The sequence below is a fragment of the Flavobacterium sp. B167r genome (assembly GCF_056824315.1).
Window position 1 is genome coordinate 1,377,084 of record NZ_CP124859.1, and the last position, 57,671, is coordinate 1,434,754.

A 57,671-nucleotide genomic window follows, 5' to 3' on the forward strand; every position below is an offset into this window, starting at 1 on the left:
TTAGCAAAAATAAAATTAATAGGAATTTGGCAAATTAATTGTAGTTTATTGATAATTTATAGACTATTTTTGAATTCCAAAAACAAACTTTAATGAGGCTGATCATCTCTTTTTTCTTTTTACTACTTACGCTTGCCAATGGAATCGCACAGACCAATGGAGAGCTTACAGAAGAAAAGTACTTAGAATTACAGAATAAAATCCGTTTTAGTATTAATGGAAATTATGATGAAGGTTTGACTTATGTTAACCAACTACTTAAATCCAAAAATGAGGCCCATAAGGCTTTTGCTTATGGAGCAGCTTCTTACTTGTATCAATTAAAAGGAAATGCAGATAAGTCTGAAAAAATGTATGCAGAAGTTGTAAAGCATTTGAATAAGATGCCGGAATCAAATGATAAAACAAAACTGCACGCCTATTTATGCAATTATAGAGGACTTACGTACTGGAAGAGATCTAATTACGGGAAAGCTCTTAGCAGTTATCAAGAAGGAGTTAAACTTTCTTCGAAGATAAATGATGTTGTTCAAATTGTAAAATTCAAGGCAAATATCGCTTTATTAAACGAAAGTGTTGGAAATTATCAGTTATCAATAAAAATCTTAAGGCAGAATGAAATATTTCTAGATAAGAATGAGAGTTTATACGAAAAAGAGCAATTTCAGAATGCTAAAAGTAATACCTATACCAATCTTGGAAATTCTTATGAAGGATATTACAATAAAAATCGTGAAAAGACCTATTTGTTAGATTCTGCAGAATATTATTATAAGAAAAGTATAGCATATTCCGATAAATTTATCGACAATAAAACTACTGCTAAGCTTAGTCTAGGGAATATTTATCTATTTAAAAAGGATTATGCCAACGCTGAAAAAATTTATTACGACATCTCCTTTTATGCAAAACAGACTGATAATGAATCTGTATATCTAGTTGCTAGTTATAATTTAGGAGATCTTTATTACTCCATCAAAAAATATGATAGAGCCCTTATATTTTTAAAGAAGGTAGATTCTATTAGTCTAAAAAATAAAACGGTCGATAATAGTTTCTTTAAGTCTAACTATATACAGGCAAAAATTTACAGTATAAAGAATGAGCCTGAACTGGCTTATAAACACTCTAAGCTATACTTGGATTCGTATGAGAAATATGAAGGAAATCTGAGAGAAGAAACTTTAGAGGTTAACTATAAACTAGGCACAGCAGATCTTAGTGCAGAGATGCTTGGCGTTCAGGAGCGTTATAAATATGAGGTTTTTTGGAATAAAGCATTGAAAATATTTTATGTGATTCTGGTTGTCGGAATTGTATTTTTCCTAATCAAAAATATTAGGGATAAAAATAAAGCCCAAAAGAAAATGAATGCTTTAATTGAAGAGTTTAAAGCTAATCTGGAAAGAAAAGAACTTGAAAAAACAGAAATAGAAAAAGTTCCTGCTGAAGAAATAGCTGTTGAAGTTCTAGAAAATGATGATGTTACTCTGAAAAAGGAAAATGCAAACTTAAGTATTGATGAAGCTAAGGAAAATAAAATTGTAGAAAAATTACTTGCTTTAGAAGAAAAACTAGAATACTTAAATGCTGATTTTACACTTTCGTATGCGGCAAAGAAAATCAAAACCAATACAACTTATTTGTCTTATGTTGTGAATAAAAGATTTGGAAAATCTTTTAGCGAATATTCTAATGAGTTGAAAATTAATTACGTGATTAATCAAATGATTACCAACCATTTATATCGTAAATATTCTACGCAGGCAATTGCAGAAAGCGTTGGATTCAAAAATGCAGTTTCTTTTGCAAAATCATTTCGCAAAAGAACTGGAGTATCTCCAGCTCAGTTTGCGAGTAATATTTAGTAAGTATAATTTTTATCTATCTATGGGTTTCCATTACCGCCCAATTTTTTTGGATCGTTTGGATCAATAGGCCCTTCTTCATCTCCTCCTTTAATTGTTTTTTGTGCTTTTCTAGAGATTGTATCTAGTTGAAAATCTTCGAATGTTAATTTGCTATTTTTCATGACTTTAATTTTTCGGATTAGTTTTTAAATATTTTTATAAGCTGTTTGTTATGGATTGCCATTACCATTAGTTTTACCAGGATCAACATCATTTGGGTCTTTGTACTCGCCGCCTCTGATTGTTTGTTGTTCTTTTTTAGAAACTGTATCTAACTTAAAATCGCTGAATGTTAATTTTGAATTTTTCATGATATTGTATTTAAATTAAAAAAATTAGTACTATAAATCTTTCATAAAAATTTTAGGCAATTTTGTCAAATGCGACAAAAAAGTGGCTTTTAAAATGGTTTATGTAAAAAAAATTAGGCTTATTGGTTTAGAAAGCAGTAAGGGGTAAAAGGAACTTTTGAAAGTTTATTCTTAAATTTTAAAATTATACTGCTAAGCTTTTTTTGGGAGTTTATGTGCTGTTTTTAAGGGGCGTTTTTTGACTGTTTTAAGTCATTTTTTGGAGCCTCTTTTTATGATTTTTTTCTTGTAAAATCATTCGTTATTATTGACCTATTTTTCATGTTTCTTAATGTTTAGATTATTACTTATCCAAAACTAGATAAAAAGCAAAACCGTTAATCGAAAATAGACTTTCTAAGCTTTTTAATCTCTAATTTAAAGCTTAAGTAATTGATATGTAAAGTGTTGAGGTGTGTACTATGCTTGGTATAATTTATAAATTGTATGTGGTATAATTAATAAAATGTATGTGCATGTGTGATTATTATCAATAAAAACCCCAATCTTTGCAATGTAATTATGATTTAAAAACGATCAAAAACGATGTTAAAACTGGTCCAAAAATTTCTGCAAATCAATCGCTACTCAGACATCAAAAATGAGTTCAAGGATCTGTTTTTGTCTCATCCGAATTATCCGAGTTTGTTTGCCATTACAGATTCGTTTGATTTGCTTTCTGTAGAGAATGCAGCAGTAAGAGTTTCGAAAGAGCAGATTGAAGATTTGCCTTCTAACTTTTTGGCGTATTTTAAAGACGAATTAATATTAGTCGAAAAGATTAAAAGCGGTGTTAGAATCACCACCACAAAAAAAGGGACTCAAAAATTATCTTATGATAAATTCCTTTTAGACTGGAATGGTGTTATTGTTGCCATTGAGCCAAACAATGTAGTAGCAAGAGATAATCTAAAAGTGGAATATAATTGGTTGAAATATTTTATGCCACTTGTACTTGTAGCAGGATTATCTTTTTTCTATAATCGTTTTGATCTATTTAGCGCTTCGTTTTTGGTAACATCGGTTCTTGGTTTAGTTGTAAGTATATTTATTGTGCAGGAGAAATGGGGAGTTAAAAACACCGTAATTTCAAAATTTTGTAATTTAAGTTCTAATTCTTCTTGTCACTCTGTAATAAGCTTTAATGACGATATAGCAAATAGATGGTTGAGTTTTTCAGATTTGCCTTTGCTTTTCTTTGGTTCAAGTATCGTTGCAATATTAGTTCAGCCTTTAAGTTCAGCTATTTTTGTTGGATTTTTAAGTCTGTTGGCTATTCCGATAATAGTATGTTCGATTTGGATTCAAAAATTTGAGATTCAAAAATGGTGCATTATGTGCCTCGCAATATCATTTTTAATATTGATTCAGAGTATTGTTTGGTTTTCATCAGATCTTTTTACGTTGAGTTTTAGTTTTAATGAAATTTTTCCTTACGTATTTTCTTTATTGCTTCTAATCCCAATTTGGGCAGCAGTTAAAGTGATGATTAGAAAAATGCTTGATAATGAAAGTTCTTTAAAAGAGCTGAAAAAATTTAAAAGAAATTATTCTCTATTGAACTTCTTATCTAAAAAAGTAAAATATACAAAAGGATTTGAAGATTTAAGAGGTTTGACATTTGGAAATAAAAATGCAGGAGTTAGACTTTCTGTAATTCTTAGCCCAAGCTGCGGACATTGTTATAAAACTTTTCAAGAAGCTTTTGATCTAGTATTGAAGTTTCCAGACAAAATATTTTTGAATGTTCTTTTTAATATTAATCCAGAAAACAACGACAATCCTTATAAAGCTGTTGTTGAAAGACTTCTAACTATAAACAGAACAACGCCTGGAAAAACAGTTGAAGCAATTTCAGATTGGTATATCAAAAGAATGACACACAAAAAATGGCTTAAAAAATGGAATGTTGATTCTGTAAGCATGATGATAAATCAGGAAATTCAGAAACAATACGATTGGTGCTCTATGAACAATTTTAATTATACACCAATTAAAATTGTAAACGAAAGGCTGTTTCCAAATGAATATGAATTGAATGAGTTGAAATATTTCTTGAATGACTTTGTAGAGGAAATTCAAATTTTGGAAAAGACAGCATAAAGAAGATTAAAACAGAAGTTTCGACTGTTAAAAATTGAAATGGTTAACCCAAATAATACCTGCAGACATGTTAAAGAACATTTTGAAATTGAAAGGTGCAGTAGAATTGACTGCGAGCGAGCTCAAAACAATAAATGGAGATAATGCTCCAATTTGTGAAGATGGATTTAAAGCTAAAAGATGTACAGAATTTGGAACTGTGTCAGCATACTGGAACTGCATACCGAATAATTACTTTGGAAGCTGTTAAAAGGATTTTTTAAGCATCAGGTTATTTAATATTTGAGGCTTAAACCAAAAAAACTTAAATAACTAGTTATGTTAGAAAAAATTTTAAAAAGCAAAGAAACAAGAAAGCTGACAAAAAAAGAGCAAAAAAACATTTTGGATAGTGAGTATTTACAAGAGCTCAATTGTAATGATGCTGGTGTCAAGAAATATTATGCTTTCTAATCTTAATCATAGTGACAGAAAAACGCTGTTGCTAAATAAAAAATGGTATTAAACTATGTTGAAGAAAATTTTAAGCCTTGAAGGTGCTCAGCATATTAATAAAAATGAGCAGAAAACCATGAAAGGAGGAATTCCAAAATGCTGGGTTTATGCCCTAGAAGCAGGATGCATTTTAATACCATTAGGCGAAACTTGTCCGCTAAATACATCATCAGGTATTTGTGATACAAGTCGTCTTTGTTGTTGATTTTAAACTTTTTTAAAAGTAACCGATATAGCCTTATTTAGAATTTAGTCATGTTTTTTTTGAATGTATAGGCGCTCGATCGTGGAACATTGAGCATATTCTCAGTATTGATGATTGGTACTGAGATTCTTAGGAGTTGACCGCTGTGTTAATTTATTTGGTTAGGGTAACCGCGGTCATGTCCTAAAGAAATTGAGTTGCTAAAATTTGTTTTTAAATACTTAAACAGAGAAGATTTATATCTTCTCTGTTTTTTTATGGATTAACAAGAAATTTTTTTCTTAAATTGGTCTGGAATAAATCAGAATAAATTGAAAAAATTCAGTCATTATAGACAAGCTGATTACAAAGATTGTGGCCCTACATGTTTAAAAATCATTGCTAAATATTACGGCAAAACAATCAATATTCAGGAGTTGAGAGATTTTAGCGAAACAACTCGTGAAGGAAGCAATTTGCTTTTTCTTAGTGATGCTGCCGAGAAAATCGGTTTTAGAACCTTAGGAGTAAAACTGTCTGTAAAAAGAATTGAAGAAGCTCCGCTGCCTTGTATTCTCCATTGGAATAAAGACCATTATGTGGTACTTTATAAAATAAAAAAAGGCAAATATTATATTTCAGACCCTGCTTTTGGCCTTTTAGAGTACAATAAAGAAGAGTTTGTAAAATTCTGGATAGGCAATAATGCCAATGATGAAACAAAAGAGGGAATTGCATTATTGATCGAAGCAACGCCTAAGTTTTTTCAATCTGAATTTGATAAAGAAGAAAATTCTGCACTAGGATTTAAATTCCTTTCCCAATATCTATTTCAATACAAATCATTCCTTATTCAGCTTGCCATCGGATTATTTGCAAGCAGTTTACTCAATCTGATTTTTCCGTTTTTAACTCAAAGCATTGTCGATGTCGGAATCCAGAATCAGAATATCCATTTTATCTATTTGATTCTATTTGCAATGCTTTTCGTTTTTGCAGGAAGAACAGGATTAGAACTCATTAGAAGCTGGATTTTACTTCACTTATCAACTCGAATTAATATTTCTCTTATTTCAGATTTCTTTATCAAATTAATGAATCTGCCGATTTCCTTTTTTGATGTAAGAATGACAGGAGACATTATGCAGCGAATAAACGATCATCGACGAATCGAAAAAATATTGACCACATCATCGCTTAATGTTCTCTTTTCTGTAATTAATATGTTTGTTATGGGTGCTGTTTTGGCCTATTTCAATCTGCAGATTTTTTTAGTCTTTTTTTCGGGGAGTTTGCTTTACTTTGGCTGGATTGTTTTGTTTTTAAAAAGAAGGGAAGTTTTAGATTATAAACGATTTGCAGAAGTTTCAAATGAACAAAGCAAGGTCATGGAACTCATAAACGGAATGCAGGAAATTAAGCTTCATAATGCCGAAAAACAAAAACGTTGGGGCTGGGAGTATGTGCAAGCAAGACTTTTCAGAGTTTCAATAAAAGGATTGGTTTTGGAGCAGACGCAAACTATCGGTTCTTCGATTATTAATGAGCTTAAAAATATATTTATCATTTTTCTATCGGCCAAATTGGTAATAGATGGTTCTATAACTCTCGGTATGATGCTTGCCATAAGTGCGATTGTAGGGAGTTTAAATGGCCCGATTACGCAATTAATCGAATTTGTAAGAGAATTGCAAGATGCAAAAATTTCGTTGGCCAGATTGTCTGAAATTCATCAGAAAGAAGACGAAGTGCAGCAAGAAATCAATCAGACAAACGATGTGCCGCAAAATGTAGATATCGAAATCAAAAATCTATCCTTTAGATATTTAGGTTCAGATGTTCCGGTTTTAGATAATTTAAGTCTGTTAATTCCCAGCAATAAAGTGACTGCGATAGTAGGAGTGAGCGGAAGCGGAAAAACGACCTTAATGAAGCTGCTTTTAAAGTTCTACGAACCTGAAAAAGGAGAAGTTCTTATAGGAAATGCACAACTTAAAAATATATCACAAAGCGCCTGGAGATCTAATGTTGGCGCGGTAATGCAGGAAGGTTTTATTTTTAGCGATACCATTGCCAACAATATTGCTTTTGGAGTTGATAAAGTTGATAAAGAAAAATTGCTGTATGCAGTAGATGTAGCAAATATTAAAGAATATGTAAGCGAACTGCCTTTAGGTTTTAATACCAAGATAGGAGCTGAAGGACTGGGAATGAGTACCGGACAGAAGCAGCGTTTGTTAATTGCAAGGGCAGTTTATAAAAATCCTGAAATTTTATTTTTTGACGAAGCAACTTCGGCGCTAGACGCTAATAATGAAAAGGAAATCATGAAAAAGCTCGATATTTTTTTCAAAGATAAAACTGTGGTTGTAATTGCGCATCGTCTGAGTACGGTTATGAATGCAGATCAGATTGTGGTTTTAGATAAAGGAAAAATCATAGAAATCGGAAGCCATTCAGCATTGGTGGAACAAAAAGGGAATTATTTTGAATTGGTAAAAAATCAACTTCAATTAGGAAATTAATCATGAACGAAGATACATTTGAATTAAGAAGTGAAGAAGTTCAAGACATCTTAACCAAAGTGCCGCATTGGATGATACGGTGGGGAACTGTTTTGATATTTGCTATCATTATCATGCTTTTTTTTGTTTCTTGGTTTGTCAAATATCCGGATGTTGTGAAAACTGAAATTGTAATTACGACTAATATTCCGCCAGAGAAAATAGTGTCAAAATCTTCTGGACGCATTGAGGCCATTTTAGTTAAAAATAAAACGCTGGTTTCTAAAAACAGCACATTAGCTATTATTGAAAACACGGCCAATTACAAGGATGTTTTTCTTTTAAAAAGTATTGTAGATGGTTACAATATTAACAATTCAAAAAAAGAATTTCCCTTTGATGTTTTAAAAAACACGCAATTGGGAGAGATTGAAAGTGCTTTTGCTATTTTTCAAAAAGATTATCAGGCGCAGGAGCTGAATAAAGATCTGCATCCTTTTCAAGTTGAAAGGAGCGCGCAGCAATCTGAAAAAATTCAGATAAAAGAAAGATTAGAGATTCTGCAGCAGCAGAAATTGATTAACGAGCGAGAATTGGAACTTCAAAAAAATGAAGTCGCACGTTTTGAAACTTTATTCAATAAAGGAATTATTTCCGCTCAAGAAATGGAAGTTAAAAAACTAACTTTCCTTCAAGCGCAAAAGAATTATAGAAGCTTATTGTCGTCAATTTCCCAATTAAGGTCTTCTTTGATTGACAACACAAAATCGAGTCAGAATTCGCAAATAAACAGCACTAAAGAAGAAGCTAATCTTGGCCGTAGTGTTTCACAGTCTTTTTATCAGTTAAAAAAAGTAATACGCGACTGGGAATTAGCCTATGCACTGAAATCGTCAATCAGCGGAAAAGTTACTTTTTTGCAGGTTTGGAATGAAAATCAGACCATAAATGTTGGCGATAATGTATTTTCGATTATTCCAGATGCAAAAAATAGTTTTATTGGAAAAGTGAAAGCTCCAGCTTTGAATTCTGGAAAAATAAAGGTCGGGCAAAGAGTCAATATTCGTTTGGCAAATTATCCAGATCGCGAATTTGGTGTGCTGAAAGGCGAAATCAAAAACATTTCTCTAGTGCCAGATAAAGACGGAAACCTACTTATAGATGTCGCGCTTCCAAAAGGACTAAAAACATCATACGACAAGCAAATTACTTTTCAGCAGGAAATGAAAGGAAGCGCAGAAATTGTAACTGAAGATTTGCGTTTGATAGAAAGGATTTTGTATCAATTTAAAAATATTTTTGAACAAGTTTAACCAATAACGATAACTAACCAGCCACAAATTTTAAATGAAAAAAACATTACTTATTGCTTTTGTATTATTATTTCAATTTTCTTTTTCTAAACCAATAACCGAAACCCAAAAGTTAGCGGCAACGTGCAAAGTCTGGGGTTTCTTAAAGTATTATCATCCAAATGTTGCTGATGGAAGTAAAAATTGGGATGATCAGTTGTTTCAAATTTTGCCTAAAGTAGAAGAAGCGAAAACTTCTGAGGAATTCTCGTTAGTTATCGAAAACTGGCTTTCTTCGTTGGGTGAAATTAAAGCGAATGAAGCAGGGAAATCTCTTCCGAAAAAAGAATATTTCGATAAGAATTTTGATTTGTCTTGGATTAATAAAAATGATTTGTTTTCGAAATCCCTTTCCCAAAAATTAAAATTTATTGAAGCAAACAGAATTCAGAGCAAGCAATATTATGTGAATTTTGAGCTTAATACAGGAAATACACCTCTTCAGTTTAACAACGAAATAAAATATGCTGATTTTAAATGGACAGATAAAAATTTACGTCTTTTAGCTGTTTTTAGATATTGGAATTACATCGAATATTTTTTTCCATACAAATATCAAATGGATGAAAATTGGGATAAAGTGTTGATAGAAATGCTTCCAAGATTTTATGCCCCAGCATCTGAAAAAGATTTTGCTTTGGCGATGCGCGAGATTTCCGTAAAACTAAATGACACTCATGCTTCGACTAGTATGCCTCAATTATTCGAGTATTTTGGAGATAAATTTATTCCGGTTGATATCAGCATTATAGACGAAAAAGCAATTGTTGTCGGTTTTAAAAATGATTCTTTAGCAAAAGTTAGCGATATTAAAATTGGAGATGTATTTACAAAAGTTAACGGGAAAACGATAGCAGAACTTTTAAAAGAAAATAGAAAGTATGTTGAAGGATCTAATGAGCCATCTGTTTTAAAAAATGCTTATTGGACTATTTTTAATGGAAAATCTGATGCGGTAGAAGTAGAGTTTATTCGAAATGGAAAATCTGAAGTAAAATCTATTAAACGTTACAAATATCAAGATTTAAAAATTCGGTTTTCAGCTCAAGAAAAATGGAAAATTCTAGACGGTAATATTGGTTATGTAAATTATAATTCATTAGAAGAAAGCGATGTTCCAGCTTTGATATCGGCATTGAATAATACAAATGCTGTTATTTTTGATAATCGAGAACGCCCGCATGATGTTATGTATGCAATTTCAGATTGGTTAAATTCGGAGCCGAAAGAATTTGCAAAATTTTTAGATCCAGATGTGAGTTATCCAGGACGTTATTTATGGAGAAACGAAATTTTGAAGTGTGGAAAAAATAATCCAGAGCATTACAAAGGAAAAGTAATTGTTTTAATAAATGAAAAAGCAGTAAGCCATGCGGAGCTTAACGCTATGAGTTTGCAAACGGTTCCAAAAGTTAAAGTAATAGGAAGCCAAACAGGCGGTGCAGATGGGGCAAATTATAGATTTTTAATTATTAAAGGATTTAGCTCGTCGTTTACTTGTTTTGGTGTTTTTTACCCGAATAAGAAAGAAACACAACGAATCGGAATCGTTCCTGATATTGAAGTAAAACCAACTATTTTAGGAATTCAGCAAGGAAAAGATGAGGTTTTGGAAAGAGCTGTATTTTTTGCTAAAAACGGGAAATAATAATAATTTATAATTTGAAAAATCAAGATATGAAAAAGATCATCTTTTTTGCTTTAATGCTTTTAGGGACTTTAAGTTATGCTCAAAAATTAGATTGTAGTAAATTTAAGAATATCAAGTTTGGTGCACCAGCATTTCCGAATGAATATATTATTCGAAAAGATTCAATTCAAGAAGGTTATATGGATGGAAAGCTGCAAACCGTTTGGTCTCTCAAATGGCTAACAGATTGTAAGGTTGAAGCAGTTTGCATTAAAAACTTCGGATTACCAGACATTAAAGTTGGAGACCGATATATTTCTGAATTTATTGATGTCTATGGTGATTGTTTCACCGTTTCGATGCTTTATTTTGATGATCAAAACCCAAACGGAATCGATTTTACGCGAGGTTTTTGCATCATTAAAGATTAGACTTCTAAATTATAATCTTTGTCAAAGCTCAAAAAACTTTGGCAGAGATGTTTTTTTACATCTTTAAATAAAAATCTTTAGTCAGTTCAATATATTCTGGAGTATAAACATGACGATCAGTTTCGATAATTAATTCATCGATTTCAATTTCAGAAGCTTCATTTCGGCTAAAAGCCAATAAACTACGTTTGATTTCAGATTTTGGAGTGCCTTTTACTCGGGTAATTTTAAATGGATATAATTCAAATTCTTTTGCTAAAGCGATGAATTTTTCTTCTTCTTTAAAAGGAAGTATGATAGCTAAAATTCCGTTTTCCGAAAGCAATAAATCGGCAGCTTCAGTAATTTCTTCAAAAGGCATTGCATCTTGAAAACGTGCCAAATCGCGTTGTTCATTTTCAGTTTTATAATCTTCAGCATAAAAAGGCGGATTCGAAACAATCAAATCATATTCGTCTTCTGGTTCTTCGATAAACTCATCTAAACCCGCATGAAAACAAAACAATCGATCGCCCCAAGGAGAATTTTCGAAATTTCCTACAGCTTGTTCGTAAGCATCTTCATCAATTTCAAGCGCATCAATTTGTTCCGCTGATGTTCGTTGAGCAAGCATTAATGCAATAATTCCAGTTCCTGCGCCAATATCCAAAACACTAAACGGATTATGATGAACAGGAGCCCAAGCGCCAAGTAAAACACCATCTGTGCCTACTTTCATAGCGCAACGATCTTGATTGATAGAGAATTGCTTAAATTTAAACATGATGAAAATTTTTAAGTTCAGTTAGAAAACTGAACACTTAAAACTGTGACTGAATACTTCTTAAAGGTACATTTCTACAAGACCTTCAGGAAGATCCATGATTACTTTTTTATTCTCGCGATCAATTTTTACAAGGAAATTATCGATCATTGGAACTAGGATTTCAACCTCGCCATTTAAAACTTCGAAAAGAGGCTGAGCTGTTGAGTCATTTATAGAAGTTATTTTTCCGAAAACGCCTAAACGTTTATCTTCGATTTCAAAACCAATAACTTCGTGAAAGTAAAATTTGTTGCCCGTAAGTTTTGGCAACATAGTTAAGGGAAGATAGATTGCATTTCCTACAATAGCATCAGCATCTTCTTCTGTACTTACATCTTCAAAACGGACTCTTAAAAAATCGTTTTTGTGTAAAGAACTAGTTTCAATAAAAAAAGGAACCAAGTGTTTGTTGTGTTCAACAAACACTGATTCCAGATTTTCGTATAACTCAGGTTCGTCTGTGTCTAAATAGATCAGAACTTCACCTTTGAAACTAAATTTTTTAGCGATTTTACCTAAATAAAAACATTCTTCTTTACGCATTATCGCTAAGTAAAATTATGCTTCAGTTGTTTCGTTATTCTCTTCAGTAGAAGCTTCTTCAGTAGAAGCTTCTTCAGTAGCAGCCTCAACTTCAGCAACTTCTTCAGTAGCAGAAGCAGCAGCGATTGCATCAGCTTCAGCTTGAGCAGCAGCAGCTAAACGTTTAGCGTTAACTTCTTTTTCAGCTTTTAAAGCTTTAGCTTTAACATCAGCTTGCGCTTTTGATAAACCATCTTTTTTAGCATCAACTTTTCCAGCTTTTGACTCTAACCAAGCAGCTAATTTAGCGTCAGCTTGCTCTTGAGTTAAAGCTCCTTTACGGATACCTCCATCAAGGTGGTGTTTCAATAAAGCTCCTTTGTAAGAAAGAATAGCTCTTGCAGTATCAGTTGGTTGTGCACCATTGTGTAACCATTTAACTGCACTGTCAAGGTTTAACTCAACAGTTGCTGGGTTAGTGTTTGGATTGTAAGTACCGATTTTCTCTAAGTATTTACCATCTCTTTTTGAGCGTGCATCTGCAGCTACTACCCAGTAAAAAGGTTTTCCTTTTTTACCGTGTCTTTGTAATCTAATTTTTACTGACATAATCTTATTGATTAAAATTTGAGGTACTCGACCTCTATTAATTAAGGGCGCAAAGATATAATTTTTTTACGAAAAACACGTTTTAAAACAGATTAAATATATCTGAGCCGTTATTTTAGCATTTTTTTGACTTTTTAGTTTATGTATTTGGCTCTTAAATGCAATACTTTTGCATCAAATTCATTTTAAATATGAAAAAATACGTTTACTTTTTATCATTTTTACTTCTGCTTGTATCCTGTGAAGAGGATATAAAATTTAATAATCCAGCTTTTCAGACCTTAAAAGACAACACTTTTTGGAGGGCTCAAGTTTATCAAGCTGGAGCGGAATCAAATGGTTCTTTTATTATTGAAGGTGTTTTAGGTTATGAACAAATAAGTTTTCAGCTTCCTGCTGCATTAGAGAAAACATTTGTTTTAGGTTTAGATGATGCCACAAAAGCCATTTATAAAAACACTTCTAAAGGACAAGAAGCAGAATTTAGTACAGGAACTGGCAAAGGAACTGGAGAAATCATCGTTACAGAATATAATATGGTCGATAATACTATTTCGGGAACGTTTAAATTCACAGCAGTTAATACTGATTCTGGAGCCGAAGAACAAACAATGCATTTTTCGGAAGGCGTATTTTACAAAATTCCAGTAACACCACAAGACAATTTTAATCTTGTCAATTCTAATTAAAAAAAGGGATCAGCTTATGAACTGCCCCCAAAAAGTTAGATACTATTTGGGGGCATTTTTATGGAAAGAAAAGTCAAATACAGTTATGAATTTAAGCTTCTTTGTGTCAATGAAGTTTTAAAAAAGAATTATTCAATTAATTCAGTTGCAAAAGAGAAAAATTTAAGAATATCAAATCTCTGCAAATGGATTAGTTTTTACAAAAAGGTTGGTAAAGAAGGGCTTTTACCTAGAAAGAATCAACACTATTCTGTTGATTTCAAACAAAATGTATTGCAGGGAATTATAGATAAGTCACTATCTTTGGAAGAAGCTTGTGTTGAGTTTAATATTCCCAGTAGTTCCGTTATCATTCAATGGCAGAAGAATTATCAAAAACTAGGAGTTTTAGGCTTACAGAATAAACCTAAAGGAAGACCTAAGCCTATGACTTTCAAAAGAGCCAAAAAGAAATCCGCTAAACCTCTCACTAGAGAAGAAGAACTTTTACTTGAGATAGAATCATTAAGATGTGAAAATGCTCTTTTAAAAAAGTTCAATGCCTTAGTTCAAGCCGACGAAATCAAGAATTTAAAGCGCAAGCCATAATAGAATTAAGGCATGATTATGACCTGGGCATCATGCTGTGCCATATGAATATGGCACGAAGCAGTTATTATTACTATGAAAAAAAATATCATATAATTGATAAATATAGAGATATAAAATTACTCATTCAGCAGATTTACCATCAGCATAAAGGCAGGTTTGGCTACAGGCGCATTACTTTAGAAATAAAAAATAAAGGCGTTTTAATTAATCATAAAACTGTACTCAGATTAATGAAGCTTTTAGGCTTAAAAAGCTTAATAAGAGTTAAAAAATATAAATCATATAAAGGAGAGCATGGGAAAATAGCTCCAAATATATTAAAGCGTAATTTTAAGGCAGAAAAGCCTAATCAAAAATGGGCTACAGATGTCACAGAATTTAATGTATCCGGAAAAAAGTTATATCTCTCTCCAATAATTGATTTATTTAATGGAGAAATTATCAGTTATGATTTATCTGAAAGGCCAGTTTTTAATCAAATTGCATCCATGCTTGAAAAATCTTTTGAAAGAATACCCGATAAGACTAATTTAATATTGCATTCAGATCAGGGATGGCAGTACCAAATGAAACAATATCAGCACTTATTAAAACAAAAGGGAATTAAGCAAAGTATGTCTAGAAGAGGTAATTGTCTTGACAACGCAATAATTGAAAACTTCTTCGGAATATTGAAATCAGAACTTTTTTACCTTAAAAAATTCAATTCCGTTACTCAATTAAAACAGGAAATAATCGAATATATAGAATATTACAATAATGACAGAATAAAACTTAATCTAAAAGGAATGAGCCCGATACAATATCGAGCTCATTATTATCAAATTTAATTATAAATTCGTCTAAACTTTTGGGTGCAGTCTACTTATGTGATCCCTTTTTTGTTGTTTTTGTTTCAGGTTTCAAGTTTTTCCAACCTGAAACTTGAAACAAATTAAACTTGAAACAAAAATTATATGTTCGCAGCTAACCAGTCACCAACTTCTTTAGTGCCGTATGCTTTGCCACCATCAGCCAAATCCTCAGTAACAACTCCAGCTTCTAAAGCTTTGTTTACAGCATCTCTCATTGCTTTTCCTTCTTCCATCAATCCGAAGTTTTCGAACATCATTGCAGCAGATAAAACTGTAGCCATTGGATTCGCAATGTTTAATCCTGTAGCTTGTGGGTACGAACCGTGAATTGGTTCGAATAAAGATACTTCAGCTCCCATAGATGCAGAAGGCATTAATCCCATTGATCCAGAAATTACTGAAGCTTCATCAGTTAAGATGTCTCCAAATAAATTTTCAGTAATTAAAACATCGTAAGAGTTTGGCCATTGAACCAAACGCATTGCAACAGCATCAACAAATTCGTATGAAACTTCAACTTCTGGATAATCTTTTTCCATAGCCTGAACCGTTTCTCTCCATAAACGTGAAGTTTCCAAAACGTTTGCTTTGTCAACGCAACATAATTTTTTAGAACGTGTCATTGCTAATTCGAAACCTTTTTTAGCCAAACGTTGAACTTCAACTCTTGTGTAAACACAGTTGTCGAAAGCAGTGTCACCACCGTCTTTTCTTCCTTTTTCACCAAAGTAGATTCCGCCAGTTAATTCTCTTAAGAAAACTAAGTCAGTTCCTTCGATTCTTTCTCTTTTTAAAGGAGATTTATCTAATAAAGATGGGAATGTAAATGTTGGTCTAACGTTTGCAAACAAACCTAATGCTTTACGCATTTTTAACAAACCTTGCTCAGGACGAACTGGTGCAGAAGGATCGTTATCGTATTTAGGGTGACCAATCGCTCCGAAAAGAACAGCATCAGCATTTTTACAAACTTCGTGCGTTGAATCTGGATAAGGTTCGCCTACTGCGTCAATTGCAGCAGCACCAGTTAAAGCGGGTTTCCAAGTAATTTCATGTCCAAATTTTTGTGCAACAGCATCTGATACTTTTACTGCCTGATCAATTACTTCTGGTCCAATTCCATCTCCGGCTAAAAGGGCTATGTTTAATTTCATTTTTTAAGTATTTATTATTTTAAGGTTCAAGTGACAAAGTGACAAAGGAACAAAGGTTTTAAAAAGTAGGTTAAAAAACCTTTGAACCTTTGCGTCTTTGAGCCTTTGCAACTATATTAAGCTATAACATTCAACATTTTTTGCGTTGCAATAATCGCTGCAACGGTTTGATCTGAATCTAATCCACGGGTTTTGAATTCTTTTCCGTTGTTTACCCATGTAATAATGGTTTCGCACAACGCGTCAGAACTACTTCCTGGCGGAATTCTCACGGCATAATCAATCAGTTTTGGAAGCGTTAATTTTTTGCTTTTGTAAATTTTTGATAAAGCATTCATAAAAGCATCAAACTGACCGTCTCCTTGTGCATTTTCTTCGATTATTTCTCCATTAAGATTTAAGGATAAAGTAGTCGAAGGGCGCATTCCTTTTGAGTGAACCAGCATATAAGATTCAATTGTGATTTTTTCTTCGTAAGTATGGCTGTCCAAAACATCCGAAATAATGTATGGAAGATCTTCTTTTGTTACGGTTTCTTTCTTATCGCCCAATTCAATAATTCTTTGGGTAACCAATTTCAAATCTTCGTTGTTTAATTTTAAACCTAATTCTTGAAGATTCTTTTCGATATTGGCTTTTCCAGAAGTTTTTCCTAAAGCATATTTTCTTTTTCTTCCAAATCGTTCCGGAAGAAGATCATTAAAATAAAGATTGTTTTTGTTGTCTCCATCTGCGTGAATTCCAGCAGTTTGAGTAAAAACGTTGTCGCCTACAATTGGCTTATTCGCAGGAATTCTGTAACCTGTAAACGTCTCAACCAATTTGCTTACAGAATACAATGAAGTTTCTTTTACATTGATATTTACTTGTGGCAAATAATCGTTAATAACTGCAACCGTGCTTTCAAGAGGCGCATTTCCAGCGCGTTCTCCCATTCCGTTTACGGTAACGTGAAGTCCGTTTATTCCCGCTTTTATGGCTTCCATAACATTTGCAACGCTTAAATCGTAATCGTTATGTGCGTGGAAATCAAAGTGAATTTGTGGATATTTTTCTTTAATTTCTGAAATAAATTCAAAAGTCAAAGACGGAATTAAAACCCCTAAAGTATCAGGAAGTAAAATTCTTTTGATTGGCTGAGTCGATAAAAACTCCAAAAATTGAAAAACATATTCAGGAGAATTTCGCATTCCGTTGCTCCAGTCTTCCAAATAAACATTGGTTTCAATGCCATTTTCTTTAGCTAAAGCAATAATTTGAGCGATTTCAGAAAAATGCTGTTCAGGAGTTTTTTTCAATTGATGCGTTAAGTGATTCATTGAACCTTTAGTCAACAAATTCTGTACTTTGGCACCAGCTTTTTTCATCCAGTCGATTGAAACGCCTCCATCAACAAACGTCAGAACTTCAATTCTTTCAGTATATCCTTTTTCTTCAGCCCATGAAGTAATGCCTTTTACGGCTTGAAACTCTCCTTCGCTTACGCGGGCAGAAGCAATTTCGATTCTATCAATATTTAATTCCTCCAACAATAATTGCGCAATGGTCAGTTTTTCTGCAGCAGAAAATGAAACTCCTGAGGTTTGTTCACCATCACGAAGTGTCGTATCCATTATTTCAATTTTTCTTTTTTTCATATTGATAATCTATTATTCTAACTGGTTGCGCTTCATAAAAAAAGTTTTTAATTCGACGCATATTTTACGGATTCGCTATCGCGAAGACGCGGATTTGAAGTGGGTTTCTATTTTAGTTTAAAAAAATAAAATCAGTTTTTTCCGCGTTCTATGTTGTTTTCATTTATAAAGACCCGACAGGTTTCAAAAACCTGTCGGGTCTCAAAGGACTGAACCTGATTTTTAGTAAGGAAGTTTATCGGCGAAAGCCTTAATGTCTTCTTTTATATCTTGTAAGTAATCAATATCATCAAAGCCATTAATCATATTGTTCTTTTTGTAGCCGTTGATAGCAAAAGACTCTTGCTCACCAGTTGACAATAAAGTTATGGTCTGGTTAGGAAGATTGATTTCTAATTCTGTATTTGGATCAGCATCAATAGCTTTGAAAATGTTAGCTAAAAATTCTGGGCTGATTTGTACTGGTAAAACACCAATATTTAAACAGTTTCCTTTGAAAATATCAGCAAAGAAAGATGAAACTACAGCACGGAATCCGTAATCGTAAACTGCCCACGCAGCGTGCTCTCTAGAAGATCCAGAACCGAAGTTTTTTCCTCCTACAAGGATTTTTCCGCTGTAAGTTGGGTTGTTTAAAACGAAATCTGCTTTTGGAGTATCGTCTCCATTGTATCTCCAGTCTCTGAAAAGGTTATCTCCAAAACCTTCACGTTTTGTAGCTTTCAAGAAACGAGCCGGAATGATTTGATCTGTATCTACGTTCTCAATTGGCAACGGTACACCGCTGCTAGTAAGTATATTAAATTTATCGTATGCCATGATGTTTTTTTTATTTTATTCTATTTTTTATCTCTTCTAATATGTAGATGTTTAGCTCTAATCCGCTTTTATCTTCTGATAAACTGAAATCAGTTCTAATAATTTGTCTGATAATTTCACGTCCATTTAGAGCGTCTACATTACTAAAAAAGAGATTATCCCATTTTTGTAATTCATCAGGATTTTTTAATTCGACGCCGTTGTCGTAAAAATTAAATGGCAGAAAACTTATTTCTTTTAATGAAACACTGCTTTTCTTTTGTTCTAAATTATATTTCAAATAAGTAACCGCATATTCAAGACATTGCTTTACTCGTTTTGAGATTTGATTTAAATCTTCAGGTTCTTCGGGAGCTTTTCTCCATAAATTAAATTGCTTTTGAGTATAGTCGAATTTAGAATTGCTTAATTCTTCATTCTCTTTTGTATAGACAAAATCCATAATTTGAAGAATGTTTGGATGTTTACTGACCAGATTAAAACGTAGCTCTTTATCACTTACAGATTTAATTTTTAGAAATGGTTTTGTAATCCTATTTTCGGTAAATGAAACGATAGAATCTTTTTCATTAAATGACCAATTTCCATCCGTGTAAATTCCATTGTACGCTCCCAAAACACCTTTATAACTTTTTTGTTTTTCTAAAAACAGATAATTTGTTTCAAATAAACTGCTACCCAATAAATTGGTAAGATTTACATTAGAATTTTTGTATCGCATTTCTGAAAGATCTAGTATTTCTGAATCTACACTTTCAAAATTCCATTTTCCAGCAATTTTATCTTCTAAAGATTGATTGCAAGAGTAAAAAGCTAAAATTGTAAACGCCAATACTATTTTTTTCATGAATGTTTCGCCCGATAATTAAATTAAAAAAGCTCTCTTGGATCTGTTAATTTTCCTGTAACAGCAGCTGCAGCAGCCATAATCGGACTTGCTAATAAAGTTCTTGAACCAGGACCTTGACGACCTTCAAAGTTTCTGTTTGAAGTACTTACTGCATATTTTCCAGCAGGAACTTTATCATCGTTCATTGCTAAACAAGCAGAACATCCAGGCTGACGCAATACGAAACCAGCTTCTGTCAGAATATCTAAAATTCCTTCTTCTTTAATTTGAGCTTCAACAACGTGAGATCCAGGAACTAACCAAGCTGTAACATTATCTGCTTTTTTTCTTCCTTTTACAATTTCAGCGAAAGCTCTAAAATCTTCAATACGTCCGTTTGTGCAACTTCCTAAGAAAACGTAATCGATTTGTTTTCCGATCATTACATCATCTTCATTGAAGCCCATGTAAGCTAAAGATTTTTTGTAAGTTTCCTCGCCACCTTCAACTTCTTTTGCATTCGGGATATGTTTTGTAATACCAATTCCCATTCCAGGGTTAGTACCGTAAGTAATCATTGGTTCGATATCTTCTGCTTTGATGTTTAATTCAGCATCAAAAACAGCATCAGCATCCGTTTTTAGCGTTTTCCAATATTCAACAGCTTTAGTCCAAGCTTCTCCTTTTGGAGCATATAATCTTCCTTCTAAGAAATCGAAAGTAGTTTGGTCAGGAGCAATCATTCCTCCACGAGCACCCATTTCGATACTTAAGTTACAAACTGTCATACGACCTTCCATAGTCATGTTTTCGAAAACATCACCAGCATATTCAGCAAAATAACCTGTTCCTCCAGAAGTAGTTAATTGAGCAATAATGTAAAGTGCAACGTCTTTTGGACCAACACCTTTACTAAGTTGTCCGTTTACATTGATACGCATTTTCTTTGGTTTTGGCTGCATAATACATTGAGTAGAAAGCACCATCTCAACCTCAGATGTTCCGATACCGAAAGCAATAGCTCCAAAAGCACCGTGAGTAGAAGTATGTGAATCTCCACATACAATAGTAGCACCAGGCAAAGTAATTCCGTTTTCAGGACCAACTACGTGTACAATTCCATTTTTTTGGTGACCTAATCCCCAGTGCGAAATTCCGTATTCATTCGCATTGTCTTCAAGAGCTTTTAACTGGTTTGCAGATAAAGCATCTTCAACAGGAAGGTGTTGGTTTATGGTTGGTGTGTTGTGGTCAGCAGTTGCAAAAGTACGTTCTGGGTATAAAACGTTAACACCTCTTGATTTTAATCCTAAAAAAGCAACAGGACTCGTAACTTCATGAATGAAATGACGGTCAATAAAAAACACATCTGGCCCATCTTCAATTTTACGCACAACATGTGAATCCCATACTTTGTCAAATAATGTCTTACTCATTTTTATTTTTTTTTAATTGTAATTTCTATAACCACAGCAATTCCCTGTTCATTATAATAGCAAAACAAAAGTAAAAAAAGATACAAAAGCGTCAATTTCGATATTTCATTATATACGATACCCAAACTAAATTACAAATTGCCAATAGGCTTTTGTAACTTCAAATTTGAAAGAAAAATGATTTAGAAATTGATTTTGATTTTCTTTTTTACTTTTGGTTTTACTTTGTTATTTTTTGTTTTGATAGTTTGCAAATTTATCTCGAAATAGCTGTAAAACACAATGTTTTGTTTGGAAATATGTAACAAATTAAATAAAAATAGTAATAATTGTCAGTTTTGATTTCTTTTATAAATGGATGTTTTTTTGCTTTTTCCGAGGTTTTAAATCCCTATTTTAAGTGTTATTTAGAATCAATAAAACAGCAAAATACTACGACATCCAAGAGTTGTATTTTTATCAATTTTCATGAAATTTAAGAGAAAATCTGACGAATAAATAAGAATGTCTTTTTAAGAAATTATCCATTTTGTTTTTATAAAAAAAGCGTAAATTTGACTTCCTTCCATTTTTCATTTCGCATTTTGTTATGTTTCATGTTGTCAGTGTTTTGCAATATGAATACTTTGGAATTTAGGACTTAAAATTTTGATTTTTACAACTCTATGTATTTAATATTCGATACCGAAACAACCGGATTACCAAAACGCTGGGACGCCCCAATTACAGATTCTGATAACTGGCCTCGCTGTATACAGATTGCTTGGCAGCTTCATGACGAAATGGGACAGCTTATCGAACATCAGGATTATTTGGTAAAACCAGAAGGATTTAACATTCCGTACGATGCTGAACGTATTCACGGAATTTCGACTGAATTGGCTGAAGCCGATGGAATTTCTTTGGCCGAAGTTTTAGAGAAATTCAACATTGCTTTAAGCAAAACCAAATTTATCGTTGGTCAGAATTTAGGTTTCGACGTTAATATTATGGGCGCCGAATTCCATAGAATGGGAGTAGAATCTCAAATGAGTTCGATGCCAGTTTTGGATACTTGTACCGAAGTTACAGCATCTTTATTACAACTTCCTGGAGGTCGTGGAGGAAAATTCAAACTTCCAACCTTAACAGAATTACACAGTTATCTTTTCGATAAACCTTTCGCGGAAGCGCACAACGCAACTGCCGACGTTGAGGCAACTACGCGTTGTTTCTTGGAATTGGTTAGAAGAGAGGTTTTTACCAAAGAAGAGCTTGATGTTCCGAAAGAATATTTCAAAGAATTTCAGGAAAGAAATCCACAGGAATTTCCTTTAATTGGTTTAAAACATATCAATTTAAAAGCGGCTTCTGATAAGATTAGAGAGCAGATCAAGGCATTACAAGTTGATGAAATACCAACTGTAGTTTCAGAATCTGATAAGGCTGATTTTAAAGCGGCAAAATTTGCGCATTTGCACAATCATACACAGTTTTCAGTTCTTCAATCGACAATTGGAATTGGAAATATTGTCGCAGCTGCAGCTAAAAACGGAATGCCAGCGGTGGCAATGACAGATACTGGAAACATGATGGGAGCTTTCCATTTTGTGAGTGCTGTTATGAATCACAACAAAGCGGCTTCTGGAAAAAATAAGACATTGGTTGAAGCAGGGGAAGAACCAACAGAAACAGAAGTGAAACCTATTGTAGGTTGTGAATTTAATATCTGCGAGAACCACTTAGATAAAAGCAAAAAAGACAACGGTTACCAAGTTGTTTTGATGGCTAAAAATAAAGCAGGATATCACAACTTGGCGAAAATGGCTTCGATTGCCTATACTGACGGATTTTATTATGTTCCGAGAATTGACAGAAAGATCGTTGAGCAATACAAAGGCGATATCATGGTTTTGTCTGGGAATTTATACGGAGAAATTCCGAGTAAAATCTTGAATATTGGTGAAAACCAAGCCGAAGAAGCTTTAATTTGGTGGAAAGAACAATTTGGCGAAGATTTCTATCTGGAAGTAATGCGACACAATCAAGAAGATGAAAATCGTGTCAACAAAACCCTGATTGAGTTTGCTCAAAAACATAATGTCAAATTAATTGCGACTAACAATACTTATTATTTAAATAAAGAAGATGCCAATGCGCACGATATTTTGTTGTGTGTAAAAGACGGAGAAAAACAGGCAACGCCAATTGGTCGTGGTCGTGGTTATCGTTACGGACTCCCAAATCAGGAATACTATTTCAAGTCGCAAGATGAGATGAAAAAGCTTTTTGCCGATTTGCCAGAAGCGATTATCAACATTCAGGAAATTATTGATAAAGTTGAAGGATATTCGCTTTATCGTGATGTATTGCTTCCAAAGTTTGATATTCCAGAAGAATTTGTAGATCCAGAAGACGAAAAAGACAATGGGGTTCGCGGTGAAAATGCTTATTTGCGCCATCTTACAATGGAAGGAGCAAAAAGAAGATATGGCGAAATTACCGAATCGATTCAGGAACGTCTGGATTTTGAATTATTAACGATTTCGAATTCGGGTTATCCAGGTTATTTCTTGATTGTACAGGATTTTATCGCCGAAGCTAGAAAAATGGACGTTTCGGTAGGACCGGGTCGTGGTTCTGCAGCGGGTTCAGCCGTTGCATATTGCCTCGGAATTACCAATATTGACCCGATTAAATACGATTTGCTTTTTGAGCGTTTCCTAAATCCTGACCGTGTATCGATGCCTGATATTGATATCGATTTTGATGACGAGGGTCGTGGACGTGTAATGGAATACGTAATCAACAAATACGGTCAAAAACAGGTGGCTCAGATTATCACTTATGGTAAAATGGCAACCAAATCGGCAATTCGTGATACGGCGCGTGTACTGGATTTACCATTATTTGAAGCCGATAGAATTGCAAAATTGATTCCGGGAATGATGCCGTCAAAATGGAATTTGGCGCGTTTTATTTCGGAGAGCGAAGATGAGGTGAAAAAAGCCCTTCGTTCTGACGAATTTGATAATGTAAAAGAATTAATCGCGATTGCCAATGAAGATGATTTGGCAGGAGAAACCATTCAGCAGGCAAAAATCCTTGAAGGATCGATGCGTAATACGGGAATTCACGCCTGCGGGGTAATCATTACGCCTTCGGATATTACCAATTACGTTCCTGTTACAACCGCAAAAGATTCGGATTTATATGTAACACAGTTCGATAACTCAGTTGCCGAAAGTGCTGGATTGCTGAAAATGGACTTCTTGGGTCTGAAGACTCTTACGCTGATAAAAGATACCGTAAAACTAGTAAAATACAGAACAAATATTGATCTCGATCCCGATACTTTCCCGATTGATGATGAAGAAACTTATGCGCTTTTCCAAAGAGGTGAAACCGTTGGAATCTTCCAATACGAATCCCCTGGGATGCAGAAATATATGAAAGATCTGAAACCAACAGTTTTCGGAGATTTAATTGCCATGAACGCCTTGTATCGTCCGGGACCTTTGGAGTATATTCCGTCTTTCGTTCGAAGAAAAAATGGTGATGAGGAAATTAAATACGATTTAGATGCTTGTGCGGAATATTTATCAGAAACGTACGGAATTACAGTTTACCAAGAGCAGGTAATGCTTTTGTCTCAGTCTTTGGCAGGATTTACAAAGGGTGAGGCCGACGTTTTGCGTAAAGCGATGGGTAAGAAACAGAAAGACGTACTAGATAAAATGAAGCCGAAATTCGTTGAACAAGCATCGGCGAAAGGTCACGATGCCAAAGTTCTAGAGAAAATCTGGAAAGACTGGGAAGCCTTTGCGAGTTACGCATTCAACAAATCGCACTCTACTTGTTATGCGTGGATTGCGTACCAAACGGCGTATTTGAAAGCACATTATCCTGCAGAATATATGGCTGCCGTACTTTCGAACAACATGAACGATATCAAACAAGTTTCGTTCTTCATGGAAGAATGTAAACGTATGGGATTGCAAGTTTTAGGACCAGATGTAAACGAGTCGTACTATAAATTTACGGTAAACGATGATTATGCTGTTCGTTTCGGAATGGGAGCGATTAAAGGAGTAGGTTCGGGAGCTGTAGAAACAATCGTTGAAAATAGAAAAGACGGAAGATATAAATCGATTTTTGATTTGGCAAAGCGAATTGATTTGCGTGCAGCCAACAAAAAAGCGATTGAGAATTTAGCATTGGCGGGCGGTTTCGATTCTTTTGAGGGAACAACCAGAGCGCAATATTTCCATGATGATGGCGACGGTATTACGTTCTACGAAAAAGCAATGCGTTACGGGTCGAAATTTCAGGAAAATGAAAACTCATCTCAGGTGAGTTTGTTCGGAGAAACGAGCGAAGTGCAAATTGCTGAACCTGTTGTACCGCCATGCGAAGACTGGAGTACAATGGAAAAACTGGCTAAAGAAAAAGAAGTTGTTGGAATTTATATTTCTGGACATCCCCTTGATGATTTTAGATTTGAGATGAAATATTTCTGTAATGCCCGATTGGAAGCATTAAAGAGTATGAATGAATATGTTGGAAAGAACTTGCACTTTGCTGGAATTATCAATAATGTTCAGCATCGTGTTGCCAAAAATGGAAAAGGTTGGGCGGCATTCAACTTAGAAGGTTATGATGAAAGTTATGAGTTTAAGATTTTTGGTGAAGAGTATTTAAAATTCCGCCATTTCTTAATTCAGAACAATTTTGCCTTTTTGAAAATAATGATCAAAGACGGATGGGTAAACCACGATACAGGAAAAAAAACAGATCCTAGAATGCAGTTTGTAGAGATTCGTCAATTGCAGGATATTCTAGAAGCTTTCGCTAAAAAGTTAATCGTCTTACTGAATATTAAAGATCTTCATCCTGAATTTATTCATAAACTGAGTCATTTATTTAATGAAAATAAAGGAGAGAATTCTGTGACTTTTGAAATCATGGAATTAGAAAAAATAAAAAAACTGGTTGAGGTAGAAACACCAACAGATTTTGATTCTGAAGATGCTGTTTTTGAAGGCGAAGATGAAAATGAAGATGCCGCACTTGAGGATACAAAAAGACAAGAGGTAAATGAGGTTGAAGAAATCAAAGTAGTTACCAAACTGACTATGCCAAGCCGTCGTGTAAAGGTCAAAATATCGACTGAATTATTGCAGGAATTAGAGAAAATGCAGATTAATTTTAAATTGAACTAAAAAATTAACAGTTAAAATTTAAACACATGTTAATTTTTTATGTTAAAAATATGCATGCATAATAGTTTTTTAGTAATATTGCCCAAAATTACAACGTTTTCGTTCCAAGTCTAACTTTGCAAATTCTAAGAATATGTTAAAATATTCTAAGTTTGTATAAATCAATAAATCAAAATTATGAAAAAGAACCTATTTTTATTAGGACTATTAGTTTGCTCTATGGCTACTATGGCGCAGACAGAACAAGCAGACAAACCAGAAAGCTGGTATTTTAAATTGGGTGGATCTTATTTCATTCAGACAGCAGCGACAGAATTTCCAATTGTAAATGGACAATTGCCAAATACGGATGTTTACGGACCTAATGGAACTACTTTAATTTCAAGAGAAACAAATCATGGTTCATTTGGAGAAGGTTTTCGTTCAGGATTAACGGCAGGTTACCGTTTTTCAACACGTTTAGGAGTTGAGATGGGGATTAACTATTATTCTAGTGCTGATAAATTGATGGTTCAAACAACAAATAGATTAGTTGCTACTGCGCCAACAAATATTTTTGTAACTGGTGATGCAGTAGGAAAAATCACAGCTTGGGATTTATCACCTTCATTAGTTTTATTTTTGGGAGAAACAAAAGGGTTTGAGCCTTATACAAAAGTAGGTGTTATTGTTCCTATTCATGGAGATTTAACTATTGAAACTAATAGAGAATATTCTACTGCAGCAGGTGTAATGGCAAAAACGTATTCTGAAGATGTAGTAAAACCTAACCCTACAATTGGTTTTAGTGCTGCAATAGGAAGTTCATATAAATTAGGTAAAAAAATAGCTTTATTTGCTGAAGTAGAGTATAGAAACTTTACTGTTCATGGAAAAACAAAAGAGACTACAGTGTTTACCGAAAACGGAGTTGATAAATTGCATACGCCATCGACTTTTAGAACGGATGCTTCATATTCTGCAATTCACACAAATTATGTAGATAAATTATCGACAGGTTCTAATAGTAAAGTAACTAACGCAGCTGGTTTTGATGATACTAAAGCTACTGATGATATTAGCTCGTTTGTTGGGATTTCAGGGGTTGGATTAACAATTGGTCTTAAGTACAGCCTATAATTCCACATTTTTTATATTTTACAAAAAGAGGATATTCGAAAGAATATCCTCTTTTTTTTAATAGTGAGATTACTTCGTTCCTCACAATGACTGTATTAAAGTATTTATTTTGAAGTCTCTCTAAATTCCTTCAAAACCTGATCAATAACCCAAGTTGTTCTTGCGCCTGATGTTCCTTTTGATGGAGAAGCACCTTCGTTTCCTAATAATTCAGCAATAACAGTTTCAATAAAAGGCTGTTGAATATGAAGTGGATTTTCTATTGTAATCGTTTCTTTTTCTCCATTTGCATATTGGATATGAATTGGATCATTTCCAAAAGTAGAGAATGATATTTTTCCTTTATCACCGACAATTTCTGTATTGTCATAACGTTCAAAACTCGCAAAATTCCAAATTCCTGATCCGTGAATTCCGTTTTCAAATAAGAACGACATTGAAACCGAGTCCTCTGCAGGATAAGCCATTAATTGAGAAGTCGCATGTCCGCGAACAGATTTTATCGGACCTAAAACAAAATCTAGGAAATCTAACGTATGACAAGCCAAATCAACAAAAATTCCACCTCCAGAAATATGTGGCAAAACAGTCCACGGCAGATTGATTTCGTCGTCATAACGTTCTTCAAAAGGATGGTATAAAACGCAGTTTACGTGTCTGATATTTCCTAATTTTCCTTGATCGATGATTTCTTTTATTTTTAGAAAACGAGGTAAAGCTCTTCTATAATAAGCGACAAACAAAGGAACATTGTGTTCTTTGCAAACGCTGATCATTTCGTTGCATTCTTCAAAAGTCAAAGCCATTGGTTTTTCAACGTAAACAGGTTTTCCTGCTTTAGCGCATAAAATGGTATATTCTTTATGAGAAGATGGAGGAGTAGCAATATAAACGGCATCAACTTCTGGATCATTTATTAAATCTTCAGCATTAGAATACCATTTCGGAACGTTGTGGCGTTTTGCATAATCTTCGGCAAGTGCCGCATCTCTTCGCATCACAGCCACTAAAGCAGAGTTTGGAGCCTTCTGAAAAGCAGGCCCACTTTTAACTTCGGTTACATTTCCGCAGCCGATAATTCCCCATTTTATAATTTCCATTGTTTCAGTTTTAAGTTTCTCAAATTTAGTATAAAAGCTTTGTATAAAAAAGTTAGCCACGAATTCACGAATTTATTTTAATCTATGTGGATAAAAAATGTTGTGTTTAATTGCACGAATTTATTTCACGCAGATTTAAAATGATTTGAGCAGATGCGCGCAGATTTTTTAAAATTAAATCAATTTAAATCTGCCTAAATCTGCAAAATCTGCGTGAAATAAAAAAAGATAATGCGTGCAATTATTGGCAAAAAAAATAGCCACGAAATTCAGAAAAATAATTCGTGGCTAAAAAATTTCAGTTTAAAGTTTTACTTTTTCGGTAAAGCTTTAAAACCCATATTATAAAGTGTGAAAGCCTGAATGTCTACATTCTCTTGAATTGTAGCCGCAACAGATTTTCCTGCTCCGTGTCCAGCCTTAACATCAATTCTAATTAAAACTGGATTATCTCCTGTTTGTTTTTCCTGCAATTCAGAAGCAAATTTGAAACTGTGTGCTGGAACTACACGATCATCGTGATCTCCCGTAGTCACCATAGTTGCAGGATAATGAGTTCCTTGTCTTACGTTGTGAACCGGAGAATATCCTTTTAAATATTCGAACATTTCTTTGCTATCTTGAGCAGTTCCGTAGTCAAAAGCCCATCCTGCGCCCGCTGTAAAAGCATTGTAACGAAGCATGTCCATAACACCAACAGCTGGTAAAGCTACTTTCATTAAATCAGGACGTTGTGTCATAGTTGCACCAACCAATAAACCTCCGTTAGATCCTCCGCGAATAGCCAAATAATCAGATGAAGTATATTTTTGAGCAATTAGATATTCTGCAGCTGCAATGAAATCGTCAAATACATTTTGCTTTTGAAGTTTCGTCCCAGCATCATGCCATTTTTTACCATATTCACCACCACCTCTTAAGTTAGCAACAGCATAAACACCTCCATTTTCCATCCAAACTGCATTGGCAATGCTGAAACTTGGAGTTAAAGAAATATTGAATCCGCCGTAACCATAAAGAATTGTCGGGTTTTTCCCGTCTAATTTTGTTCCTTTTTTATAAGTAATAATCATCGGAACTTTTGTACCGTCTTTTGAAGTATAGAAAACTTGTTTAGACTCGTAATCTTCACTTTTGAAATCTACTTTTGGTTTTTGATACACTTCAGATTTTCCAGATTTTGGTTCTAAAGAATAGATGCTTCCTGGAGTTGTGTAATTGGTAAAGCTGTAGTATAAAATTTTATCTTCTTTTTTACCGCTAAATCCGCCCGCAGTTCCAACAGCAGGAAGTTTGATTTCACGAACTAATTTTCCGCTGTAATCATATTGCTGTACAAAAGAAACCGCGTCTTTAGTATAATTAGCAAAGAAATAACCGCTACCAGTTGAAGGCGACAAAATATCTTTAGTTTCTTTAATAAAATCTTTCCAATTCTCAGGTTTCGGATTGGCTGCGTCAACAGTTACAACACGTTTATTAGGAGCTTTAAAATCGGTTTCGATAAACAGTTTATTTCCTTCATTTTCGATAACGCCATTGTCGCTGTCAAAGTTGTCTACAATTGTAACGATCGGACTATTTGGTTTGGTTAAGTCTTTAATGTATAATTCGTTACCGTAAGTCGAATTAGCAGCTGTAATTACTAAAAAGCGATTGTCTTCGGTAACATAACCGCCAACATATCTTCTTTTTTGGTCAGCTCCAAAAATTACTTTATCGTCTTTTTGAGAAGTTCCCAGTTTATGGAAATACAATTTGTGCTGATCCGTTTTAGCAGATAATTCACTTCCTTTCGGTTTGTCATAACTAGAGTAGTAGAATCCTTCATTTCCGTGCCAAGACACACCGCTGAATTTTACATCAACCAAAGTATCTTCTAAAACTTTCTTAGAAAGCGCATCAATAATAATAACTTTTCTCCAATCGCTTCCGCCTTCAGAAATTGAGTAAGCAGCTTTGTTTCCGTCTTTAGAAAAATTCAAACCGCCAAGCGAAGTGGTTCCGTCTTTAGAAAAAGTATTCGGATCTAAGAAAACTTCTTCTTTTCCTTTCTCATCCTTTCTGTAAACAACAGATTGATTTTGGAGTCCGTTATTTTTAGAATAATAAGTGAATTTTCCTTCTTTGAATGGAGCTCCAATTTTTTCATAGTTCCAAAGTGTTTCCATTCGTTTTTTAAGCTCTTCACGAAACGGAATTTTATCTAAATAGCCATAAGTAACCTCATTTTCAGCTTTTACCCAAGCGCCTGTTTCAGCAGATTTATCATCTTCTAGCCAACGGTAAGGATCGCTTATTTTATTGTCAAAATAAACATCAACAGTTGCTCCTTTTTTAGTTTGCGGATATTGTATTTTACTTTGCCCAAACGAAATTCCTGCGGTTGTAATTGCCATTAATAAAAATGTTTTTTTCATAGTTAGTTTTATCTGTTGTAACAAAAATAGTGCTTTTTGTTGTGAAAATTTAAGAAGAAAAAATAAACCATATAAGTCATATAAGTTCATTTAATTTAAAGCATCGCTTATTTTTACTTATATGACTTATATGGTTTAAAAATGTTACAGATTAAAATTAACTCCCATAACGATGTTTCTTCCAATATTCGGAATACCATCTGTTTTTAATCTTGAAAGGTGTGCAATATATTTTTTGTCAAATAAATTGTTTCCGTTTAAGTTAATATCAAAAGCAGTTTTTCCTAATTTAACTGTTCCTCCAAAACCTAAATTTACTAAAGTATAACCTTTAGAAGCTGTTTCAAAACCACTCACATTATCTTGATTGAAAGTCGAAGAAACATTTAAAGAAGCAAAACCTTCGCTTAACCAGTTTTTGATGTTAAATTCTGTTCTAAGCGTATTGTTCCAGTTGTTTGCAGGAATCAAAGGCAAATAATCTTTGTTTTCTTTTTTACCTGTAACGGTTTCAAAACTAGTTTCAAAATGAAGCCAATCTAAAGGATGCGGATGAAAATGCAGTCCTGCTTCTCCTCCGAATAATTGTGCATTATCTTGAATATAAGCAAAAACATTATTGTCATCACGAACTTCTCCAGTTGGCGAAGTGTAGATGTAATTGTTTATGTGATTGTAAAATCCGTTTACGAAAAACTCAAAATGAGAATTTTTATATTCTAAGTTCAAATCAGTCTGAACGTTTTGTTCTGTTTTCAAATTAGCATTTCCAATTTCGTATCGATTTGTTCCTTCGTGAACACCGTTTGAAGTTAATTCAGCTAAGTTTGGCGCTCTAAATCCTGTAGCAACATTTAAACGAAGCGTTAACGGTTCTGCCAATTTAGTTTTATAGCCTAAAGAAGCATTAAAACTGTCAAAAGATCTGTCAAGAGGTAAGAAATAACCTTCTTCACCTTCAGTTCCGTGTGCGATAGAAGTAATGTTTCTGTTGTCAAAACGCAATCCAGCTTGTAAAACGCTGTTGTCCCACTCGTAATTTGCAGTTCCAAAGACACCAAAATCATTAGTTGTTGCGTCTGGAATTAAATATTCTTCGCCAGAATTTTTGTTTGTCTGATGCATCCCTTGTACACCTAGAATAGTTTCAATTTTTCCGAATTTAGGAAAATGGTATTTCGCATTATAATTGAAAGTATTCAATTTCATGTGCAAAGACGCTTCGTTGCTGTCTTCAAACTCGCTTCTGTCATTAGAAATATATCCTAAATCAACATCCAATTTTGAGTTTTCAAAAAAGACAGTATTATTTAAACTCAATAAATGATTGAAAATTCCTTGTCTTGGAAATTGAGTGTCTTTGCTAGAAGATTGTTCTGCAATTCCGTCTTCCGGCATTCCGATATCCAATTTGTTGTAGTTATATCTTAAAACACTAGAAAAAGTGGAGTTGCTGTATCCAATTCCGGTTTTAAAATCAGTTTCGTTATAACGAGAGTTTGTTACGCGGTCGCCATCAGCAATTTTGTAATCAGAATGTGTATTGTAACTTCCGCGAGCTAAGAATTTCCAGTTTTCAGTAGACGTTTTTAATCCGATAGAAGAATTACTTCCTTGTGTGTTGGTAAAGTATTTTTGACTGAAATTTGCTTTAAAATCGCCAGCGTCAGCAAATTTTTCAGGATTAAAATATAAAACACCTCCCAAAGCATCAGAACCGTATAATAAAGATGCAGGTCCTTTAATAACTTCAACACTTTCAATTCCAGCATCATTCAAACCTAAACCATGCTCGTCTCCAAACTGCTGATTTTCGACACGAACACCTTGAGAATAGACCAAAACACGATTACCGCTAAGTCCGCGAATTACAGGTTTCCCGATAGAAGTTCCCGTAGAAATTTGAGAAACTCCAGGAATTGTAGCTAAACCTTCAATTAAAGTTGAGGTTCCTTTTTGCTGTAATGTTTTGATGCTTTCGTGCTCAATTTTCATTACATTTTGCGATTGCAATTTGTTGAAAGGAGTTGAAACTATGACTTCGTCCATTTCTAAAATAGATTCTTCAAGAGTAATGTCTAGTGTGTTGCTTTTTAGTAATTTGGAAATTGTCTTGTTTTGATTGGCATATCCAACATAAGTAAAAGAAATGCGCAGATTTCCGTTTGGAAGATTATTCAATTCATATTTTCCATTTGCGTCTGTCGTTGTTCCTTTATGTAATTCAGGAGCATAAACAGAAACTCCAGGCAATGGATTATTTTGATTGTCAATTACAGTTCCCGAAACCGAATTTTGAGCATTAAGCATGCCCGAAAACCCTAAAATAAGGGCAATTATAAATTTTTTCATTTGAAAATGATTGCTATAGTTAAATTGATTTTTTTTCTTTGAATGAAAACCAAAGCGAACAGCAAAGCATTCTGATCCCAACTTAACCAATTAGGATTAGGAAACTCAACAGTTTTTTGAATTTTAATTAAAGAAATGTGATGTTTTCGAATGATCGAAAATTAAGAAACTATAACAGAAGGCGGTCCCCGTAAAAAATACGAAGTGTTTGAAGTAGAAAAAATCTTCTCTGAAAATGGGAAGAAATAAGGCGTTTCTCTATTAAATGAATGAAACTCAAAAGAAAAATTTTGAGGAAGAATAAAAGATTCAAGAGCAAAATGACAAACAAAACAAAAGTCGTAATCATGATGCTGGTGTGTTATTTCACCACTCGGATCATTGTAATTATGATGGCACTGTTTTTCTGAAAGCTGTTTTGCAATGTGCTCATAACTGTGTATCGACTGAAACAATATCGAGAACAATATTGTGACAGCAAAAGATAAACTTAATATGAGCTGTTTTTTCTTCATGCCTTGCAAAGGTATAAAAGATAAAAGAAAAATAGATTAATTTTTTTGCTTCAACAAATTGATTTATTGAAAATAATGCAGCAATTAATTTTATTCGCAGTCAAAAAGAGAATATTTTTACTTTGTATCTTTACTAGAGAAAGCATTATATTATATTTGTATGTGAAATAAATAGGCGTAAAAAAGCGTTTATTTGTAATCATCTTTTTAAAACCCAAACCACGATATGCGAATTATTTTTAGCTGCTTATTTTTACTCACTTTTTTTAACTCTTTTGCACAAGAAGAAGTTAAACCTGAGATAAAACCAGTTATAAAAATAGATTCTTTGTATCGAGAAGATCAGTTCTATTTTTCGGTGACTTATAATATGTTTACCGATATTCCAATCAATTTCAAGCAAAATAAGTTTTCTCTTGGACTTTCAGGAGGTTTCTTGCGCGATATGCCAGTTAACGAATCGAGAACAGTTGCAATTGCTACAGGTTTAGGTTTGAGTTATCAAAATTACAATCAAAATTTGAACATTTCTCAGGATGGAGCAGGAACTATAATATATGCTGTCAATAATTCTAACGAATATGTTTCTAATCGTTACCGACAGTATTCTGTAGATCTTCCGATAGAATTTAGATGGAGAAATTCGACTTTTGAAAGCACGAAATTTTGGCGTATTTATGGAGGTGTAAAATTGAGTTATGTATTTTCAAGCGTGTCTATTCTTGATGATGGCGAAAAGACATATAAAATCAAAAATAACGACGCTATCAATAAATTTCAATACGGGCCATATCTTGCAGCTGGATACAATACATGGAATCTTTACATATATTATGGACTAAGTCCTTTGTTTAATTCTGCAACCACTTTAAATGGTGAAAAGATTAATATGAAAACCCTAAACGCAGGATTGATTTTTTATATTCTATAACCACAGATATAAAAATAAAAGCTGAGGCATTATTCCAACAAATAGTCCAATTAATATTTCTCTAGAAGTATGCGCATTCATTTCTAAACGTGATGAAGCCACAATTCCTGACAATAAAATAAGTAAAGCCGGCCAATACGGATTATGCAGCTGGAGATGAATATTTAATCCGATAACAAAAATCGTCAAACCCGAAATAGCAACCATATGCAGACTCGCTTTTGTCTTAAAAAGTACGCACACTAATGCCAAAATGGTACTGAATAATGCTGCAAGAAAAAAGAAATGCAACTCCGGATAACGCGTAATTACAATACTTCTTTTAACTAATAAAATATATAAAAAACATTGCAGAATAAGCGGAATGGTTCGTTCTGAAGTCTGGCTCAGCATTATTGATTTTACATGTCCAGTCGATTTTAGCAGCAAATAGAATAAGACAGGGACAATTATGTTTATTACCAAAATTTGGGTTAAAACAAAGTATTTCTCTTGAGTGCTAAAAATATCGTCTTTGTAAAATAAGTAAAATAGTGTAGCATACAGCGATACAAAAATCGGATGTAATATATAGGAGAAGATTGGAAGTAATTTTTTCAAAATGCCTGAGTTTGTGGTCTAAAAACAAATATAATGAAATATACATAAGTAAGTACGGAGGCTTCATTTTTTAAGAAAATCACAACTCTTTTCTATCTTTAATGTTTTAATTTTGAAAAAAAGAAATTACCAAATGAGCATAAATTTAAAAAGCCTGGTTTCAGTTCTTAATGCCAAATGGATTGGCTCAGACACTGATGTTTTAATCGATCATATCTCAATTGACAGCCGTTCTCTACAAAACGGATCACAGACTTTATTTTTTGCTCTGGCTGGCGTTAACAATGATGCTCATTTGTTTATTCCTGATTTAATAGATAATAATGTTCAGAATTTTGTAGTTCAATATATTCCAGAAGGTTATGCAGAAAAAGCTAATTTTTTGGTTGTTGAAAATACGCTTCAAGCGCTTCAAGAATTTGCGACATATTATAGAAATCTTTTTCATTTTCCAGTTATTGGCTTAACAGGAAGCAACGGTAAAACGATCGTAAAAGAATGGCTTAACTTCTTATTGAGCCCTGATTATAATATTATTAGAAGTCCTAAAAGTTACAATTCTCAGGTTGGAGTTCCGCTTTCGGTAATTGCCATTAATGAAAAACACAATTTAGGGATTTTCGAAGCCGGAATTTCAACGGTTAACGAAATGATTAAACTCGAAAAAATCATTAAACCGAACATTGGGGTTTTAACGAGCATTGGTTCTGCGCACGATGAAGGTTTTTTAAATTTAGTGCAGAAAATTGATGAAAAACTGCTTTTGTTTAAAGATTGCCCAATGATTATTTATCAAAAAAATGAAATGGTAGATTCTTGTTTGTCTCAATTCGCTGCAGAATATATGCTTCATCCGAGAAAACTGTTTTCTTGGAGTTTTACGGATCAAACCGCAGATGTTTTTATTCAAAAAAGAGAACAGAAAAATGATCATACTTTTATTCAATATCAATATAAAAAAGAGGTTTTCAGTTTAGAAATTCCGTTTAATGATTCTGCTTCTGTAGAAAATGCGATTTCTTGTTTGCTGGTTTTATTAAACTTTAATTACGATCAAGAAACAATTCAGAATCGAATCGAAATGCTTTATCCTGTTCGAATGCGTTTGGAAGTAAAAAACGGAATCAACAATTGCAGTATTATTGATGATAGTTACAGTTCCGATTTTCAATCGCTTAAAATTGCTTTGGATTTTTTAGAAAGCCAAAAGAAAAAAGGCGCTTCAAAAACGGTTATTTTATCGGATATTTTCCAAAGCGGATTTACGAATGAAGAATTGTATTCTAAAGTTGCACAATTAATTTCAGATAATAAAATCAACCGCGTAATTGGAATTGGGACAACAATTTCTTCTTTTCAAGATAAATTCCCGAACAGCGCAATGTTTGAAAACACAGCCGATTTCATTGTTGAAATTGACAATCTGAATTTCAATAACGAAACCATTCTAATAAAAGGAGCAAGAACTTTTCAGTTTGAAGAAATTGTTTCGCTTCTAGAAGAAAAAACGCATGAGACTATTTTAGAAATTAATCTCGATGCAATCAGCCATAACTTCAATTACTATAAGTCAAAATTGGCGACAAATGTCAAAATGATGGTGATGGTAAAAGCATTTGGCTATGGAAACGGCGGTTTGGAAATTGCTAAATTGCTAGAACATCATAAAGTTGATTATTTAGGAGTGGCTTTCGCCGATGAAGGAATCGCGTTGAAAAATGGCGGAATAAAACTTCCAATTATGGTTTTAAATCCAGAATCGACCAGTTTTCCATCGATCATTCAATATCAATTAGAGCCAGAAATTTATAGTTTGAAAGGATTAAATGCCTTTTTGAAAATCGCTCGTGAAAAGAACTTAAAAGATTATCCAATTCACATCAAAATAGATACAGGAATGCATCGCTTAGGTTTTGAAAATAATACCATCGATGAACTGATTGCAACTTTAAAAGGAAATTCAACCGTTGGTGTGCAGAGTGTTTTGTCGCATTTGGCAACAAGTGACGACCCAAAACATTTTGATTTTGTGAGACAGCAGATTGCTTTGTTTGAAAAATTGTCTTCAAAACTAATGTCAGAATTAAATATTAACCCAATCCGACATATTTTAAATACTTCTGGAATAAGCAATTTTCCAGATGCTCAATACAGTATGGTGCGTTTAGGAATTGGTTTATATGGAGTTTCAAATGATCCTGCAGAACAGAAATATTTAGAGAATGTTGGAACTTTAAAATCTATAATCTCTCAAATTCGAACTATTCCTGCGGGCGACAGCGTAGGTTACGGACGCCGTTTTATGGCTGATCTAGAAACAAAAATAGCAACCATCCCAATTGGTTATGCAGACGGAATTGCAAGATTATGGGGAAATGAAGTGGGTTACGTAACGATTAAAAACCAAAAAGCCAAAATTGTTGGAAGCGTCTGTATGGATATGCTAATGGTTAATGTGAGTCATATCGATTGCAAAGAAGGCGATTCGGTAATCATTTTCGGCGAAAGCCCGACTGTAATTGAAATGGCTGTAGCCTTAAAAACCATTCCTTATGAGATCATGACCAGTATTTCGCAACGGGTAAAACGCGTATTTTTCCGATAGCATTAAAAACTTTCAACAAAAATCCGTATTTTCGATATTCATTTAATGTAAAACTAAATAAATCAGGATATGGGATTTTTTTCAGAATTTAAGGCTTTTGCAATGAAAGGCAATGTAGTTGACCTTGCTGTTGCAGTAATTATTGGGGCTGCTTTTGGTAAAATTGTAAGTTCATTTATTGAAGACGTAATTACACCTTTAGTATTAAAACCGGCTCTAGATGCAGCTCATTTATCTAGAATTGAAGACTTAACTGCTTTTGGTGGAGTTAAATATGGGATGTTTCTTTCGGCAGTAATTAATTTTATTATTGTAGCTTTTGTTTTGTTCTTGGTGATTAAGGCATTAAACAGTCTTAAAAAGAAAGAAGAACCAGCACCAAATCAGCCTGCAGCGCCAACTCAAGAAGAGTTGCTTACAGAAATTAGAGATTTATTAAAAAATAAATAAAATATAATACCGCTACACTAAGTCTAACTTAACCGCCTTCTAAACAGGCGGTTTTTTTATAAAATGTTTAAATTATAACATTTTGTTATTTTTTGTGAATCAGCTTGTCAAGACTTTTATTATACTTATTTTTGCTGTACAGAATTAGATTAATTGATTATTTAAAAATATAAAAATGAGAATTGCAGTTGTAGGTGCTACCGGAATGGTTGGCGAAGTAATGCTTAAAGTTTTAGCGGAAAGAAATTTTCCTGTTACAGAATTAATTCCTGTTGCATCTGAAAGATCGGTAGGAAAAGAAATTGAGTATAAAGGAACTAAGTATAAAGTAGTAGGATTACAGACAGCTGTTGATATGAAAGCTGATATCGCTGTTTTCTCTGCTGGTGGAGATACGTCATTAGAATGGGCTCCAAAATTTGCTGCTGCCGGAACAACTGTAATCGACAATTCTTCTGCATGGAGAATGGATCCTACTAAAAAATTAGTAGTTCCAGAAATCAATGCTGATGTTTTAACTAAAGAAGATAAAATTATAGCAAATCCAAACTGTTCTACTATTCAGATGGTATTGGCTTTATCTCCTTTGCACAAAAAATACAACATTAAAAGAGTTATTGTTTCTACTTACCAATCTATCACAGGAACTGGCGTAAAAGCGGTTAAACAATTAGAAAATGAGTACGCAGGCATTCAAGGTGATATGGCTTATAAATATCCTATCCATAGAAATGCGATTCCTCATTGCGATAGTTTCGAAGAAAACGGATACACAAAGGAGGAAATGAAATTAGTTCGCGAAACTCAAAAAATCTTAGGTGATAATACTATCAGAGTTACCGCTACTGCAGTTCGTGTACCAGTTGTTGGAGGACACAGTGAGGCTGTAAACGTTGAGTTTACAAATGATTTTGAAGTAAATGAAGTTCGTGAAATCTTACACAACACTGATGGAGTAGTAGTGCAAGATAATTTAGACACTTTTACTTATCCAATGCCATTATATGCAGAAGGTAAAAATGATGTTTTTGTTGGAAGAATCCGTCGTGATGAAAGCCAGCCGAATACATTAAACATGTGGATTGTTGCTGATAACTTAAGAAAAGGAGCTGCAACAAACACAATCCAAATCGCCGAATACTTAATTAAAGCAGGTTTGGTATAATCTAGAGATTAAATAAAATTGTTATAAAGAGAAAAAGCCGTAATTGCGAAAGTGATTACGGCTTTTTTATGAAATTTTGACAAGGACAAAAGCTTCTAATTTTTTAGATTCATTATAAAATTTTTTCACTGCATTGAATTCTTCTTCCAAATAGGGAAGCTTTTCTGGAGTAATTAATTTGTAAACAGAATTTTTCATTTTTTCAAAATCATAATATTTTAAAAGATCATCAAATTCAATTGGTTCAAGCAGTTCTTGAATTTCTTTTGTTTTAAATTGGTCAATGTATTGAAATCTGCTCCATTGAGATTCATTTTCGATAGAGATTCCCGAATAAAACAGTTCTGATAAATCTGCTTTATTTTTCTTTTTTAAGTATTGGTTTAAAAGATAATTAAGCGTTTCGTAACCGCGTGTAAGGCTTGAAAAAACATAATTTGTAATGTTTTTTTCAGGGTAATAACTAATAACAGTATGAGAATCTGCTATAAGTTCTTTCAATATATGTTCATGCGTACCATCTGGATTGCTTTGAATCATTTTCAAATGCATTTCTAAAGTTTCTGGATATAATATTTTATCAAAATCCATGGCATAATGAATATTTGATATTGCTTTTTTAAGAACAAAATCTGCCTTGCCTGAAATTGAAAAAATATCTAGGTCTAGTCCCATAGTTTAATTGTTTGTACTAATTTATAACAAAATGGTAAGTAGAAGAAGGCTATTTTATTTTATTATTTTTTAAATAGCTAAATTAGCAGTTAAAACTTACGCTTTATGAATTTCGATAACTATAAAATAATTCCGAACTATAATACCAATAAAACAGACTTATTTACAGCCGATGAAGAAGATATTCTGGCTTGCGAAAAGACATTGAATGTAGTATTTGATGAAGATTATAGAGAGTACGTTCAAAAATACGGAAGCGGAATTCTAGGAGGCACTTATGTACGAGTTTATCTTCCGGAAACCATTATTTTAACTTTGGAAGAATGGAAAAACCGTATAACCGAATATTGGTTTTGGGATGAAGGAAAAGAAGTTTTAACGAAAGAGGAGGTTTTAAATTCTATCAGAATTGGAGATACTTTTGATGGTGACGAAATTATTCTTTTAAACAGTCAATATTACATTTTGCCACGCTACAGCGAAATGATTTATAAAGCAGGAGATTCACTGGAAGAAACTGTTACCTGGCTTTGTTCAGCGGGAATTTTGACAGAAGCATTTTCTGAAAGAGAATTTGAGCCTTTTAATCCAGAAGAATTAATAACGAAAGAATCAGAATGAAAGATTTGAATATACAATATATCGAAGATAATTATCTTGAATTTGAAGAAATAAAGAAGCTTACAAATCTGTCGTCAGAAGAATTAGAGTCTCTTGTGGAAAGAAAATTAATTCCGTCGCCTTCTTATGTTGTTAATTCAGCAATAACAATTAGTTCGCCTTTAAATGATCTTCATGAAATAAAGATTTCTAAGAGGTATTTTGCTAAAAATATCTTAGATCTAATTAAGAAAAACAGCAAAGAATCTTATGAAGAATTGAAAAAGGAATTTAAGCAAAATCTACTTTTTAATTTAAATAATCATCACAACAAAGCATTTGCTTATGGAAATGTTTTTGATGAAAACGGCAACATAGATTCTGAAAAAGCCGATAAAGTTCTAGAAGAAGAATGGGATTATTTCTGTAAGGGTGTTTACGGAATCTGTACTTTAAATAATAATGAAGAGGCTATTATCGAAAAAGAAATTGCTATTAAACGAATTCTGGATTTTATTGCTAATAAATCATCTTCAGAAACAATAGAAGAAGAAAATTATCTGAAAGAACTAAATGATGAACTTAATAAATCAACAAGTTTATTTGCTCCTTATCAGCGTGAATTAAGCAGTAGAGGGAAATATTTGGATAAATTGTTAAAGGAGTTTTCTTTGAATGAATTGATTAAAAAGTATTAAAAACAAAAAAGCGAGAACTTAAAAATTCTCGCTTTTGTATTTTTTAGTATTCTGGTGCCAATTCTAACTCCAATCCTTCTAAATCTTCAGTAATTGGTATCTGACAGCCTAGACGGCTATTAGATTTAACATAAAATGCTTCCGAAAGCATGGCTTCTTCATCGTCACCCATTTCTGGCAATGCAACATCATTTAGAACATAACACTGGCAAGAAGCGCACATGGCCATTCCTCCGCAGGTCCCTTCAACAGGAAGTTCGTATGCTTTGCATAACTCCATTATATTCATTGCCATATCAGTTGGAGCTTGTAATTCGTGTATAACTCCTTCTCGATCTTTAATTTTAATTAATACATCCATTTTAATTATTGGAATTTTTTGGCAGGATTTGATAACGTGAAAAAATCCTAATTTATATTAGCTAGTAGGTTTAGTACTAAATGCGTATTCTTTTCTATTGTTGTCCTTTAAGCGCATTTTTACACCGAGAACACTGTCGTTTTTTTCAAGAATTGTAATCACTGCAATTACAGAATAATAATCTCTGTCAGATTGGAAAACTAATGTTCCTTCGTAAGTTGTGTTTAAAACTCCTTGTTTATCAGTTGAAGCCGAAAGCTTTCTCGGATGAGAAAATTCAGCAGAACTGTAAGTTGTTTTTACTGTAAATTTTGCTTTTCCTTCTACAAAATCGTATAAGAAATCGTAGTTTCCAATTCTTAATGTTCCAGGTTCATCATTCGGATTCATTGAAAAAACGATTTTACCTGAATATTGAAAATCAGACCATTCTTCAGCTTCACTTACCCAAGCCTTGTCAACCACAACATTCTTACTTTGGGCATAATCTACAGAAACAAAAAACAATAATAAAAAAAGAGCGTAATAGTTTTTCATAGTTTAAGATTTTAAGGGTTTTGTGACAAATTTAAGTTAAAAATGTAACAATTCCTTAACGGAAACTCTTAAATCTTTGCGTTGTTTTTTATGAATATGACAAAAAACAGCTTTTTTCAGGGGTTATTTTATCATTTTATTAATCAAAAGATAAATCACCTATTATTCTTGTTAAACTTAAAGGGACTAATTTTGAAAAAAAGCACTGTTTTTGTTACATCACGTTTACCACAGTTTCAATTTGTGGCGCATATTTTTTTATGGTTGTTTCTACACCCGCTTTTAGCGTCATTTGATTAACGCTACAGCTAATGCAGGCTCCTTCCAAACGAACTTTTACATGTTTGTCATCTTCGATAGAAATCAATGAAATATCTCCACCGTCAGATTTTAAGAATGGTCTTATCTCATCTAAGGCCAGTAAAACATTACTTGTTAATTCTTCTGTTGTCATAATATTTGAATGTGTCAATTATGAAAATGTGCCAATTAGAAAATTTGGTAATTGGATAAATTATTCGCATTATCCAATTGGCACATTATCTAATTATCTAAATTAGTTTTTCTTAACTGCAGAGCAGCCTGCCATTGTTGTAATTTTGATTGCTTCAGTTGCAGGTAAGCTTTCGTTTCTGCTTACTGTTTCTTGCACTACATTTCTAGTAATTTCTTCAAAAACCTTCTCTATTGGAGAAGCCGTCTGCAATGCAGCTGGGCGACCGTAATCTCCTGCTTCACGAATAGATTGTACAATAGGAACTTCTCCTAAAAATGGTACGTCTAAATCTTGAGCAAGGTTTTTAGCACCTTCTTGTCCAAAAATATAGTATTTGTTTTCTGGCAATTCTTCTGGTGTAAAGTAAGCCATGTTTTCAATAATTCCTAAAACAGGAACATTGATGTTGTCTTGCATGAACATTGCGACTCCTTTTTTAGCATCTGCTAGTGCTACTGCTTGCGGAGTACTTACTACCACAGCTCCAGTAATAGGAAGCGACTGCATGATAGAAAGGTGAATATCTCCAGTTCCAGGAGGCAAGTCAAGAAGCATGAAATCTAATTCTCCCCAATCTGCATCAAAGATCATTTGGTTTAATGCTTTTGCAGCCATTGGCCCTCTCCAGATTACAGCTTGGCTTGGCGCCGTAAAAAATCCGATTGAAAGCATTTTAATTTCGTAGCTTTCAATAGGTTTCATTTTTGATTTTCCGTCAACGGTTACAGAAATTGGTTTTTCGTTTTCAACGTCAAACATAATTGGCATAGATGGTCCGTAGATATCAGCATCTAAAACTCCAACTTTAAAACCCATTTTTGCAAGCGTAACAGCCAAGTTTGCAGTTACAGTAGATTTCCCTACTCCTCCTTTTCCAGAAGCAACTGCAATAATATTTTTGATTCCAGGAATAGAACGGCCTTTAATTTCCGGTTTCTCTGGAGCTTCTACTTTAATATTTACTTTTACTTTCGCGTCTGGCGATATTAAATCATGAATTGTCTTTTTAATATCGTCTTCAGCTCTTTTTTTAATGTGCATAGCAGGTGTATGCAATACAAGATCTACAACAGCTTCATCTCCAAATGTAATAACATTGGTTACTGCGCCGCTTTCAACCATATTTTTTCCTTCTCCAGCAATAGTGATTGTCTCTAAGGCTTTTAGAATTTCTTTTCTATCTAGTTTCATTGTAATGGGCTATTTTTTATTCTGAGAAATCAGTCTTATAAGATTATATTTATTTAAACTGATTTCAGGGTGCAAAGATAACGGATTAAGTTCGGAAATTAAGCGTTTTTGGATTGTAATTATTGATATTGAGATTATTCAAAATTATTCAACATAACTTTTCATTAAAAATAGTAATTAAGATTTTAATCCCTTTGTTGAAGTTTTTTTTGAATTAAAGAAATGATTTTTATATAAGTTTTCTTTTAATTAAATAAAATTCTCACAAAACTTCGTTATATTTGATAGCCCAAATCGATGATTGCCAGATATAAAAAAAATAGTTGAAAACTAAAGTTTTTTGAAGTAGTTATTGGGTTTTCTGTGTTTTTTTTAAAGTTATTTCTACAATTTTAAACTTTAAAAATATGCGAAATTTTACTTTTTTATCAATTCTTATTGCGACCAGTTTTTTTGCATTTTCATTTAAGTCTCTTCCAGACAAAATCAGAAGTATAGACAATGTCGTTGTTTCTTACGAAGAAGTAACGGTTAATACTACTGCTATAAATGCATTTTTTAAAAAATATCCTAAGCTTAAAAAATATCAGAAAGATGTGGAAGATATTTATAAAGCAAAGCAATACAAATCTATTTGGTATGATGATAAAAACATAACAGAATTGGGCGCATTATTGTACCAAAAAGTCAATGTTCTTAAAGATCAAGGAATAGAGGATAAAATGCCTTACAAAGATGTTATTGATGAAGCATTTAATGAAAGTGATAACATTGATCCGCCTCATATAGATACAGAATTACTTCTTACAAGCATGTATGTTTTTTATGCCAGCAATGTGTATTCTGGAGTAGATCCTGCAACGCTGAAAAAAATAGGCTGGTTTCTTCCTGCAAAAACCATTTCGTATGCTCGAATTTTAGATTCGCTTATTGTTGATTCTGATCGATTGAATGAGGATGATTATCTGCTATTCAAACAATATTACAAACTTCAGGATGCTTTAAAAAAATACAGAAAAATAGAAAAAGATGGTCTTTGGCAGAAAATCACAATAGATAGCGCGACTTATAAAGATATGAGGCCAGATGACACTGCAGTTGCGATAAAACAAATTAGAAATCGTTTGTTTGTGGTAGGAGATTTAAACAGAGATACTGGAAGCGATATTTATGACGAAGAATTAATGCTTGGGATTATGAAGTATAAAAAAAGGTATAATCTTAAATTGAATTATGTCATAACGCGAGATCATATCAACCAGATGAATGAGCCCGTAAGTAAAAGAATTAGAACAATTGTGATAAATATGGAACGCTGCCGATGGATTCCGACTAAATTGGCACGCGCGCAGGAATTTGTAATGGTTAATATTCCGTCGTTTAGGATGTTTTATGTCAAAAATGATAAAATAGATTTGATGTCGGATATATTTGTTGGAAACAGAATGAATGAAACTGTAATTTTTAGCGGAAATATGGATCGAATCGTTTTTAGTCCGTATTGGAATGTTCCAAATAGTATTGTCCAGAATGAATTGAAATCGCAGATTGCAAGCAATAAAAATTATCTCGCAGAACATAATATGGAGTGGAATGGAGGCAAAGTAAGGCAAAAGCCAGGCCCAAAGAACTCACTGGGATTAGTCAAATTTATGTTCCCAAATCCGAATGATATTTACATGCATGACACACCGGCAAAAACGTTGTTTGATTTTGAGAACCGTACTTTCAGTCACGGCTGTATTAATGTAAAAGAAGCAAGACAATTGGCATTGCATATTTTAAAAGATGATCCAGACTGGCCTGTAGAAAAAATTGATAAAGCGATGAGTGGAGAAAAAGAAACGACTTGCATGCTTAAAAATAAAATCCCAGTTTATATAGGTTATTTTACCTGCTGGGTTCAGGAAGACGGAGAAATTCATTTTTATCCAGATGTTTACGGTCGCGATGAAAGTTTAGACAAGCTTCTTTATTCTTCTGAAGCAGTAACGATGAAAGACTAAAATAAAAGCCCAACGGATTTTACTGAAATCTGTCGGGCTTCTTAAAAAAAATGGTCTACAAGCTTATTCGTATTTTAGATATTTTAATACATCTATTTTAGTTACCTGAAACGCCTTTGTTAAAACAATTAATAATGTTAAAAGCAAAAGAGAAATCAGGGCAATTACAAAAGGAACGGATGATATTCCAATTCTAAAAGCGAAATCTTCAAGCCATTTTTGTAACAATATATAAGCAGGAATAATTCCGATTCCAAATCCTATAAAACAGTAAATAATATATTGTTTCGACAATTCTTTTAAGAGTATATCTGTTTCAGCTCCTAAAGTTTTTCGAATGGCGATTTCTTTCAATCTTCTCTCCATCGAAAATGATGCCAAAGCAAACAATCCGAAGATTGCAATTATAATTACAACCAGATTTAGGATGAAAAACAGGTTTTTTTGCTTAATTTGTTCGTCGTAAGTCTTTGCAAATCCTTTGTTAACAAATTCGTATTCAAAAGGATAGTCTGGATTTACGTTTTTGCCCCAAAATAATTTCAAATTTTCCAACGTTTCTGTTAAATTATTTGGAGACACCTTTACAAGCACATGATTAAAGTTATTCCATCTTAAAGTTTTCAGATTTATAAAAACCATTGGCGGAATTTTATTTTGTAATCCAGTCAAATTGAAATCTTTTACAACTCCAACAATTTTAAATTTTAAATTATCGCCACCATTTATACTCCATCCAGAAGTAATGACTGTATTAATTGGATCTTTTAAATTTAGCATTTTGACCAATGTTTCGTTTAAAAGCATGCTGTTTATAGTGTCTGAAGCATATTGAGGAGATAAATCGCGGCCTTTCGCTATTTTTATTTTCATCATATCTAAGAAACCAAAATCCATTTCGATGTTTTTTGGCTGTACAAAAATGCCATTATGTTTAAATCCTGAACTTGAACCGCTTGTTGTTCCAAAAGCTCCTGCAAACGTAGAAACATCTACAACGCCAGGAATCTTTTTTATTTCTTGCTTTGCAGCTGTATATTGTTCAGTTCTTCTAAGTCTGTCTGAAGTATTATAAGGAATTGAAATCACTTGATCGCCGCTAAAGCCCAAATCTTTCTCCATCATATAATTAACCTGAGAATTAACAATTAAAGCTCCTATGATAAAGAATGCCGCAATTCCGAATTGAAAAATAAGCATCGAATTCCGAATCCAGATTCCGCTTTTGCTTCTTGAAAAATTTCCTTTTAAAACTTTTAAAGTTTCGAAGTTTGAGATATAAATGGCAGGGAAAATACCCGCAAAAATGATTACTAATCCAAATATTAAAAAGAGTTGCAGGTAAAATTCACTGCCATTCATACTCAAGGTTTTGTTCAAGAAATTATTGTAATATGGCAATGAAAGTTCTACAATCGCCAAAGCGAATAAAATGGAAAGTGTCACAATTATAGCAGTTTCAAAAATAAACTGAGCCACAATCTGGTTTTTTGATGCGCCTACAATCTTGCGGACTCCAACTTCTTTTGCACGTTTTATCGCCGATGCAGTTGCTAAATTGATATAGTTTACCAATGATAAAACTAAAATCAAAATAGATAAACCTCCCATAATGTAAAGAAGTTTTAAATTCCCAACACCTTCAGGATAATTTTGCCCAGCAGAACTTTTAGTTCCGTACAGACGAGATGTTTTCAATTGATCTAAAATGACTTCTGTTTCGCCATTTTCTTTTACATAAGCAGCTACAGTCATGCCGCTTTCTTTAGCATCTTTTATCGTTCTGTTTACATAATAAACATTCTGCATTTTCTTTAAAACAGTGGCTACAGGTGCATCTTTTTTGGTTTTAATTAATAAACCATAATTAAAATTTCCCCATTGAGTTAAGTCGTTTTCTCTTTTTACACCGCTAAAAACATAAGTTGGTTCTATAGAAGAAGGTCTAATAATGTGGTATACAGATTTAACAGTATAATTTTTATTATAGTAAGTGATAGATTTACCAATAGGATCTTCGTCTTTAAAGAGCAGTTTAGCTTGTTCATCAGAAATAGCGACACTGTTTTTTTCTTTTAAAATATTAGTTTTTGCCCCTTTTACAATCTCAAAAGGAAAAAAATCGAAGAAATTTTCATCACTCATAGTGATGTCTTTAGTCATCAGTTTTTGATCTTTATATTTGATGATATCTTGATCATACCAAGTGGTGAAAAAGCAAATCTGTTCAATTTCTGGAATCGTAGCTTTACAAGTTTCTCCAAACGGAATCGAGTTAGAACCCCAAGTATCTCCAGAGCTTATTCTGTTGAGAACCATATACGTATTCTCTTTTCCTGGATTCCATTGATCGTACGAGTGTTCGTTATTCCAGTAAAGAATCGCAAAAATAATTGCCGCAATTCCAATACTTAATCCTAAAACATTTAAAAACGAAAACAATTTGCTTTGCTTTAAATGATATATAAATATTTTAAACCAGTTAAAAATCATTTTGATGTATATTTTTTATAGTTGATATGGCTGTTTTTGTAATGCTTTTGGTTTTAAAGCATAGTAAATATTCTGCAGACAAATTCTACCAGAACTACGAGTGCAGTAACAATAATTTTAATCATCATTTTATTATTTAGCGTCCATAAAAACATCAACATTGCGTTGATTTAATTTCTCAGAAAATATAACTCCGTCTTTCATATGAATGGTTCTTTGCGAAAAAGAAGCATCATAATCAGAGTGGGTAACCATCAAAATAGTAGCACCTTTGGCGTGTAAATCGGTTAAAAGTTCCATTACTTCATTACCGTTTTTACTGTCTAAGTTTCCTGTTGGCTCATCGGCCAAAATAATTTTTGGGTCATTTACCAAAGCTCTTGCAACGGCAACTCTTTGCTGTTGTCCTCCAGAAAGCTGCTGCGGAAAATGTTTCAAACGATGAGAGATGTTCAGTTTCTCAGCAATCGCTTCGATTTTTTGTTTTCTTTCAGAAGCCTTTACGTTGTTGTAAAGCAAAGGCAATTCGATATTATCGTAAACAGAAAGTTCATCGATTAAATTGAAGTTTTGGAAAATGAAACCGATATTTTCTTTTCTCACTTTTGCTCTTCCTTTTTCTTTCAGGCCAATCATTTCTTGGTCTAATAATTTGTAGCTTCCGTCGGTTGCGCTATCCAAAAGACCAATAATGTTCAATAAAGTCGATTTCCCACATCCTGAAGGCCCCATGATCGTTAGAAAATCTCCTTTTTTTATTTCTAAATTGATACCGCTCAAAGCAGCAGTTTCTATTTCTTCTGTTCTAAAAACTTTGGTTAAATTCTGAATTGTGATCATAATTTTTAAGGTTTTGAAATGTTATTAAATTCGTTTTTTGATTGATGATTGAAACGATGACTTTTATAATTGTGAGTTGTAAATTGTAAATTGCAAACTGTGACTGTGACTGCGACTCAAAACTATTCTTTCTCAAGCGCTAGCTCTTCAATATCTTTATAATCGGTATAAGAAGAAGTTACTACAGATTCGCCTTCTTTTAGACCTTCTAAAACTTCATAATAAGAAGGATTTTCGCGTCCTAATTTGATATTTCTTCTTACAGCTTTGTTTCCATTGACAACGAAAATCCATTTTCCAGCCGCTTCCTGATTAAAAGCGCCTCTCGGAATTACTAGCGTTTTGTTCTTTTCAGATAAAATCAATTTCACGCCAAAGCTAAGTCCGTCTTGAAGAACCATATTTTCTTTAGAGGCAAAAGCTAATTCTACAGTAAAACGTCCGCCTTTAACCTCCGGAATTACTTTGGTGACAATGACTTCAAGATTTTTTCCTTTAAATTCTACTTGACCTTTTAAACCTTCTCTAACTTTTTCTAAGTAAAATTCATCAACATCCGCAGTCAGTTTGTAGCCTTTATTAGCGTCAATTTTTCCGATGCTTGCTCCAGCCTGAAAAGTTTTTCCTAAAACAGGTTCAAAAGAAGTCAATCGTCCTGTTTCTGGCGCTGTGATTAAAAAGTTTTTTTTGTTATTTCTAAGAATATCCAAACTCTTTTCCATCGTCTGGATCGAACGATTTATTTGCAAAATCTGAACTTGATTCGATTGTTTTTCTTTTTGAATGCTCTGCTGAATCGTTTTTTTGCGTTCATCTTGAAAACGTAGGCTTTCTTTGAAAGTATTCCAATCGTTTTTAGAGATTACATCTTTTTCATAAAGCTTCGCATTCATGTCGTACAATCTTTTAGCATCGTTATAATCGTGTTCAATCAGAACCAAATCTTTGTTGAGGTTTAATTCTTGATTTCGGATATTTAATTTTCCCGTATTTAAGTTGTTGATTTGCTCGATAATAGCGGTTTCCTGAGTCAGGTAATTCAATTCTGTATTAGGATTGTACAAACGAGCTAGCGATTGACCTTTGGTAACCATTGCTCCGTTTTCTACAAAAATCTCTTTTACAGAACCACCTTCGGTAACATTTACAAGCATCATATTCAAAGGTTCTACTTTTGCCTGAAAAACCACGAAATCTTCAAAAAAAGCTTTTTCCGCTTTCTGGATTGTCAATTCATCTGCTTTAACGTTTAAAGTTCTTTTGGTATTGAAAGCAAAAACCGAGATGGTAACCAAAACTAAAAAAACAGCAATTGCTATTGCGAGATATCTAATTTTTTTATTTTTACGAGGAATTACCGTGTCCATTTTTTTAATATTTTACTGACAATCAATAGGTAAATATTGTGCCATAAAATTTATTATCTGTAAAGTATTGATTTTAAAGAGGTTTTAACAAACGCCTCAAAAAACTAGTGTTCGATAATGAACAGTTGACCGTTCGAAAGCGGACAGAAAAAAGACCACATGAGAAAAAAGCTAGCCCAAATATTAGTTGTTGACGATCAGGAAGAAATTCTTTTTTCTGCAAAAATGATTCTCAAAAAACATTTCGAAACGATTTTTACAGCTAATAGTCCAAAAAAAATCATTTCAATTTTAAGCGAAAATGGCATAAATGTGGTTTTGCTGGATATGAATTATCGAATTGGTTTTGAAGATGGGCGAGAAGGAATTCATTGGCTGAAAGAAATTAAAACACTTTCTCCGAACACTATTGTGATTTTAATGACGGCTTTTGGCAAAATTGAAACTGCTGTAGAAGGCATTAAAATCGGTGCTTTTGATTATGTTTTAAAACCATGGAATAATGAAAAACTGCTAGATACTATTGATAAAGCGGTTACAGAAAGTAGAAAAAACACTAAAAAAGCAACTGAAAAAGTTGAGAAAACCGAAAAAAAATACTTTGTCGGAACTTCAGCCAAAATAAAACAAGCTTATTCTATTGCCGAAAAAGTCGCCAGAACAGATGTCAATGTTTTAATTTTAGGCGAAAATGGTACAGGAAAATATGTTTTTGCGGAACTTATTCATCAGCATTCCGAAAGAAAAAATCAGCCTTTTGTGCATGTAGATTTAGGTTCTCTGAGCGATAATCTGTTTGAAAGCGAACTTTTTGGTTATGCCAAAGGCGCTTTTACAGATGCTAAAATTGATACTCCTGGGCGTTTTGAAACTGCTTCAAACGGGACTATTTTCTTAGACGAAATCGGGAATATTCCGCTTCATCTTCAAGCGAAACTGCTTCATGTTTTACAGACCAAAACCGTAACACGTTTAGGAGAAAGCAAACCAAGACCGCTCAATGTACGTGTTATTGCGGCGACAAACAGCGATATTAAAACAGAAGTAAAAAACAAAACTTTCAGAGAAGATTTGCTTTACCGAATCAATACGATGGAAATAAATCTTCCGTCTTTACGAGAAAGAAAAGATGATATTGTACCGATGGCAAATTTTATTTTAGAACAAATTGCCGAAAAATACAATCATAGTCTAGAAGCTTCGGGATGGCATTTTGAAGAAAATGCAGCGACTTATTTAGAAAGATATCCATGGAAAGGAAATGTTCGTGAAATGGAAAACAAGATCGAACGTGCTTTAATTTTAGCAGAAAACAACACAATTTCTGTAATGGATCTGGATATTTTGGATTTTGAAGAAATTCAGGAAAACGATGAAAATCCGTTATCTGAAATGGAAAAAGGGGCGATTGAAAAAGCACTTTTTAAACATAACGGAAATATCAGTAAAACCGCTGAAGAATTGGGTTTGTCTCGCGCTGCTTTATACAGAAGAATTGAAAAATACGATTTGAAGAATTAAAAAAATGAGTTGCGTCCAGCTTTAGCTGGATGTAAAGAATAAAGAAAGATTAGAGGCTTTAGCCAAACATACACATTTGGCTAAAGCCTATTCCTATAAATAATTTTATCTCTCCAGCTAAAGCTGGAGGCAATTCAAGCAAAATAATGAAGAATTGGAAGTTTTATAATGCGTTGTTTATAAGAGTTGTGTTTATAATGGCGCTTTTTCTTTGCAGTGCTTTTTTGTTGTACAACGGATTCAAATTCAATGCAATTTTAGTTGGCGTTTTTGTTTTGATTTTTCTTTTTGAAATGTATTTTTTTGTCAAAAACCAATTACTATTTTATGACAAAACGATAAATTCCATTTTGCACGACGATTTTTCTGCGCACTTTCCAGAAGAACATAAAAGAAACAATTTCAATAGTTTATATCTTTTATATGATGCTTTAAAATCTCAAAAACAAGAACAGATATCCAAAGAATTGATCTATCGTTCGATTTTGAACAGTATCGATACTGCAGCTTTAATTCTAGAAAAAGAAAATGAGGATTGGTCGATTTTTATAATGAATGATTGTTTTTCGAGTTTATTCAAAGTGCCCAAAGTAAGTCATTGGAAATATCTTAAAAACTATCTTCCAGCACTTTGCAATGAAATTGAAAACGTAGATTTTGGCGAATTGAAAACAGCAATTTCAATTAAAATTGAAGAGCAGGATTTGCAGACTTTTATGCTTCAGACTTCTCGCACACAAACTTATAACCAAGAGTATTTTATTATTCTGTTGGATAGTATTCAGCGTGTTATCGAGAAAAAAGAAAAAGAAGCTTGGATTAATTTGATGAAGATTATTTCACACGAATTAATGAATTCTCTAACGCCAATTCGTGCGCTTTCGCAGAATTTACTTCATATTGTAGATCAGGAAGAATTGGAAGAAGACGATTTTGAAGATATTAAAAGCAGTATTTCGACAATAATAAATAGAAGCGATCATTTACAATTTTTTGTAGAAAATTATCGAAAACTGGCGATGCTTCCAACGCCGAACAAACAAATGACGCCGATTAATGCTTTGTTTGAAGATTGTTTGCGTATTATGAGTCCGATTTTGAAAGAAGAAGGAATTGAATTGCTAAATGAAATTCACAGTTCACGATCGATTTTAATTGATAAAAATCAGATGGAACAGGTAATTATCAATTTGATTACCAATAGTATTCATGCTTTAAAAGAAAAAGAAGAAAAGAAACTGATTATCTCAAGTTATACCGAAAACAATCGCTTTTTTATTGTGATTTCTGACAATGGAAAAGGTGTAGATACTGAAATTAGAGATAAAGTTTTCTTGCCATTTTTCACCACAAGAAAAGACGGCGCGGGAATCGGATTAACGCTTTCTAAAAACATCATCGAAGCTCATGGAGGCTATTTAAGCTACCAAACAGATGAAGATCAAACGAGTTTTGTGATTTGCTTGATCTAATTTGTCGTTTTCCTGCAAGGTTTTTTAAACCTTGTAGGTATATATTTAAGTCAAGAATGGTTACTTCAAAAATAAAGATCAAACCTACAAGGTTTTGAAAACCTTGCAGGAAGCACTTATTGAAACTAGCTTTCAACTTCAGGCTTCCAGAAATGCTTTTCAAAATCTACAATCTGATTATTGACTACTTTAATGCCTTCATTTTCTAAAAGCTGTTGCATTAAATTGGTTCCGTCAAAATGATGTTTTCCTGTCAGAAGGCCTTTTTGGTTTACTACTCTGTGGGCGGGAACGTCATCCATATTATGACAAGCGTTCATTGCCCAGCCTACCATTCTTGCAGAACGAGCTGTTCCTAAAGCTTTCGCGATAGCGCCATAAGAAGTTACTTTTCCAAACGGAATTTGCCTGGCGATTACATAAACTCTTTCGAAAAAATTCTCTTCAGCCATAATTATTTTGCCACAGATTAAAGTGATTATAGGGATTTTAAAATTACTATTTATCTGCTAAAATCTGTTGAATGTGCGAGAAAAATTGAAAAGCCAGAAAGAAAGAATCATTCAAATCCTTTTAATTGTAGCGTAAATTTTTATCCGAAGTAATAATTCAAGATATTAAAAAGTGTCGCAAGAGCAACTAGTCCTGTAATAGATCCGATAATGGTATTCATGTTTCTCATGAAGTAATCGGTTTTCTTTTCTATTCTTCCAAAGAAGGCAATATAGCTATATAAAATTGCAAAAGCTCCAATAACCGAGCCCAATACAAAGGTTAAAATAATGGTGTTTTCGAATACAAAAAGATGATACGAAGCAAGTGTTACACTTACTACAACATAATAAGGAATAGGGAAGAAGTTCAATCCAGAAAGCAGCATTCCTAAAAAGAAACGGCTTTTTTTGCTGCTCTTTTTAATCTTTGCTTTTTTCTTTGTTGTTGGATCTTTAGCAAAAAATAAAAAATAAATGGTTAAGATCGAGAAAATGGCGAAACCAACTTCACGCAATAACGTTACCACATCTGGGCGATTGTCTATGACGCGGGCAAATAATACGGCAACGTAAGCCTGAAAAAAAATAACTAGAACGGCACCAATTACAAATGACATCGCATTCTTTTTCCCTTCTTTCATTTTTATTTTGGCAGCTGTCATGTTAAGCAATCCAGGCGGAATAGTTCCAATGGCAGCGGCAATAAAACCTGAAATTAGTGGGGTAAGATACGTCATTTAGTGGTTAAATCGATTAGATAAAGGTCTCAAAATTAAAGTTAGTCTTTAATTTTGAAACGAATATACGTAATTGCCTTATTAATTTCTAAATATTGTTTTTCGTAGAAAGTCTGGATAGCAGTTACAACCTCAGGACTTCCTTCGTTTTTATATACGTTGTGGTTCGCGTATAAAACTTCGTGGCCTTCTCCGTGAAGCAATCCAAGAGTATAACCGTGCATAAATTCGCTATCGGTTTTAAGGTTTACAACACCGTCTTTTTTCAAGATTTTTTTGTACAATTGTAAGAATTCAGAATTAGTCATTCTGTGTTTCGTTCTCTTGTATTTGATTTGCGGATCTGGGAAAGTAATCCAGATTTCATCCACTTCGCCTTCAGCAAAAATATGATTGATCAATTCTATTTGAGTACGAACGAAAGCAACATTATGAAGACCATCTTCTACAGCAGTTTTTGCACCTCTCCAGAAACGCGCTCCTTTAATATCGATTCCGATAAAATTTTTGTCTGGGTATTTTTCTGCTAATCCAACAGAGTATTCTCCCTTTCCGCATCCTAATTCTAAAACTAATGGATTATCATTTTTAAAGAAATCAGAGTTCCATTTTCCTTTTAAAGGCATTAAATCGCCTACAACTTCTTCTCTTGTTGGTTGAAAAACGTTTTGAAATGTTTCGTTTTCTCTGAATCTTTTTAGTTTATTTTTACTTCCCACTTTACAAAAATTTTCCGCAAAATTAAGGAATATAAACGAATGAAAGTAGTTGAATTGTGTTTAAAAGTTTTTTGCCACGAATTACACGAATTTTCACGAATTTCTATTTGATAATTCAGCTTTGCTGATAAAAAAAATAATTCGTGAAAATTAGTGTAATTCGTGGCAAAACTAAAAATTAACCGTAATGAGGTTCTGTAATTGGTTGTGATTTTGGATCAAGAGATTCGTCGTGTTGCGATAAATCCAATCCGATGTGTTCTGATTCTTCTGAAACTCTTAGCGGAATAATGAAATTCGTTACTTTAAACAAGAAATAAGCTCCGAAGAAAGTAAAGACTGAAACCAAAACTAAAGCCATCATGTGATGTCCGAAAACATTCCATCCGCCGTGAAGTAAACTTGCATTTTCGCCGTGAGCGAAAACAGCCGTTAGAATCATTCCCATAATTCCACCGACACCATGACAAGCAAAAACGTCAAGCGTATCGTCAAATCTTTTAGAATATTTGCAATTTACAGCCGTGTTAGAAACCAAAGCTGTGATGAATCCGAAGAACATACTTTCTGGTACAGAAACAAATCCGGCAGCAGGCGTAATGGCAACAAGGCCAACAACAGCGCCGATACAAGCTCCAAGAGCAGAAACTTTTCTTCCGTTCATTCGATCAAAGAAAATCCAAGTAAGCATTGCTGCGGCAGATGAAGTTGTAGTTGTAGCAAAAGCCATAGCAGCGGTTCCGTTGGCAGCAAGCGCAGATCCAGCGTTGAATCCGAACCAGCCAAACCAAAGCATTCCAGTTCCTAATAAAACAAAAGGAATATTGGTTGGAATATGCTGACTGTTTTTTCTTTTTCCTAAAACAATAACTCCCGCCAAAGCTGCAAAACCAGAACTCATGTGCACCACAGTTCCTCCAGCAAAATCTTTTACTCCAAAATAACTTCCTAAAACTCCTGTCGGATACCAAACGGCGTGACATAAAGGAGCGTATATAAAAATGGTAAATAAACTAATGAAAACCAAATAAGAAATAAAACGAACACGTTCTGCAAACGAACCTGTAATAATCGCTGGACAGATAATTGCAAATTTCATTTGAAACAAAGCAAAAAGCATAAACGGAATCGTGTTTGCCAATTGTTTATGAGGCAAAACACCCACATAATCCATAAAAGCAAAAGTAGTCGGATTTCCGAAAAAGCTGTAAAAATGATCTCCAGAACCAAAACCAACCGGTTCTCCAAAAGCCAAACTAAATGCAACAACAACCCATAAAAGTGTTACCACTCCTAAACAGATAAAACTTTGAAGCATGGTCGAAATAACGTTTTTCTTGCCTACCATTCCGCCATAAAAGAAAGACAATCCTGGCGTCATGATTAAAACCAGACAGCTCGAAGTAAGCATCCAGGCAACGTCGGCAGGAACAATGTTGTCTGTAGTTCCAAATTCAGACAAAACATAATTATTTTCTGTAACTGTCGGCCAAAATGCACCTATCGTACACACGACGCTTATGATAATAAAGGAAATAATCCAGCGTTTTTCTATTTTCATTTTTAAAATACTTTGTTTAACCCTATTTTTTTTGGGGTCAAAGTTAGAAAAAAATAAAGATTCTTGTTTTAAAGGCTGATAAAATAGAGGTATGGGTTTTATTTTGATTGATTTTGTAAAATACGGCACGTTTTTTTGACAGTATCTTATTCTAAAGTTACAAAAAAGCACTGTTTTTGACGAATTAATTAAAAATAATTCCGCAGTGCTTTCTGTAAAGTGCTCAAAAAGTTATGTTTATAATAACAAAAGCTTAAAATGTTTTATTTTTTCTGAAGTTTTGAAATCAATGCGTCTTCAATTGGCGTTTTTATCTTTGTTACAGCATCAACTTCGTCATTTGGAACTGTCATTGATAGAACATAATGCTGAATTTTCCATTCGTTACCTACTTTAACTAAAACTCCAGATCCGCGGCAAATTTTCATTTGTGTATCTAATAATTCATCAAACCAAGCAATTTTTCCGCTTTTGTCAAAAAAGATATGACGTTCTAAGGCTTTAAAGTTCCATGTTGTTCCTTTGTCAAAAAATGGTTTTG

General features: G+C 33.4%; 48 protein-coding genes (1 of these 48 only partly in view). 21 read left to right on the top strand and 27 right to left on the bottom strand.

The genetic code is table 11. The features are described 5' to 3' along the window. The first annotated feature begins 92 nt into the window (after window positions 1-92). A complete protein-coding gene (locus QLQ96_RS06300) occupies window positions 93-1,868 on the top strand; it encodes a helix-turn-helix domain-containing protein (RefSeq protein ID WP_482495591.1) in 1,776 nt (591 codons plus the stop codon). A 20-nt stretch (window positions 1,869-1,888) separates the two neighbouring features. On the opposite strand, the gene QLQ96_RS06305 is transcribed toward QLQ96_RS06300, so the two are convergent. Both QLQ96_RS06305 and QLQ96_RS06310 read right to left on the bottom strand, forming a co-directional pair. After that, complete coding sequence (locus tag QLQ96_RS06305) at window positions 1,889-2,032, bottom strand: rSAM-modified peptide (protein ID WP_482495593.1); 144 nt, start codon at window positions 2,030-2,032, stop codon at window positions 1,889-1,891. Window positions 2,033-2,080: 48 nt separating this feature from the next. Continuing rightward, window positions 2,081-2,221: an rSAM-modified peptide gene (locus QLQ96_RS06310; RefSeq protein ID WP_482495595.1), complete on the bottom strand. Its 141-nt coding sequence runs from the start codon at window positions 2,219-2,221 to the stop codon at window positions 2,081-2,083. 585 nt (window positions 2,222-2,806) lie between these two features. Here QLQ96_RS06310 and QLQ96_RS06315 point away from each other — a divergent pair. The 7 genes from QLQ96_RS06315 to QLQ96_RS06345 all read left to right on the top strand — a co-directional run bounded on the left by QLQ96_RS06315 (window position 2,807) and on the right by QLQ96_RS06345 (window position 10,959). Further along, complete coding sequence (locus QLQ96_RS06315) at window positions 2,807-4,363, top strand: vitamin K epoxide reductase family protein (RefSeq protein ID WP_482495596.1); 1,557 nt, start codon at window positions 2,807-2,809, stop codon at window positions 4,361-4,363. A gap of 67 nt (window positions 4,364-4,430) precedes the next feature. Then, window positions 4,431-4,613 (top strand): hypothetical protein, encoded by a 183-nt coding sequence (locus QLQ96_RS06320; RefSeq protein ID WP_482495598.1) that lies wholly within the window; start codon window positions 4,431-4,433, stop codon window positions 4,611-4,613. A gap of 68 nt (window positions 4,614-4,681) precedes the next feature. Beyond that, window positions 4,682-4,816 (top strand): hypothetical protein, encoded by a 135-nt coding sequence (locus QLQ96_RS06325; protein ID WP_482495599.1) that lies wholly within the window; start codon window positions 4,682-4,684, stop codon window positions 4,814-4,816. A 558-nt stretch (window positions 4,817-5,374) separates the two neighbouring features. Then, window positions 5,375-7,567 carry a peptidase domain-containing ABC transporter gene (locus tag QLQ96_RS06330; protein ID WP_482495601.1) on the top strand — a complete coding sequence of 731 codons (2,193 nt, stop codon included), beginning with the start codon at window positions 5,375-5,377 and terminating at the stop codon, window positions 7,565-7,567. A gap of 2 nt (window positions 7,568-7,569) precedes the next feature. Then, entirely contained in the window at window positions 7,570-8,859 is a 1,290-nt protein-coding gene (locus QLQ96_RS06335; RefSeq protein ID WP_482495603.1) for an HlyD family secretion protein, read from the top strand. Between the two features lie 34 nt (window positions 8,860-8,893). Beyond that, a complete protein-coding gene (locus QLQ96_RS06340) occupies window positions 8,894-10,546 on the top strand; it encodes a S41 family peptidase (RefSeq protein ID WP_482495605.1) in 1,653 nt (550 codons plus the stop codon). 29 nt (window positions 10,547-10,575) lie between these two features. Continuing rightward, window positions 10,576-10,959 carry a hypothetical protein gene (locus QLQ96_RS06345; protein ID WP_482495607.1) on the top strand — a complete coding sequence of 128 codons (384 nt, stop codon included), beginning with the start codon at window positions 10,576-10,578 and terminating at the stop codon, window positions 10,957-10,959. 55 nt (window positions 10,960-11,014) lie between these two features. Here the strand turns inward: QLQ96_RS06345 and QLQ96_RS06350 are convergent, their stop codons facing one another. Genes QLQ96_RS06350 through QLQ96_RS06360 form a run of 3 tightly spaced genes read right to left on the bottom strand, consistent with a single transcriptional unit; the run spans window position 11,015 to window position 12,895 of the window. After that, entirely contained in the window at window positions 11,015-11,722 is a 708-nt protein-coding gene (locus QLQ96_RS06350) for a tRNA1(Val) (adenine(37)-N6)-methyltransferase (protein WP_482495609.1), read from the bottom strand. Between the two features lie 60 nt (window positions 11,723-11,782). Further along, a complete protein-coding gene (rimM, locus tag QLQ96_RS06355) occupies window positions 11,783-12,307 on the bottom strand; it encodes a ribosome maturation factor RimM (RefSeq protein ID WP_482495610.1) in 525 nt (174 codons plus the stop codon). 15 nt (window positions 12,308-12,322) lie between these two features. Continuing rightward, entirely contained in the window at window positions 12,323-12,895 is a 573-nt protein-coding gene (locus tag QLQ96_RS06360; protein WP_482495612.1) for a 30S ribosomal protein S16, read from the bottom strand. 191 nt (window positions 12,896-13,086) lie between these two features. Between QLQ96_RS06360 and QLQ96_RS06365 the strand changes: the two genes are divergently transcribed. Then, entirely contained in the window at window positions 13,087-13,584 is a 498-nt protein-coding gene (locus tag QLQ96_RS06365) for a DUF6252 domain-containing protein (RefSeq protein WP_482495614.1), read from the top strand. Window positions 13,585-13,644: 60 nt separating this feature from the next. Beyond that, window positions 13,645-15,005, top strand: a protein-coding gene (locus QLQ96_RS06370; protein ID WP_482495616.1) for an IS3 family transposase whose coding sequence is annotated in 2 segments (ribosomal slippage) — window positions 13,645-14,107 and window positions 14,107-15,005 — 1,362 coding nt in all. Because the reading frame shifts where the segments join, the coding sequence is not laid out codon by codon here. Between the two features lie 122 nt (window positions 15,006-15,127). Here QLQ96_RS06370 and leuB read toward each other — a convergent pair. The 5 genes from leuB to leuC form a co-directional block, all read right to left on the bottom strand. After that, the gene (gene leuB / locus QLQ96_RS06375; protein ID WP_482495618.1) at window positions 15,128-16,183 is read right to left on the bottom strand and encodes a 3-isopropylmalate dehydrogenase; all 1,056 of its coding nucleotides are present in this window, start codon (window positions 16,181-16,183) and stop codon (window positions 15,128-15,130) included. 116 nt (window positions 16,184-16,299) lie between these two features. After that, complete coding sequence (locus QLQ96_RS06380) at window positions 16,300-17,820, bottom strand: alpha-isopropylmalate synthase regulatory domain-containing protein (protein WP_482495620.1); 1,521 nt, start codon at window positions 17,818-17,820, stop codon at window positions 16,300-16,302. A 222-nt stretch (window positions 17,821-18,042) separates the two neighbouring features. Next, window positions 18,043-18,639, bottom strand: a complete 597-nt coding sequence (gene leuD / locus QLQ96_RS06385; RefSeq protein WP_482495622.1) for a 3-isopropylmalate dehydratase small subunit — start codon at window positions 18,637-18,639, stop codon at window positions 18,043-18,045. A gap of 10 nt (window positions 18,640-18,649) precedes the next feature. Continuing rightward, a complete protein-coding gene (locus QLQ96_RS06390) occupies window positions 18,650-19,486 on the bottom strand; it encodes a hypothetical protein (RefSeq protein ID WP_482495624.1) in 837 nt (278 codons plus the stop codon). Between the two features lie 23 nt (window positions 19,487-19,509). Then, complete coding sequence (gene leuC, locus QLQ96_RS06395) at window positions 19,510-20,904, bottom strand: 3-isopropylmalate dehydratase large subunit (RefSeq protein ID WP_482495626.1); 1,395 nt, start codon at window positions 20,902-20,904, stop codon at window positions 19,510-19,512. A gap of 665 nt (window positions 20,905-21,569) precedes the next feature. On the opposite strand from leuC, the gene dnaE reads away from it, so the two are divergent. Both dnaE and QLQ96_RS06405 read left to right on the top strand, forming a co-directional pair. Continuing rightward, a complete protein-coding gene (gene dnaE, locus QLQ96_RS06400; RefSeq protein ID WP_482495628.1) occupies window positions 21,570-26,105 on the top strand; it encodes a DNA polymerase III subunit alpha in 4,536 nt (1,511 codons plus the stop codon). A gap of 177 nt (window positions 26,106-26,282) precedes the next feature. After that, a complete protein-coding gene (locus tag QLQ96_RS06405; protein ID WP_482495630.1) occupies window positions 26,283-27,224 on the top strand; it encodes an outer membrane beta-barrel protein in 942 nt (313 codons plus the stop codon). Between the two features lie 104 nt (window positions 27,225-27,328). On the opposite strand, the gene QLQ96_RS06410 is transcribed toward QLQ96_RS06405, so the two are convergent. The 3 genes from QLQ96_RS06410 to QLQ96_RS06420 form a co-directional block, all read right to left on the bottom strand. Beyond that, window positions 27,329-28,324, bottom strand: a complete 996-nt coding sequence (locus QLQ96_RS06410; RefSeq protein WP_482495632.1) for a Gfo/Idh/MocA family protein — start codon at window positions 28,322-28,324, stop codon at window positions 27,329-27,331. 311 nt (window positions 28,325-28,635) lie between these two features. After that, the gene (locus tag QLQ96_RS06415) at window positions 28,636-30,744 is read right to left on the bottom strand and encodes a prolyl oligopeptidase family serine peptidase (RefSeq protein ID WP_482495634.1); all 2,109 of its coding nucleotides are present in this window, start codon (window positions 30,742-30,744) and stop codon (window positions 28,636-28,638) included. A 144-nt stretch (window positions 30,745-30,888) separates the two neighbouring features. Then, entirely contained in the window at window positions 30,889-33,096 is a 2,208-nt protein-coding gene (locus tag QLQ96_RS06420) for a TonB-dependent receptor (protein WP_482495636.1), read from the bottom strand. A 741-nt stretch (window positions 33,097-33,837) separates the two neighbouring features. On the opposite strand from QLQ96_RS06420, the gene QLQ96_RS06425 reads away from it, so the two are divergent. Then, window positions 33,838-34,542, top strand: coding sequence for a porin family protein (locus QLQ96_RS06425; RefSeq protein WP_482495638.1), 705 nt, complete (start codon window positions 33,838-33,840; stop codon window positions 34,540-34,542). On the opposite strand, the gene QLQ96_RS06430 is transcribed toward QLQ96_RS06425, so the two are convergent. Further along, window positions 34,537-35,142 (bottom strand): hypothetical protein, encoded by a 606-nt coding sequence (locus QLQ96_RS06430; protein WP_482495640.1) that lies wholly within the window; start codon window positions 35,140-35,142, stop codon window positions 34,537-34,539. The genes QLQ96_RS06425 and QLQ96_RS06430 overlap by 6 nt on opposite strands. Window positions 35,143-35,275: 133 nt before the next feature. Between QLQ96_RS06430 and QLQ96_RS06435 the strand changes: the two genes are divergently transcribed. The 3 genes from QLQ96_RS06435 to QLQ96_RS06445 all read left to right on the top strand — a co-directional run bounded on the left by QLQ96_RS06435 (window position 35,276) and on the right by QLQ96_RS06445 (window position 39,362). Further along, entirely contained in the window at window positions 35,276-37,747 is a 2,472-nt protein-coding gene (locus tag QLQ96_RS06435) for a bifunctional UDP-N-acetylmuramoyl-tripeptide:D-alanyl-D-alanine ligase/alanine racemase (RefSeq protein ID WP_482495642.1), read from the top strand. Between the two features lie 69 nt (window positions 37,748-37,816). Beyond that, window positions 37,817-38,197, top strand: a complete 381-nt coding sequence (gene mscL / locus QLQ96_RS06440; RefSeq protein ID WP_482495644.1) for a large conductance mechanosensitive channel protein MscL — start codon at window positions 37,817-37,819, stop codon at window positions 38,195-38,197. 175 nt (window positions 38,198-38,372) lie between these two features. Beyond that, entirely contained in the window at window positions 38,373-39,362 is a 990-nt protein-coding gene (locus QLQ96_RS06445; protein WP_482495646.1) for an aspartate-semialdehyde dehydrogenase, read from the top strand. Between the two features lie 66 nt (window positions 39,363-39,428). Here the strand turns inward: QLQ96_RS06445 and QLQ96_RS06450 are convergent, their stop codons facing one another. Continuing rightward, window positions 39,429-40,037, bottom strand: coding sequence for a DUF1877 family protein (locus QLQ96_RS06450; RefSeq protein ID WP_482495648.1), 609 nt, complete (start codon window positions 40,035-40,037; stop codon window positions 39,429-39,431). A 105-nt stretch (window positions 40,038-40,142) separates the two neighbouring features. On the opposite strand from QLQ96_RS06450, the gene QLQ96_RS06455 reads away from it, so the two are divergent. Next, the gene (locus QLQ96_RS06455) at window positions 40,143-40,658 is read left to right on the top strand and encodes an SMI1/KNR4 family protein (protein ID WP_482495649.1); all 516 of its coding nucleotides are present in this window, start codon (window positions 40,143-40,145) and stop codon (window positions 40,656-40,658) included. Further along, window positions 40,655-41,335, top strand: a complete 681-nt coding sequence (locus QLQ96_RS06460) for a DUF6058 family natural product biosynthesis protein (protein ID WP_482495651.1) — start codon at window positions 40,655-40,657, stop codon at window positions 41,333-41,335. Before QLQ96_RS06455 ends, QLQ96_RS06460 begins: the two co-directional genes overlap by 4 nt. 43 nt (window positions 41,336-41,378) lie before the next feature. Here QLQ96_RS06460 and QLQ96_RS06465 read toward each other — a convergent pair whose 3' ends face one another. The 4 genes from QLQ96_RS06465 to QLQ96_RS06480 form a co-directional block, all read right to left on the bottom strand. After that, window positions 41,379-41,696 (bottom strand): 2Fe-2S iron-sulfur cluster-binding family protein, encoded by a 318-nt coding sequence (locus QLQ96_RS06465; RefSeq protein ID WP_091490641.1) that lies wholly within the window; start codon window positions 41,694-41,696, stop codon window positions 41,379-41,381. 57 nt (window positions 41,697-41,753) lie between these two features. Next, the gene (locus QLQ96_RS06470; RefSeq protein ID WP_482495653.1) at window positions 41,754-42,233 is read right to left on the bottom strand and encodes a hypothetical protein; all 480 of its coding nucleotides are present in this window, start codon (window positions 42,231-42,233) and stop codon (window positions 41,754-41,756) included. A gap of 214 nt (window positions 42,234-42,447) precedes the next feature. Beyond that, the gene (locus QLQ96_RS06475; RefSeq protein WP_095929732.1) at window positions 42,448-42,687 is read right to left on the bottom strand and encodes a NifU family protein; all 240 of its coding nucleotides are present in this window, start codon (window positions 42,685-42,687) and stop codon (window positions 42,448-42,450) included. Between the two features lie 102 nt (window positions 42,688-42,789). After that, window positions 42,790-43,920, bottom strand: coding sequence for an Mrp/NBP35 family ATP-binding protein (locus QLQ96_RS06480; RefSeq protein ID WP_482495655.1), 1,131 nt, complete (start codon window positions 43,918-43,920; stop codon window positions 42,790-42,792). 407 nt (window positions 43,921-44,327) lie between these two features. On the opposite strand from QLQ96_RS06480, the gene QLQ96_RS06485 reads away from it, so the two are divergent. Next, window positions 44,328-45,926, top strand: a complete 1,599-nt coding sequence (locus QLQ96_RS06485) for a L,D-transpeptidase family protein (RefSeq protein WP_482495656.1) — start codon at window positions 44,328-44,330, stop codon at window positions 45,924-45,926. Between the two features lie 63 nt (window positions 45,927-45,989). On the opposite strand, the gene QLQ96_RS06490 is transcribed toward QLQ96_RS06485, so the two are convergent. The 3 genes from QLQ96_RS06490 to QLQ96_RS06500 form a co-directional block, all read right to left on the bottom strand. After that, window positions 45,990-48,419, bottom strand: a complete 2,430-nt coding sequence (locus QLQ96_RS06490; RefSeq protein WP_482495658.1) for an ABC transporter permease — start codon at window positions 48,417-48,419, stop codon at window positions 45,990-45,992. Between the two features lie 132 nt (window positions 48,420-48,551). Then, window positions 48,552-49,259: an ABC transporter ATP-binding protein gene (locus QLQ96_RS06495; RefSeq protein ID WP_482495660.1), complete on the bottom strand. Its 708-nt coding sequence runs from the start codon at window positions 49,257-49,259 to the stop codon at window positions 48,552-48,554. 122 nt (window positions 49,260-49,381) lie between these two features. Further along, on the bottom strand, window positions 49,382-50,626 hold the full coding sequence (locus QLQ96_RS06500; RefSeq protein ID WP_482495662.1) for an efflux RND transporter periplasmic adaptor subunit: 1,245 nt from the start codon (window positions 50,624-50,626) through the stop codon (window positions 49,382-49,384). Window positions 50,627-50,785: 159 nt separating this feature from the next. Between QLQ96_RS06500 and QLQ96_RS06505 the strand changes: the two genes are divergently transcribed. Both QLQ96_RS06505 and QLQ96_RS06510 read left to right on the top strand, forming a co-directional pair. Next, window positions 50,786-52,147 (top strand): sigma-54-dependent transcriptional regulator, encoded by a 1,362-nt coding sequence (locus QLQ96_RS06505; protein WP_482495664.1) that lies wholly within the window; start codon window positions 50,786-50,788, stop codon window positions 52,145-52,147. 146 nt (window positions 52,148-52,293) lie between these two features. Continuing rightward, a complete protein-coding gene (locus QLQ96_RS06510) occupies window positions 52,294-53,619 on the top strand; it encodes a sensor histidine kinase (RefSeq protein WP_482495666.1) in 1,326 nt (441 codons plus the stop codon). Window positions 53,620-53,744: 125 nt separating this feature from the next. Here QLQ96_RS06510 and QLQ96_RS06515 read toward each other — a convergent pair whose 3' ends face one another. The 5 genes from QLQ96_RS06515 to QLQ96_RS06535 form a co-directional block, all read right to left on the bottom strand. Next, window positions 53,745-54,071 carry an MGMT family protein gene (locus QLQ96_RS06515; RefSeq protein ID WP_111286436.1) on the bottom strand — a complete coding sequence of 109 codons (327 nt, stop codon included), beginning with the start codon at window positions 54,069-54,071 and terminating at the stop codon, window positions 53,745-53,747. Window positions 54,072-54,211: 140 nt separating this feature from the next. Continuing rightward, window positions 54,212-54,850 carry a LysE family transporter gene (locus tag QLQ96_RS06520; protein ID WP_482495668.1) on the bottom strand — a complete coding sequence of 213 codons (639 nt, stop codon included), beginning with the start codon at window positions 54,848-54,850 and terminating at the stop codon, window positions 54,212-54,214. A gap of 41 nt (window positions 54,851-54,891) precedes the next feature. Then, window positions 54,892-55,569, bottom strand: coding sequence for a tRNA (guanosine(46)-N7)-methyltransferase TrmB (trmB, locus tag QLQ96_RS06525; protein ID WP_482495669.1), 678 nt, complete (start codon window positions 55,567-55,569; stop codon window positions 54,892-54,894). A gap of 178 nt (window positions 55,570-55,747) precedes the next feature. Then, entirely contained in the window at window positions 55,748-57,130 is a 1,383-nt protein-coding gene (locus tag QLQ96_RS06530) for an ammonium transporter (protein WP_482495671.1), read from the bottom strand. A 263-nt stretch (window positions 57,131-57,393) separates the two neighbouring features. Next, on the bottom strand, window positions 57,394-57,671 hold the 3' portion of the coding sequence (locus tag QLQ96_RS06535) for a nuclear transport factor 2 family protein (RefSeq protein ID WP_482495672.1). It continues 211 nt past the right edge of the window; 278 of the gene's 489 nt are visible here — the last part of the coding sequence; its start codon lies beyond the right edge, outside the window; its stop codon occupies window positions 57,394-57,396.

What these genes read in the sequence shown, in the direction of transcription:
- QLQ96_RS06300 (WP_482495591.1), top strand. Translation starts at nt 93, where the DNA reads ATGAGGCTGATCATCTCTTTTTTCTTTTTACTACTTACGCTTGCCAAT.
- QLQ96_RS06305 (WP_482495593.1), bottom strand. Translation starts at nt 2,032, where the DNA reads ATGAAAAATAGCAAATTAACATTCGAAGATTTTCAACTAGATACAATC.
- QLQ96_RS06310 (WP_482495595.1), bottom strand. Translation starts at nt 2,221, where the DNA reads ATGAAAAATTCAAAATTAACATTCAGCGATTTTAAGTTAGATACAGTT.
- QLQ96_RS06315 (WP_482495596.1), top strand. Translation starts at nt 2,807, where the DNA reads ATGTTAAAACTGGTCCAAAAATTTCTGCAAATCAATCGCTACTCAGAC.
- QLQ96_RS06320 (WP_482495598.1), top strand. Translation starts at nt 4,431, where the DNA reads ATGTTAAAGAACATTTTGAAATTGAAAGGTGCAGTAGAATTGACTGCG.
- QLQ96_RS06325 (WP_482495599.1), top strand. Translation starts at nt 4,682, where the DNA reads ATGTTAGAAAAAATTTTAAAAAGCAAAGAAACAAGAAAGCTGACAAAA.
- QLQ96_RS06335 (WP_482495603.1), top strand. Translation starts at nt 7,570, where the DNA reads ATGAACGAAGATACATTTGAATTAAGAAGTGAAGAAGTTCAAGACATC.
- QLQ96_RS06340 (WP_482495605.1), top strand. Translation starts at nt 8,894, where the DNA reads ATGAAAAAAACATTACTTATTGCTTTTGTATTATTATTTCAATTTTCT.
- QLQ96_RS06345 (WP_482495607.1), top strand. Translation starts at nt 10,576, where the DNA reads ATGAAAAAGATCATCTTTTTTGCTTTAATGCTTTTAGGGACTTTAAGT.
- QLQ96_RS06350 (WP_482495609.1), bottom strand. Translation starts at nt 11,722, where the DNA reads ATGTTTAAATTTAAGCAATTCTCTATCAATCAAGATCGTTGCGCTATG.
- rimM (WP_482495610.1), bottom strand. Translation starts at nt 12,307, where the DNA reads ATGCGTAAAGAAGAATGTTTTTATTTAGGTAAAATCGCTAAAAAATTT.
- QLQ96_RS06360 (WP_482495612.1), bottom strand. Translation starts at nt 12,895, where the DNA reads ATGTCAGTAAAAATTAGATTACAAAGACACGGTAAAAAAGGAAAACCT.
- QLQ96_RS06365 (WP_482495614.1), top strand. Translation starts at nt 13,087, where the DNA reads ATGAAAAAATACGTTTACTTTTTATCATTTTTACTTCTGCTTGTATCC.
- leuB (WP_482495618.1), bottom strand. Translation starts at nt 16,183, where the DNA reads ATGAAATTAAACATAGCCCTTTTAGCCGGAGATGGAATTGGACCAGAA.
- QLQ96_RS06380 (WP_482495620.1), bottom strand. Translation starts at nt 17,820, where the DNA reads ATGAAAAAAAGAAAAATTGAAATAATGGATACGACACTTCGTGATGGT.
- leuD (WP_482495622.1), bottom strand. Translation starts at nt 18,639, where the DNA reads ATGGCATACGATAAATTTAATATACTTACTAGCAGCGGTGTACCGTTG.
- QLQ96_RS06390 (WP_482495624.1), bottom strand. Translation starts at nt 19,486, where the DNA reads ATGAAAAAAATAGTATTGGCGTTTACAATTTTAGCTTTTTACTCTTGC.
- leuC (WP_482495626.1), bottom strand. Translation starts at nt 20,904, where the DNA reads ATGAGTAAGACATTATTTGACAAAGTATGGGATTCACATGTTGTGCGT.
- dnaE (WP_482495628.1), top strand. Translation starts at nt 21,570, where the DNA reads ATGTATTTAATATTCGATACCGAAACAACCGGATTACCAAAACGCTGG.
- QLQ96_RS06405 (WP_482495630.1), top strand. Translation starts at nt 26,283, where the DNA reads ATGAAAAAGAACCTATTTTTATTAGGACTATTAGTTTGCTCTATGGCT.
- QLQ96_RS06410 (WP_482495632.1), bottom strand. Translation starts at nt 28,324, where the DNA reads ATGGAAATTATAAAATGGGGAATTATCGGCTGCGGAAATGTAACCGAA.
- QLQ96_RS06415 (WP_482495634.1), bottom strand. Translation starts at nt 30,744, where the DNA reads ATGAAAAAAACATTTTTATTAATGGCAATTACAACCGCAGGAATTTCG.
- QLQ96_RS06420 (WP_482495636.1), bottom strand. Translation starts at nt 33,096, where the DNA reads ATGAAAAAATTTATAATTGCCCTTATTTTAGGGTTTTCGGGCATGCTT.
- QLQ96_RS06425 (WP_482495638.1), top strand. Translation starts at nt 33,838, where the DNA reads ATGCGAATTATTTTTAGCTGCTTATTTTTACTCACTTTTTTTAACTCT.
- QLQ96_RS06435 (WP_482495642.1), top strand. Translation starts at nt 35,276, where the DNA reads ATGAGCATAAATTTAAAAAGCCTGGTTTCAGTTCTTAATGCCAAATGG.
- mscL (WP_482495644.1), top strand. Translation starts at nt 37,817, where the DNA reads ATGGGATTTTTTTCAGAATTTAAGGCTTTTGCAATGAAAGGCAATGTA.
- QLQ96_RS06445 (WP_482495646.1), top strand. Translation starts at nt 38,373, where the DNA reads ATGAGAATTGCAGTTGTAGGTGCTACCGGAATGGTTGGCGAAGTAATG.
- QLQ96_RS06450 (WP_482495648.1), bottom strand. Translation starts at nt 40,037, where the DNA reads ATGGGACTAGACCTAGATATTTTTTCAATTTCAGGCAAGGCAGATTTT.
- QLQ96_RS06455 (WP_482495649.1), top strand. Translation starts at nt 40,143, where the DNA reads ATGAATTTCGATAACTATAAAATAATTCCGAACTATAATACCAATAAA.
- QLQ96_RS06460 (WP_482495651.1), top strand. Translation starts at nt 40,655, where the DNA reads ATGAAAGATTTGAATATACAATATATCGAAGATAATTATCTTGAATTT.
- QLQ96_RS06465 (WP_091490641.1), bottom strand. Translation starts at nt 41,696, where the DNA reads ATGGATGTATTAATTAAAATTAAAGATCGAGAAGGAGTTATACACGAA.
- QLQ96_RS06470 (WP_482495653.1), bottom strand. Translation starts at nt 42,233, where the DNA reads ATGAAAAACTATTACGCTCTTTTTTTATTATTGTTTTTTGTTTCTGTA.
- QLQ96_RS06475 (WP_095929732.1), bottom strand. Translation starts at nt 42,687, where the DNA reads ATGACAACAGAAGAATTAACAAGTAATGTTTTACTGGCCTTAGATGAG.
- QLQ96_RS06480 (WP_482495655.1), bottom strand. Translation starts at nt 43,920, where the DNA reads ATGAAACTAGATAGAAAAGAAATTCTAAAAGCCTTAGAGACAATCACT.
- QLQ96_RS06485 (WP_482495656.1), top strand. Translation starts at nt 44,328, where the DNA reads ATGCGAAATTTTACTTTTTTATCAATTCTTATTGCGACCAGTTTTTTT.
- QLQ96_RS06490 (WP_482495658.1), bottom strand. Translation starts at nt 48,419, where the DNA reads ATGATTTTTAACTGGTTTAAAATATTTATATATCATTTAAAGCAAAGC.
- QLQ96_RS06495 (WP_482495660.1), bottom strand. Translation starts at nt 49,259, where the DNA reads ATGATCACAATTCAGAATTTAACCAAAGTTTTTAGAACAGAAGAAATA.
- QLQ96_RS06500 (WP_482495662.1), bottom strand. Translation starts at nt 50,626, where the DNA reads ATGGACACGGTAATTCCTCGTAAAAATAAAAAAATTAGATATCTCGCA.
- QLQ96_RS06505 (WP_482495664.1), top strand. Translation starts at nt 50,786, where the DNA reads ATGAGAAAAAAGCTAGCCCAAATATTAGTTGTTGACGATCAGGAAGAA.
- QLQ96_RS06510 (WP_482495666.1), top strand. Translation starts at nt 52,294, where the DNA reads ATGAAGAATTGGAAGTTTTATAATGCGTTGTTTATAAGAGTTGTGTTT.
- QLQ96_RS06515 (WP_111286436.1), bottom strand. Translation starts at nt 54,071, where the DNA reads ATGGCTGAAGAGAATTTTTTCGAAAGAGTTTATGTAATCGCCAGGCAA.
- QLQ96_RS06520 (WP_482495668.1), bottom strand. Translation starts at nt 54,850, where the DNA reads ATGACGTATCTTACCCCACTAATTTCAGGTTTTATTGCCGCTGCCATT.
- QLQ96_RS06530 (WP_482495671.1), bottom strand. Translation starts at nt 57,130, where the DNA reads ATGAAAATAGAAAAACGCTGGATTATTTCCTTTATTATCATAAGCGTC.